Source organism: Flavimaribacter sediminis (genome assembly GCF_019492055.1).
In the GTDB taxonomy this organism is placed as follows: Bacteria; Pseudomonadota; Alphaproteobacteria; order Rhizobiales; family Rhizobiaceae; genus Flavimaribacter; species Flavimaribacter sediminis.
The window spans coordinates 1598320-1655476 of record NZ_JAICBX010000001.1; the positions used below are offsets into that span (position 1 = coordinate 1598320).

Below are 57157 nucleotides of genomic sequence, written 5' to 3' on the forward strand. Positions count from 1 at the left end.
AATAGCCGCCGGCGTCTCCGCAACGAGACATACAAGGGACAGGAACAGAATACGGATTATCGAGCCGGCTAATTCTCAAGTCTCCTTATATTCCGATGAGTCGCCAAGCAGATAACGCGGTCCTGCGCCCCCCTTTCCCGCCTTGTCATCCGGGTTCAACAAAGCGCATGCCCGCAAAGAAAGACAACCACAACCGATGCACCCGTCAAGATTGTCCCGAAGCCGTATCATGCGTTGGATACGGTCATCCAGCTCTTTCCTGAAATTGCGACTTATATTGCTCCAGTCCTTCTTGTTAGGCGTTCTTTTCGCAGGCAAAGCGGCGAGTTGCTCGCGGATTTGCTCGATCGTAAATCCAAGTTGTTGTGCGATTTGAACAAAGGCCAAACGTCTGATGTCCGACCGTACAAACCGCCTTTGCCCTGCAGCGTTTCTTTCCGAGTTCAGCAAACCCGCGGATTCATAATAACGGATCGCTGAAACACTGAGACCAGTTCGTCCGGCAAGGTCTCCAATCCCGATCGTCTTCATGAGCGCCATAAGTATGATATTGATGTCTTTTGGATTGACTTTCAATCACTCAAGCAGGCTTAGCGCAGTGAACCGATCGTAGAAAAACTGGAATCTCTGTCAACTACGGGGGGCGAACTCATAGGAGCACGGCGTGTATCCAGAACCCAAATTCCCGTTCAGGCATTGCCACGCCGAGCACGAAATTATAGATGGACCGCGATGAAACGATCAGAAATCAATACTATTCTTCACGAAGGCGACGCGTTCATACGAGGCCATGGTTTCATGTTGCCGCGCTTTGCCTCGTTTGCTCCGGATGAGATGCGGGCTCTTGCCGATACGGCAATATTTAAAAACAGGCTTGGTTGGGACGTCACCGATTACGGAGAGAAAAGGTTCTCCGACTATGGTCTTTTTCTTTTTACGATCAGGAACGGCAACATCGAGGATTTAGCGAATAGATCCGGCATGCTCTACGCTGAGAAGATCATGATATCGCGTGATAGTCAGGTTTGCCCCATGCACAGCCACTACTCGAAAGTGGAAGATATCATCAATCGCGCAGGCGGCGACCTTGTTCTGGAGTTGTACGGCTCGCATGACGACGGTTCCATTGATCGTGAAAAGGGCGTGGAAGTTGCCGTCGACGGCATGGTGCGATCGATACCCGCGGGAGACAAATTGAGGCTGATGCCTGGCGAAAGCGTAACGCTTGTGCCGGGCGTTTGGCATGCCTTCTGGGCTGAGAATGGCGATTGCATGATTGGCGAGGTGTCTACGGTCAACGACGACCTCAATGACAACTGGTTCGAAGATGAAATCGGACGCTTCTCTGAGATAGAAGAGGACGAGGAGCCGTGGCGGCTTCTCGTTTCCGATTATTGAGCCTTTATCGAGTGGTGGATTAAATACATGTACCTCGTTTGCGGCGAAGCACTGTTCGATTTCTTTCAGACTGACCGGCCGGAGGGCGTGAACGCGGTCTACGATGCGCGCATTGGCGGCTCTCCCTACAACGTCGCCATGGGGCTTGCCCGGCTGAAGGCGCGTGCGTCTCTGTTTACAGGCGTTTCCCACGACCTGTTTGGCGACCGCATCGTCGAAGCAATCGAGAAAGAAGGCATCGACAATTGGGCCGTCGTGCGAAAGGAAGAAGCGCCTACAACCTTGAGCTTTGTCGGATTGGATGCTCAAGGCTCGCCTGCATACGCTTTCTTCGGGAATGGCGCCGCCGATCGCTCACTTGCTCCTGAAGATCTGCCGCTCCTGCCCCCAGATGTCGCATGGCTTCATTTCGGATCATATTCTCTCGTGACGCCCCCGACATCGTCGACGCTCTTCAGCCTTCTTGAGCGTGAAAAAAGCCGTTTCATATCTCTCGATCCAAACATACGTCCGACGGTCGTATCAGATATGTCCATTTGGGAAGCGCGGCTATCAGCAATGCTGCCTTTGGTGGATTTGGTGAAGGTCAGCACGGAAGATCTGACGATGCTCTATCCGGACAGAGATCCGTTGGACACCGCGCACTCCTGGCTGGAGGATGGTCCGCGCCTCGTTGTCGTCACCGATGGCGGGAGTGAGGTGATCGGACTGACTGAAAATGGCGTTCATCGCGTCGCAGTTCCGGACACCGAGATTGTCGACACTGTCGGCGCCGGCGACACGTTTATGGCGATGCTTATGTATCTTCTGGGCAAGGATGGAAATCCCTCACGAACGGTGGATTCTCTCAATAAAGATCAGTTTTCCAGCATCCTCGATATCTGTGCGCGGGCGGCCTCTTTAACCTGCACGCGCCGCGGTGCTGATCTTCCCCGTTATGATGACGTACGCGCGTTCCTCAAGGATTGAGCGCATCCTGCCGCTTCAAATGCGCTGAACGGATCTCCGCTTTGGTAATTCGGCGTCGACCGCCGGCTTCGCATTTTCCTGCATCCAATGATTCAAGCGCTTATGTTCATTTAAACGCACGGGCGTTCTGTCTTCCGCCCATTGCTTGCTCGCCAACTCAGTGTTCGCGACATGCGCCGCGTTGAGTCTTAGAGAAATTTCCGCGCATATATGAGTAATTTTTCTGCGCAGGCCGCGTTCCGTGTAGCCGTTGATTTTCGCCAGCGTTGCAAGGGTGCATCCCTTGCCGCATTTGATCCTCGCCCACTCGTAGAGAAGTTCTCGCTCAGCCTGGTCCGGCAAAGCATTGATCCATTCCCAGCACTTTTCCATCCTGTCCAGCGCTCCAGGCGTCGGGGTGCGCCTGTAGCGTGGCCTTGATGCGCCATAAGCCGCATGTTGTTCCAGGATCGTATCCGGCATGGAATTGCGTATGTCGGCCGGACCGTGTGCGCGTGGACAAAGCATCAATGTTTCAGCGGCTTCAATGACCCGGTTTTCGACTGCTTTGGTCGTCCACGCCTGAAATTCTGTTTCTTGCAATATCACCACCCCCAAAAAGAACATAACAGGAACATAGTGCTTGGCGCGGAGGAGTCAAACACCATAGGCGACATTCCACAAAAAGATCTGGATCAGGACTTGTCATCCTGAATGATCATATCGCTCGCCTTCTCGGCAATCATGACGGTAGGAGCGTTTGTGTTGCCTGAAGTGATCATTGGCATGACGGATGCATCGACCACACGCAGCCCTTCAACTCCATTCACTTTCAGTCGGTTATCGACGACTGCAGCATCGTCATCTCCCATCTTGAGTGTGCCGACCGGGTGAAAAATCGTGGTGCCTATGTTGCCCGCAGCTTCTATCAGGTCATCGTGGCTCTGACAGTTCGATCCCGGCAGATATTCGTCCGGTCTGTATTTCGCCATCGCCGGTTGCTGCAAAATGTTTCTTGTAATTCTGATAGCTCGAACGGCCGTGTGCCTGTCAGCTTCAGTGCTGAGATAGTTCGGTGCGATGACTGGAGCATCGCGCCAATCGGCAGATCGCAGACTGACCTGTCCCCTGCTATGTGGTCTCAGATTACAGACCGAAGCGGTGATTGCCGGGAAATCGTGCAACGGATCTCCAAACTTGTCGAGCGAAAGCGGTTGTACGTGATATTCAAGATCGGGCGTCTCGAGTGACTGCTCCGATTTGACGAATGCGCCAAGTTGACTGGGCGCCATGGACATCGGTCCAGACCGCATCAGGGCATACTCCATGGCGATCGATATCTTGCCGAACAAGTTTGATGCGCGCTGATTGAGCGTCTTTGCATTGCTGATGCGGAAAATCGTCCTGAGTTGAAGGTGGTCCTGAAGATTTTTTCCGATCGCATCGTTGGCAAGGATGCATTCGATGCCAAACTCGGAGAGAACGTCTGGAGGTCCTAATCCGGACAGCATCATCAATTGCGGAGAATTGACGGCCCCTGCGCTCAGCAAGACTTCATTGCGGCATTCAGCAACAAAGGCCTGTCCATCTCGGGAAAACTCTACGCCGGTTGCCCGCTTGTCACGAATGATAAGCCGCGTCGCCTGGGCTCTCGTAACGACTTCCAGATTCGGACGGGAGCGGACAGGCTTGAGAAATCCGCGCGCCATGTTCCATCGAAAGCCATTTTTCTGATTAACCTGAAAGTAGCTGCAACCTTCGTTGTTGCCTCGGTTGAAGTCATCAACTTTCGGGATGCCGGCCTGCTCACATGCATCTCGGAAACTGTCCAGCACGTCCCATCTGAGCCGCTGTTTGTCGACGCGCAACTCACCTCCGCGTCCATGGAGGCTGTCATTCTCAGCCATATAGTGGTCTTCGGATTTCAGAAAGTACGGCAGCACGTCGTCCCAGCCCCAGCCAGTATTGCCGAGTTGCCGCCAGCGATCATAGTCAGACGCCTGACCGCGCATGTAAATCATGCCATTTATTGAAGAACAGCCGCCGAGAATCTTGCCGCGCGGATATGCTATCGAGCGTCCGTTGAGGCCTTTTTCCGCCTCTGTACGAAATCCCCAGTCGGTTCTCGGATTGCCGATGCAATAGAGATAACCGACCGGAATTTTAACCCAGATGTAGTCGTCATTACCTCCAGCCTCGAGAAGCAGTACTTTTCGGTCGGGTCGTTCGGAGAGACGATTTGCAAGCACACATCCTGCCGATCCTCCGCCAATGATGATGTAGTCGAACTGTCCTGCGGAATTCACGGCTCCCCTCCCGATCCTTGCGTAGAATGGACTTTACGTCCTTACGATATCAATTTCTTCACCAGAATACCCTGAAAGCCAGTTCCTCCCAATCTGCACCTGGACGAAGATAAACGTCGTTTTGATTGTGTAAAATACAAAACAGATTAACTTTTAGGCGAAACACAGTTGCTTTTCTCATTTTTGCTTATATTAATACTCGCAGAATGTTTGATCTGCTATGCACTGGAAGAATGGATGAAGTATTCTATAGGTTTTCAGAGATGCAATTATTGTAAATCCTGACTTGACCGGTGAGCCTTGTTTTTCTTGAAAACAATACCGGTCTTCCCCGCAAGCTAGCGATCCGCCCGTCGCTTTCTTGCGGGGAACTCATCCTGGAAATTGTATTGATTTTCCTATTCCTTAGCGGGACCAACCAGTTTTATTAATAAGCGTGCTCGACAGTTTCGACAATATTATCTGCGTCTTGTTCAAGCCGTCACGCGGCTTGTAACCAATACGTTTACGCGCTCTGGTCAGTAGATAGCGGCTGTTCTCGACATCTGAGGTGAGGTTGAGGGCTGTAAATCCGCGGTTTTCAGCGGAAATTGAGAGCTCTATCGCCTGCAGGAAATCAGAATCGCTCAGCCACACCTCACGCAGTCTCTTTGGCGCCCTGAGCACATTTTCTCGAACATTGTAGCGTGGCGACCATCCAAGACGCAGGCTGATAACATCCGGATGGGCGGCCAACAGTTTCTCGCACCGGAGTTTTGACCGACCGTAATCGCCTGACGGTTTCGGCGGCAGGTCCTCAGTGATCCGACGCCCGGATTCGCGATACCCGTCCATCACACGCAGACTGCTGGCAAAAACAATGCGACCGACGTTGTGCATCCTGCATGCCTCCAGGACATTCACCGTGCAATCGACATTCTGTGATTTGAGCGTGTCGGGTGAAGAACTGACTTTCGGCGTACCTGCCAGGTGAATGACGACATCCACACCGGCGAATAAACCCATCCAATTGCCCGGCATCGATAGATTGGCAATCCGTACATTGAGATTTGGATGCGGTATCTGATCGACAAAAATGGAATTTTGGCTGTTTTTTACCAGCTCGCGCGCTAGTTTTGATCCGAGATTTCCGGTCGCTCCGGTTATCAGCACCGCAGGCTCGGTTTTCGACGTGTCATGGCCGTTTTGTGGCACGATACGATCCCCGAATGAAACTGCAGTGATGCAACTTCAAACGCAGCAAGATTAAGTTTTCAGGATTACTTTTTATTTGCGAATTAAATCATTTTAATCTGATGCGCAAGGTACCGGAGGACCCAAGGTAAAATATTATTTCTTACCTTAACATATTGCACAATTTTTGTGCATAAACACAGAATATTTCGCGAGAGTTGATCGCATTTACACCAATCATTGTTGATCCTTTTAATACAACCGAATCCACAAGCGGTTTTCTGTATCGGGTTCTGCAGGATCAGGCAGCTGCGATCGATAGCGCGTATTCTTTGGCTGAACGGCGTTGATACTCAAGGTTCATTCGTTCAACGAGTTGAAACAATTCAGCGACCGGCTTGTCTCCCTGCTGACGCCGCATAATTTGCATGTGTCTATTCATGATTTGGTCAGGAGACATCTCGGATTTGCCCATTGCTGCATCGCGCCAGAGCAACGTCGATTGTACGAATACCTCTCCAATCGACCTCTGAATGCCACAGGAATTGAATAAAGAAGCTATTGAGGCGCGGCGGCCGTCGACCAGTATGGCGCGGACGCGAGCCCTGGCCATTCCGGATATGCCGGCAATCGCTGCAGCGAAGAATTCGATGTTTCCTTTGCAAAGAACATGCATAAGGAACGCTGGAGAGAGGTCGCCACGGATTCTCAAATGTTCTACCAGCGCCGGGATTTCTGATTCACGCACATTGTCAGTTAGCGTAAAAATTGCCCTTTCGCATGCGGACGCTGTGACTGCTGTCACCCGTCCGGTTCCAACTACTGATGAAACAAAGCGAGATCCCGCCAACGCACTTCCAACCTTGAATATGAGCGCATGACGTACATCGCACGGCAAGTCATCTCGATCGATCAGACTGGAACGCACGTCTGCATCGTCCTCGTACCGGTCCCAGATCCGATCAAATGAAACGCTCGCGATCCTGGCGTGGCGGTTTTGCAAAAGTTCACTTACCGCCAGGCTGCAACCGACTTCGGCTACCGCCGCGCAAACGGAGGAAGACAGGTTTCGACGCATGGCGACAGCAAGCTGTAGTCCGGGTCTGCTGTCAGCGACAAAGTCCACGAGATCTGCGTCTTTAAGAACAGGTGAACAACTTACAACGAGGCCAGCGATATCCAGCTGGTCACCAGCAAGACCCATTATGACGGCGCGTGGTATGCGCGGGCTGAAGCATATTGCTTCGGCCAGTCCAAGACGAACTAACGGAGAAGGATCATCGAGCAGGAAAATCATCGCAGCTTCGGCGGCCCTGGCTTCATCTTCTGACATGTTTGATTGGATGTAAGCTCTTCCAAGTGCATTCGCCGCTCTGGCGCGATCTATTGCTTTTGCATGTTTTGACCACTGGAGGAATTTTTCGACGATCATTTTTCGGTTACCGGTTTCGGCGTTGCAGATAATGAACTCATAGCGCCGAATAGTTTACGATCGGTTCACCATGTTCATTAACCGTCATTCGCTGTAATAAACGCTGCTGGCGTCCAGACGAGGACACGTGACAATGCAAATTAGAAGGCCCGACACATGAGATCTTATCTTTTTGTGCCTGCTGATTCGGAAAGAAAACTGGAGAAGTCTTTGCAATCCAGTGCCGACTGCCTGCTGATCGATCTAGAAGACTCCGTCTCCATTGCACGAAAGGAAACTGCCAGAACTCTGGCTGCGGCATTTGTCGAAGAGCAACATAGAACGAAGGATCGGAGCGCCATCGTCATAAGAATAAATTCCCTGACGAGTGCAATGGCGGATGACGATCTCGCAGCTCTCGTGCCAGTTCGGCCAGACGGCGTGCTGTTGCCGAAATCAGAACATGGAGTCGATGTTCAGAAATTGTCCGCCATGATCGCAGTGCACGAAGCGAGATCCGGTATAGAACACGGAAATACAGACATACATGCGCTCATTACAGAAACCGCGACAGGCCTGCTCAACGCAGCTACCTATGGCGGCGCGTCCGACCGTTTGAAGTCGGTCTCCTGGGGCGCCGAAGATCTTTCCGCTGATCTGGGCGTGGAAACAAACAGGGACGACAAAGGTCATTACACGGATGTGTTCCGGCTTGCCCGCACTTCCACGCTTCTTGCCGCCGCATCGGCCGGCGTTATGGCTGTTGATACGGTTTACGTCGATTTCCGGAATGAGGCAGGCCTGGAAACGGAATGCCGGGAGGCGGTGCGTGACGGTTTTTCTGGCAAAATGGCAATCCATCCGAATCAGGTGGAGATCATTAATCGCGTCTTCACGCCCTCGCCTGAGGCGATAGAAAAGGCGCTACGCATTGTCTCCCTTTTCGAGCAATCGGGGCCAGACGCAGGCGTTCTCAGCCTCGACGGTAAAATGATAGACCGCCCTCACCTGCGCCAGGCCGAACGCCTTTTGTCGCGCGCGCGCGATGCAGGCGTCAGCCCGTAGCGTCGTCCAACCAGGTCACGATATCGTCGAGCGCAGGTCGGGGCCTCTCGGTCGGGGGCGCAGTTGGCGTTCCTATATGTATAAAACCTGCAATGCTCTCGTCGTCAGACAGCCTGAGAGGCGCAAGAGCGTCCTCGTCGTCCGCCATCCACTCCGTCAGCCAACTCGCGGAAAATCCGTATGCGTTCGCCGCCATCAGCAATGCCATGCAACTCGCGCCTGCAGACAATATCTGTTCCCATTTCGGGATTTTGGGGTGCTCGACCGCACTGCTCACCACAGCGACAACGACAGGCGCCCTGTCGAACCGTGTGCTTTCAGCCTGAAGTGATTCCCCGGAAAGGTCCGGCCGACGTAAGAGCGCAATTGACCGGAATCTTTCGTTTAGCTTCAGTCGTGCTTCGCCCTCTATCACAATAAAGCGCCAGGGCGCGAGCTTGCCGTGGTCGGGAACGCGCGCCGCGATTGTCAGTATATTTCGGATGGTTTCGCGGTCAGGGCCAGGTTCAGCCAGAAAATTCGCCGGGATCGTCCGGCGACTTTCAAGATATTTCAACAATGCTTCGTTCACGGACGGTCCTCTTTCAACAACGGTTTAGCCTTGAAATTGCCAATAGTATGGTTTTCAAACAAGCGAGTTTACAGTGGAATTGTCATGATATCGTTGAATCGCTTTCTTGTTCTGGGGGCAGTTTGCCTTTTTACATTGTCTAGACCCGCTGGCGCCTTGGCTCAGGAAATCGAAACCCTGACGGCGCCGTCATCGGCGCTTTTCCCAGGATTGACGGAATTTGCCCCGCAATCGATGGCGCCAACGGAAACACCCGAAGGCACTTACAATATTCGACTCGAAGCCAAGCTGACCGGAGACGGCGCACCGCTGAAACATGGTCTTGTATGGCGGGTCTTTGATCCCACAACGGACGAAAGCGGCAAGATGCCGCTCCTCGCACAGTCCGAGGGAGGAGAAGCGCTCTTCGAATTCGAACCCGGGGAATACCTCGTCCATGTCGCGTTTGGATTGGCGGGCGTTACGAAGAAATTGATTGTTCCTGTCTATGCCGCCGATAACCGCGATTTCATCCTTAACGCTGGCGGCCTTGTTCTCGACGCTGTGTCTGGCAATGACGGTCGAATACCAATTTCAAAACTGAGTTTTTCAATTTACGCCGATGAACGTGATGATAACGAACAGCGGCCACTCGTAATCGCCAAAGTCAAACCTAATCAGATCGTTAGACTGAACGAGGGAACGTACCATGTGGTGTCCGAATACGGGAACGTGAATGCGGTGATCCGTTCGGACATAAGGGTGGAAGCCGGAAAACTTACAGAAGCGACGATCCAGCACCGGGCCGCCAACCTCACGCTCAAACTCGTCGCCGAGGAAGGCGGGGAAGCGATCGCAGACACGGCCTGGTCGATCACCAACTCAGCTGGCGACCTTATCAGTGAAAGCGTTGGCGCCTTTCCTTCACTTGTTCTGGCTGAAGGTCAGTACACGGCTATCGCACGGCATAAGGACAATCTCTATCGCCGGGACTTCCAGGTCGTCGCAGGACGCGACACCGACGTCGAAGTCATACTCGATCAGTAAAAAGTCCATGTCCGGATCGCGTTCGATCCGGACATGATACTTGTCAGGACTCACCTGCCTCCCGACGTCTGATGTCCGGAGGCATTGCTTCGTCGACAAGCATGGATACAGCTTCATCAAGCGAAAGCGATTGCTGGTCCCTGCTTCCGAGACGTCGCATGTTGACGGTGTTTTCCTCGGCTTCGCGTTTACCGCATACGAGTATCACCGGAACCTTCGTCAGAGAATGTTCCCTGACCTTGTAGTTGATCTTCTCGTTCCGGAAGTCCGTTTCCACCCTTAAGCCAGCCTTTTTCAGGCGTTCGGCAACCTGATTGCCATATTGATCTGCATCCGAGGTGATCGTCGCGACGACAACATGGAGCGGCGCAAACCACAGAGGGAAATGCCCGGTGTAATTCTCGATGAGTATTCCGAGAAAGCGCTCCATCGACCCGCAGATTGCACGATGAATCATAACCGGCTGCTTCTTTTCAGAGTCACTGTCGATATAGAACGCACCAAAGCGTTCAGGCAAATTGAAGTCCACCTGTGTCGTACCGCACTGCCACTCGCGTCCGATGGCGTCACGCAGCGTATATTCGAATTTCGGGCCATAGAATGCGCCCTCGCCAGGCATGACGCCGGTTTTTATTTTGCCGTCCGACTGCGCCTCGATAATCGCCAGCACTTCCGACATGACGGCCTCCGCCCGGTCCCACAGCGCATCGTCGCCCACCCGCTTGTCGGGTCGCGTCGACAATTTGACCGTAAACTCGTCGAAGCCGAAATCGGCATAGGTGCTCAGGATCAGGTCATTGATGCGCAGACACTCGGAAGCCATCTGCTCGTCGGTGCAGAAGACGTGCGCGTCGTCCTGCGTGAAACCGCGCACGCGCATAAGCCCATGCAACGCGCCGGATGGTTCATACCGATGCACAGAACCAAATTCGGCAAGCCTTACAGGTAGTTCCCTATAACTTTTCAAGCCATGCTTGAATATTTGAACGTGGCCTGGACAGTTCATCGGTTTAATCGCAAAGACACGCTCATCCTCCGTCTTTGTGATGAACATGTTCTCGCGATACCAATCCCAGTGACCGGAGGTCTCCCAAAGGGCCTTGTCCAGGATCTGAGGCGCGTTGACTTCCTGATAACCGTGCTCATCGGTCCGTCGGCGCATGTAGCTGACGAGGTTCTGAAACATGCGCCATCCCTTCGGATGCCAGAAAACCACGCCAGGTCCTTCTTCCTGAAAATGGAACAAGTCCATTTCCCGGCCGAGACGGCGATGGTCTCGTTTCTCCGCCTCTTCCAGCATATGCAGATAGGCGTCGAGTTCCTTTTGGTCCGCCCACGCCGTACCGTAAATGCGCGTCAGCATCGGGTTGTTTGAGTCGCCACGCCAATAGGCGCCAGCAACTTTCATGAGTTTGAAGGCGTTACCGATCTGGCCTGTCGAAGCCATATGGGGGCCCCGGCAAAGATCGAACCAGTCGCCCTGACTATAGATCTTTACGTCCTCGCCTTCTGGAATCGCATCCACCAATTCCATCTTGTAGGACTCGCCCATGTCCGAGAAGGTCTTTTTCGCCTTTTCCCGAGACCAGATTTCCTTTTGGAAAGGTTTGTTGCGAGCAATGATCTCCCGCATCTTTTTTTCGATTCTGGGTAGGTCGTCTGGAGTAAAGGGCTGATTGCGCGCGAAGTCGTAGTAAAATCCGTTTTCGATCACTGGACCGATCGTGACTTGCGTGCCCGGATACAGTTCCTGAACCGCTTCTGCCATGACATGCGCAGCGTCGTGCCGTATCAGTTCCAGCGCGCGTGGATCTTCACGAGTGAGAATTTGCAATTCTCCGGCAGTCACGACATCGCCGAGATCCTGAATGGTTCCGTCGATTGCGATCGCCACAGCCTTTTTGGCAAGAGACTTGGAGATGCTCTGTGCGACTTCCCGTCCGGTCGTTCCCGCTTCGAAGGAACGTTCCGAGCCATCTGGAAAAACAAGGGGAATCTGTTCTGACACTGGTTTTTACTCCTATCCAGTCCCGCCAACGAATGCGGGTGGTTGAACATCGATCTCCAACTGGCGTCCTGAGTGGAACCCTTGAAAACCGCGGGCCTTTTAGCGCAACTTTTCCTTGCTGGAAACTGTGAATGTCAGGCTGTCCGGTCAGCCCTTATGAAATACCGCCACGGCAGATACCACCTTGCTCCATGAGGCGGAGCTTCCGGCACCGGATCGTAACCATGCGATCCGCCTGGGCCACACCGAACGACACGAAAAAATGTCATCCAACCACCTTGCCAGAGACCATGTCTTGCAATCGCTTCATATCCGTACTCAGAGCAAGTCGGCAAATGCCGACACGTATTCCCGATCAGACTTGAAAGCGTAATCTGGTAAAGCCTGATGATGGACATGCCAAGCAATCGTCCGGGCGTCTTGCGATACGGACCTGCAAAGTTGCGCCCATTCGCCTTCTGGCGCGCTCCGTCACACCGGCAATTCATGTCAATTTCTCAAGCTGCCGCTCCGTCCGCACGGGACTGTTCGATTTGATCAAGCGCATCAACGACGGCATCAAAAGTTAACAAGGTCGAGGCGTGACGCGCGCGATAGTCGCGTACAGGTTCGAGATATTTCAAATCCTCGAAACGCCCTGTTGGAGGCGGTCCGTTCTCCTTCAGCATCGCATACATTGTTTTGCGAACGCCGCGCAATTCGTCAGTTGTTGCTCCGACAATGTTGCGCGCCATTATGGAAGACGAGGCTTGGCCGAGCGCGCAGGCCTTGACGGTATGGGAAAAGTCGCTCACGACATCGCCGTCCATCTTCAGCCATATGTTGACCGTAGAGCCGCAAAGCTTTGAATGGGCGCGCGCAGTTGCGTCTGCATCCTCCATTTCCCCGACATTCGGTATGTTGCCGGCAAACTCCAGAATCTTTTCATTGTACACTTCGTCGATCATGTGCTTGCGCCTTGCGGAACTCTGCATTGATTTCTTGACACGCTGCGACACTGGCAATTGCCGTTTCTATACACTATTTTGGTCCTTTGTAATGTCATTACAAGTGCCGTTTGGCGCCGTGACACAGAAACCTTGACACATGGTGCAGACGGTGCAAGCAAGCGGCCTGCTCAGGGCGACGACCGCCTGATCCGCTTTGTAAATGTAATATAGGGCTTGAGCGTGCCGCGGAGAATATACAGTCATGGATGCAATTGTTCAGAAAAAACCGTCAAGAGCAGAGGCGGAGGCCGCAGTTGAAACCCTGTTGCGCTGGATCGGTGACGACACCACTCGCGAAGGCCTCATCGACACGCCTTCTCGCGTAGCCGCCGCTTATGGCGAGCTGTTTTCCGGTTATGGCAAGTCGCCTGAAGAGGTCCTGGGGCGCACGTTCGAGGAAGTTGCAGGGTATGAAGACATCGTTCTGATAAAGGACATCAATTTCTTCTCTCATTGTGAGCACCACTTGGTCCCGATTATCGGGAAAGCCCACATAGGATATCTCCCGGATCGCCGGGTCGTAGGCTTATCAAAGCTGGTGCGTGTCGTGGATATGTACGCCCGGAGATTGCAGACACAGGAGGCAATGACGGCGCAGATTGCCGACGCGATCGAAACCCATCTGCGTCCGCTTGGCGTGGCAGTCGTTATCGAGGCCGAGCATATGTGTATGGCCATGCGCGGGATTCGCCTGCAGGGCTCGACCACCATGACGACAACTTTTCGCGGCAGTTTCAAGAATGACGTCAACAGCCAGCTTCGCTTCATGACTATGCTGCGCGACTCCGCTTAAACGGCAAACCCTGCGAGGGCAAAAAAGTATGTGCAACGCGACCGCCGCAGACAAGCAGGCTCTTGAGGAGGGCGAGGCTTTGACGCCGCGCTTCGACGTCAATGGTCTGGTTACCGCCGTCGTCACCGACGCGGACGACGGAACAGTTTTGATGCTGGCGCATATGAATCGCGAAGCTCTGGACCTGACTATGTCAACCGGAATCGCGCATTACTACAGTCGGTCGCGCAAGCAACTCTGGAAAAAGGGGGAAACCTCGGGAAATCTCCAGACGGTCACGGAAGCCAGGATCGATTGCGATCAGGACGCGATCTGGCTGAAGGTGCGGGTCGCCGGTTATTCAGCGACTTGTCATACGGGGCGGCGCAGTTGTTTTTATCGACGTATTGAGGCGACTGATCATGGTCCCCTGCTCCGCTTGGATGAATCAAAGCCGCTTTTTGATCCGAGTAATGTTTACGGGTGACTTAGTCGGGAAACGATCTAATCGATAATTCTGCTGCTGGCGTATCAATTGCTATAGAAAAACTGATGTGGACTTCCGATATTGAAATTGTCCATATTTTGAACAGAAGTTTCCGCCGAGTATGCGGCATGGCAATTCCACGGGGATAATCGTGCTGGACAAGACAGAAAAAGGATCGATTGCGCTTGCACTCGGTGGCGGGGCCGCTCGCGGCTGGGCCCATATCGGCGTTCTGCGCGCTCTCGATGAGGCCGGAATCAAGGTCGGAATGGTGGCTGGCACTTCCATCGGCGCGCTTGTCGGAGGATGTTATCTTGCCGGCAAACTCGACGAACTCGAAGAGTTTGCAAGAAGCCTGACCTTGCGCCGAATTGTCGCCCTGCTGGATTTTGCTGTTGGCGGAAGCGGCTTGTTTGCCGGTATGCGCTTGAGCAAGCGGATGCGCCAGCATCTGGAAGGCATGGACATCGACGATCTGGACAGACCATTCGTTTCTGTCGCGACCGAGATCTCCACCGGACACGAAATCTGGATACACAGCGGGTCTCTGGTCACCGCCATTCACGCGTCTTACGCATTGCCAGGTATTTTCGAACCAGTGCTGTGCAATGGCCGCACTCTGGTTGACGGAGCTTTGGTCAATCCTGTGCCGGTTTCCGTTTGCCGCGCCCATGAAGCGCCGTTGGTGGTCGCCGTCAATCTCCAACAAGAACTCTATGGGCGGTCAGCCGTCATCAAACATCATGCGTCGGAAGTTTTGGAAAAAGGCGCAATGCAGATCGACAAGACCGATCGTAAAAAAGCCCGAAAAATTGGAATGACCAATGTCATGGTCGAATCCTACAACATTATTCAGGATCGCATTGCGCGGGCGCGGCTTGCCGGTGATCCGCCCGACCTGCTTCTTCTCCCAAAATTGGGCGAGATCGGACTCGCTGATTTCCATCGCGCATCGGATGCGATCGATCGCGGCTACGAGGAAGCTAAAGCGCGTATGGCCGAATTGCGGAGGCTTTGTGAAGTTCTCGTCTGAACACGATTGCAAAGCCAGGCCTCAGCATCACAAGCCAGGCGATCAGGACATTGCGAAAAGACCGCCAAACAACACGACCTCAGCAACGATAATTCCGACAATCATCCTCTGACGGGACAGCAGAAATGCTGAAAAGCCTATGGCGCATGCGCTGATGCGAAGCCATACAGGCGTCGTCGACAGGGCCCCGGATGGATAAAGAACCATTTGTGCGATGACTGCGGCTACCAGCGCCGTGGCGATCGACCGCACCAGGTACATGACTTCTGAATCATTGCTCAGCCGATTCCCAATGAGAACTCCCAACCAGCGCCAGACATCGGTTACGAGCCATCCGGCGATCAGGATGTAGAGATAGGTCCAGTACCCATTGTCAAAGAGACTGTCAGGACTCATCAGCGCCTCTGAATTTGCGAATCGTTCTTTCCAGTGCGAAGGCGACAATGCCGCCGGCAATGCCGGCGACCAGGATCGAATACCCTGGTGTAAGATGGTGGAAAATCGGCCCCAGTATTAGCCCGGCCACCATCGCGAAATAGACTTCCGGGGTGCGGGCGGAAGCCCATATGGAGGTAATAAAATAGATCGGCGTCAGGAAGAACAGCGCGCCCGCCACCATTTCCGGTAATCTGTCGATAACGCCATAGAGCACAGCGACCAGAACGACATTGGCACAGGTCATGGTTATTCCGAAACCGGCAAAGAAAGGCAGTCGTCCATTTTCCGGAATATCGCGGACATTCTGCATGGTATAGACCCACGTGGTAACCGCAATGAAATGAGAGAGAAACAGAAGCTTCCACGTCGGCGTCGACTTGCTTCGTATTTCCGGTATCAGCACGGTCACCATCGGCATTAGCCGCATCGAAGATAGTCCGACGGCGATTGCGGCAGCCGGCAGCGACGCGCCTGCGATCATCGCCCCGATCAGTATCAGTTGTCCCGGCAATGCCCACATCATTCCCGTCATGAAGGCGACCTGGACCATAGGCACGCCCGTTTCATATGAAAATGAACAGAACCCGACGAACGCGCCCATCAGAATGAAGGCGGGTATGGATATGATTCCCGCAGCGCCTCTCAGAAACCATTGCAATGAAGATTTTTCGCTGTCGACGCGTTTCACTTTTGCAAAGCCCTGATCACGACATAGTGGCCTGTGCTAACCTCGCGCTTAGCCGACGCGCGCGGGCCGCGAGCGCCTTGCGCTTGCTGGTGAGCGCTGAATCAAGATGGGTTTTGGCGCGTTGTGCGTCGATGCGTCCGGACATTGCTAGGTCCACGATTGCCTGCAGACTGCAGGCTGCAACGATGGACCACTCACTCGCAATGTTTCTTTCGAGCGTTCTCACCAACGCCTCCACCTGGAAATCCGACAAATTGACTCTAACGAGTATCTTGGGCAATTGCTCTCCGATCTCCCACTGCTTCAGACGGGCAAGACGTTCAAGCAGGAAATCGCAAAAGGGTTCAAAGAGTTCGGGACGTTGCTCGCCAACGCGCATCAATGCGTGCGCTGCATGCGACACCACCCCGGGGTCCGGGTCATCAAGACACTCCAGAACCGCCCCAAGGACTTTGGAATCGGAGAGCGCCATTGCGGCGACAGTTTCACTGGGGGCAGTTTCCCGGCGATCGCCCTCGTGCAGGCGATCGCGGATGCTTGCCTCGACCGCATCCACTATCAGGACTTGCGAGGTACTTTTGGAACGGTGCTCGTTGCCTTTTTTCGCGCTGTCGATCCGCCCGGTTCCGGCTTGTCGTCTGCAGCGCCATCGCCAGCTTTGCTGGCAGATGACGCCTTGGCCTTCGCCGCCGTTTTCCTCGGCTGCGATGAAGTTTTGTTCTTGGGCTTTGCCGGTGGCTTGTCCGGGATGGCTTCAAGAGCAAGACCTGTGGAACCATCGTCGCGCGTCTCAACGGATACTTTCACCGTTCCTCCGCGCTTCAGCTTGCCAAACAGCACTTCGTCTGCAAGCTTTTTCTTGATGTGTTCCTGTATGACGCGGGCAAGCGGACGGGCGCCCATTTGTTCGTCATAACCCTTGTCGGCCAGCCAACCGACAGCGTCGTCCGTCAGTTCGAATGTCACGCCGCGTTCGGCAAGTTGCGCTTCCAGTTGCATGACGAATTTCTGGACGACCTGATGGATGACTGGCGTAGGCAGCGATCCGAACGGAATGATCGCATCAAGGCGGTTTCTGAATTCCGGAGTGAACATCCGGTTGATGGCCTCGATATCGTCGCCTTCACGCTTTGAGGAACCGAAACCGATCGCAGCCTTGGCCAGATCGGATGCGCCGGCATTGGTCGTCATGATCAGAATGACGTTGCGGAAATCGATCTGCTTGCCGTTGTGATCCGTCAGTTTGCCGTGATCCATGACCTGCAGCAAAATATTGAACAGATCTGGATGGGCCTTTTCGATTTCGTCGAGAAGCAACACGCAATGCGGATGCTGGTCCACGCCATCGGTCAACAGACCACCCTGATCAAATCCAACATACCCGGGAGGCGCGCCCAACAGACGCGAAACCGTGTGCCGCTCCATATATTCCGACATGTCGAACCGCAGCAGCTCTACGCCAAGTGAACTGGCAAGTTGGCGGGCGACCTCGGTTTTTCCAACACCCGTGGGACCAGAGAACAGATAGCTGCCGATTGGCTTGTCCGGTTCCCTCAGCCCTGCCCTGGCGAGCTTGATCGCTGAGGAGAGCGCTTCGATAGCGCTGTCCTGGCCGTAAACGACGCTTCGCAGTTCCTTGTCGAGGTTGGCAAGAACATGCTTGTCATCCTTGGAGACAGATTTCGGCGGAATGCGCGCCATCGTCGCGATCGTCGATTCGATCTCCTTGTTTGTGATCATCTTCCGACGCTTGTTTTCTTCAATCAGCATCTGGGAAGCGCCGGTTTCGTCTATCACGTCAATCGCCTTGTCCGGCAATTTTCGGTCGCTGATATAACGTGCAGACAATTCCACGGCCGCCTTGATTGCGCCGGAACTGTATTTGACCCTGTGATAGTCCTCGTAATACGGCTTCAACCCCTCCAGTATCTCGATGGCGTCGTCGATACTGGGTTCGTTGACGTCGATTTTCTGGAACCGACGCACGAGAGCCCGGTCCTTCTCAAAGAACTGGCGAAATTCCTTGTATGTCGTCGATCCAATGCAACGAATCGAACCGGAAGAAAGAGCCGGCTTCAACAGATTGGAAGCGTCCATCGCGCCGCCCGACGTCGCGCCGGCGCCAATGACGGTGTGAATCTCGTCGATGAATAATACAGCGCCCTCGGTCTGTTCGAGTTCCTTGACAACCTGTTTTAACCGCTCCTCGAAATCACCACGATATCGCGTGCCGGCCAACAACGCGCCCATGTCGAGCGCATAGATGGTAGAGTCCAGAAGCACTTCGGGCACATCGCCGTGAATAATGCGACGAGCCAGCCCTTCGGCGATCGCGGTTTTTCCAACGCCCGGATCCCCGACATAGAGCGGGTTGTTTTTCGATCTGCGGCACAGAATCTGGATCGTGCGATTTACTTCCTTTTCACGACCGATCAGCGGATCGACCTTGCCGTCGCGAGCCTTCTGGTTGAGATCGACGCAATAAGCGGTCAATGCATCCTGGTTCTTCTGCTTCGTCGTTTCCTCGGAATCCGACGATGAGCTTTGATTTTCGGCTTCTGATTCTTCGGCGCCGCGGACAGCGCGGGTATCCGACGCTCCGGGCCTCTTTGCGATCCCGTGAGATATAAAGTTGACCGCATCGTAGCGTGTCATTTCCTGTTCTTGAAGGAAATAAGCAGCGTGGCTTTCTCGCTCTGCAAAGATTGCAACGAGCACACTGGCGCCCGTCACCTCCTCACGACCAGATGATTGAACGTGAATGACCGCCCGCTGGATGACGCGCTGGAATCCGGACGTCGGCTTCGAATCTTCGTCATACCCCGTGACGAGGTTATGCAACTCGTTATCTATATATTCAGTGATGGTGGAGCGCAGAGCTTCGAGATTGACGCCGCAGGCTCTCATTACCGCTGCTGCGTCCTGATCGTCCATCAGCGCCAGCAAGAGATGTTCCAGTGTTGCGTACTCGTGATGACGATCATTCGCGAAGGTCAACGCCTGATGCAGTGCTTTTTCCAGACTCTGAGAAAATGTCGGCACTACCGTATCCTCATTTCTTTTCCATTACACATTGTAACGGGTGCTGGTTCTGTCGGGCAAAATCCATGACCTGAGTAACTTTGGTTTCTGCCACCTCATATGTAAAGACCCCACATTCACCAACACCGTGATTGTGAACATGAAGCATGATCCGGGTGGCTGCTTCGCGATCTTTGAAAAAGAAACGCTCCAGCACATGAACTACGAATTCCATGGGCGTGTAATCGTCATTGAGCAATAGAACGCGATACAGACTCGGCTTTTTGAGTTTCTTGCGGGTACGCGTGATGACGGAGACGCCGTTACCTTTTCCGTCTTCGTTGTCATCTTTGTTCTTGTCACCTGCGCGGGCAGGATGCGCCGACATTAGTTTTTCTCGTCCGATTCTGTTTTGCCTAGTCACGCGGTTACCTTGGGCATGAACTCCAACACAATTGTGTCCTTTATCTAGTCTTTTTCAATATGGTTTTCAGCCCTGGCGCCGGCAAATTTCAAATTTCCTGCAATCAGTCCTTCATGTTCCCGCGAGTTCGAGGCCGTAATGTCACAAACGCAAAGCTCAAGAGACAAAAAACCCGGCCGCGTTATGCCGCCGGGTCAAGCAGAATAATTTGCAGTCTGATGGCGAACCTCGATCAGGCCGCCTTCTTGGTAGCAGGCGGCGTGGCTGCAGCGACTGCGGACTCGTATGGCTCGTAGGCCTTCCGTGCGAGTTCCATGCACATCTCGCTCATTTTCGTCGCTTCCGCCATGAATTCCTCATAGGCGTTTTTTGCGTAGTCGCTCTGGATTTCGAAAGCCTTGTCGAAGCTTTTCGCCGCCATGAGTTTCTCAAATGCAGCGGAATTACCTTCGTAGGTTTTTTTGGAGTAATCTGACATTTCGGTGGCCAGCGCCTGGAGGGCCTGAGCCGTCGCCGAGTAATTTGTCAGCATGTTGTCCATCATTTCTTTGCCCATTTTGCTGGCGTCGTCATAAGAAAACATGGTGTATCCTACTTGTAGTATTGTGGGGGGCTGGGTTAGACCTTGGGGCATACGGAGTGCGCCGGTCACATTCATTTTTAGTTGCGCCGCACAATTTTGTCAATATTTTTTGTGCAGTGCAGCGTTTGTCGGTATCGTCTCTGTCGGTGAAAAGGAATCGGAAACCATAAACGGATTGGTAACGCTACTTGCCTAAACTGCAACACAATTGTCGGATCAAGAAACGCCTCGGCAGGCCTTTTGGATCCGTATGTGTGCAGCGTAAATATATTGGACCGAAGCAGTGACAAAGACACAGTTCCATCTCGCCAATCCGGTTTCTACGAGAATCGCCAAAATCCTGTTGCTCGCGTTCGTCGCTCTTGCGATGACCCATACAGGACAGGCAACGGCCAATTCAAAGTACGCCGGCATCGTTGTCGACGCGAAAACTGGCAAGACACTCTATTCATCGAGTGCTGACAGCTATCGGTATCCTGCTTCGCTTACAAAGATGATGACGCTTTATTTGATGTTCGAGGCGATCGAACAGGGGCGGATAACAAAAGGCACGCGCATTCGCGTATCTTCAAAGGCTGCAGCCGAACCGCCCTCCAAACTCGGACTTTCTGCGGGCAGTACAATTACGGCCGAACAGGCGATCTACGCGCTGGTCACAAAATCCGCCAATGACGTATCTACGGCCGTCGCCGAGCATCTTGGCGGCTCGGAGGCTGAGTTCGCCCGGCAGATGACGCAAAAGGCGCGCTCGCTCGGCATGACGAAGACCACCTTCAGGAATGCGCACGGTCTTCCCAACACAGCTCAGAAGACAACAGCGCGCGACATGGCGCGTCTTGGCATTGCTCTTCGTGAGCACTTCCCGAAGGAATACAAGTATTTTTCTACCCGCAGTTTCCGTTTCGGCAAAGCGACCTACGGAAATCACAACCGACTGCTTGGAGCCGTTAAAGGCGTCGATGGCATCAAAACCGGTTACACTCGTGCATCGGGTTTCAATCTGGTAAGTTCCGTTAATACGAATGGCAGGCAGATTGTCGCCGTCGTAATGGGCGGCAAGACCGGAGCCAGTCGCAACGCCCAGATGCAGAAGCTCATTTCGCAGTATCTGAACAAGGCCTCGAAGCGTGGTCCAGGCAATCTGGTGGCGAAGACGACGTCCCCATACTATATCGCGCTACCCGAGATCGGCCCGGTGCCCAAAGCTCGCGATTTCTCAGAGCTGCGCGTAGCGCTCGCCTATTCCAACCAGCAGAAAGTCAGCGAATTTCCGATACCGGTAGCAAAACCGGTCATCGGCAAGGCTGCGCTGATTGATCAGCTGAACCAGCAGCGCGCCGCTGTTGTTCCAGTCGGCCGTCCGGAAACCTCCGTAGTCGTTGCGGAAATGCAGCATGACACGACGATCGGCGAAGGCGATGTGGATGAAATCGTGACGTCCAGCACGGCTGCGCCGTCCGGTTGGGTTGTGCAGATCGGCGCTACGCCGGATCGCGCAGAAGCCGAATCAATGCTTCAGGAGGCGAAATCCAAAACTGGTGGCCTCATTTCAAATGCACGCCCCTTCACCGTGGTGACCAACCAAAATGGAGAGCAGTTGCATCGGGCTCGATTCGCAGGATTTGACGGCAAGTCCGAAGCATGGAGCGCTTGTAATCAGTTGAAGAAAAACGGTTACGGTTGCTGGGCTACACAACAGTAAGTTAGGCCAGGAAATAAGGGCGCTTTAACCGTCAGTTCATATCCTCTGAAATAGTATTTGCGTAGTGGGGATTTTACCTATGTCGACTCAACAGAATATCCTTGGCCTCGTTGATGCGGGCCGCGAGAAAAACAGAACCTCCGGCATCGGGATGAACGCGTTTCATCAGGCTGCGATGCGCCTCGCGGATTTCAGACTCCGTCGCTCCAACCGAAAGACCAAGGACCTCGTACGCTTCCTCCTCAGTCATGGAGCCCGAAGCTGGCGGAGCTCGCAACCCTTCGTCCATGTCCGGGTCAAGGTCGTCACGCCAGGCGGGTTCTCTGCGGTCAAGATACGCCTCTAGGACCTGAACTGATTCCGGGTCGGGTTCCAGTTCACGAATCAAGACATACAAATCTTCCTTTTTCATGTCTGCCAGAAACTGCCCTTCATAACGGCCGGCAAGGACGAGGCCGTTCATTTCCCCGGTATCAAGGTCCAGTTCCATTTCCAGCGCTGCGGTTCGAACCCGTGATTTTCGGTTTCCGCGGCTCCCAGGCGTCGTACGCGCGCGCATTCTGGCGCGGGTAAACATTGCAAGAGCCAGTGACATAAGTCCAAATCCAAAAGCCCCTCTCCCGGTGATTGTCAAAATCAGACCAAATATGCCTAGGGCTACTGGCGCGGACATACGAAGCGTCGAGGCAATCTGACGCGCATCAAGACGCAAGAGGGCCATGCCTATGCCGCCCAAAAGCAAAGCAAACAATGCAAGATAGATAAATACCGTCATGGATATTCAGCCGCGTTTGCCGGAAAGCTGTTCCAGCAAAAGTCTTGATTCTGATATGCGGCTTGTTTGCAGCGCCTTTACGCCTCCGGAAGCGTACACAGCGACGGCTTTCAGCAAATTTTGAAGAGTATTCGCTGCGCTCTCGTCGAACTGAAAATAGGCGCCTTTGCTCAGTCGAGCGATTTCCTTAAATGCTGTCTGCGCGACAGGATCCCGCCCTTCCTGAAACATGAAGCAAGGCGCCTTGCGTATTCCAAGTTCTCCCGCCAATTCGCAAAGCTGGTCGATACTTTCTTCCATCGCGTCGCCGATATAGACGAGCGCACTAAGCGGCTCCCTGACGGCTTCATCCCTCGTGTGACGGAGAACCTTTGCTATCTGCGTGTGACCGCCGCGACAGTCGATCCGGGTCATTAGATCTCGCAATTGATCCGTGTCGGACACCCAGCGCGAAGACCTGCATTCGCCAAACCCACGAAAATAAACTAGTTGCACCTTTAGACCACCCGCTCGTCCAACCGCGTTGAACATATCGCCTTGTAGTCTGCAGGCCGCGTCCCAGGTGGGCTGCCTGCTCATCGTTGCATCGAGCGCAAATACAAGTTTTCCGGCTTTTCCGTCTGTTGCCGGCGCGATGTTACGCGCAGCTTTCAGGAACGCTGAGACTTCCTGTGTGGAAGAGACGTCGTCGCTTCGACTGAGGTTTCCGGAGGGGCTCCTCCTGTCTACGTCCTTGCCGCTCATCGAACACTCCACCGATCAATTCTGTATCTATAATAGCACTTAGTGATGTAGTGCATGAGAATAGAAGTGCGAAGGCGTTATTGCCTCGCTCTCCGAAAACGCCAGTAAAAATTTCTGTTACAGGAGACCGAGTTCAGCCAATTCTCTGCGCAGCTCCTGCGGTAGAGCGGTCAATCCTTCGTCGGAACTCTTCAGATCCCGTGGAGCATCTTCGCATTTTAGATAGCGCCAGCCTTGGAAAGCTCTGCGTGGCTGCCACTCCGTATGGACAAGTGTCGGCTCCAAAACGATGCGGCATCGAGAAATTCCGGATGGGTCGGTGAATGGCCGGATTTCATTAATTACTTGTCGAACCTGTATATTGCCCTTGATCACCCAATAGAGCGATCCGCCGTCGACCAGTTCTTCAGCGCGTTTTGGAGTCATCCGTGTCGTATGAAACTGGATGACTTCCTCGCCCGCCCGCTCCTTCTCGTTCAATCTGAAGCGAATCCACGTTTCGAGATCTTCGACCGAATCTACACCGACGCAGAGTTTTACGAGATTAAGACCCATGCCCCAGCAAGTAACTCTCGCAGCGCACCGGTCAAGTCGGTTCGCGAGCTGTCCACAACCACTCTTCTCAGCATTCCACCACGTTCACCGCCAAGCCGCCCTCACTGGTTTCCTTGTAGCGTTCATTCATATCGATGCCCGTCTGACGCATTGTCTCCACGCAAGCATCGAGCGGCACGAAATGCTGCCCGTCTCCCTTGAGCGCCAGTGATGCGGCCGTGACGGCTTTCACCGCACCCATTGCGTTTCTCTCGATACAGGGAACCTGGACGAGACCGGCCACGGGATCACACGTCATGCCCAGATGATGTTCGAGGGCTATTTCAGCGGCATTCTCGACCTGTTGCGGCGTTCCGCCCATTACGGCGGCAAGTCCGGCTGCGGCCATAGCCGAGGCCGAACCCACCTCACCCTGGCAGCCGACTTCTGCTCCGGATATCGAGGCATTGTGTTTGATCAGTCCGCCTATGGCCGCGGCAGTCAGCAGAAATTCCCGAATTCCCTTCTGGTCAGCCCCGCTCTGAAACCGCGTATAGTATTTGATCGTCGCGGGGATCACCCCGGCGGCGCCATTTGTCGGCGCCGTCACAACCCGTCCGCCGGAGGCATTCTCTTCATTCACCGCCATGGCATAGACACTTAGCCAGTCATTGGCGAGCAACGGGTTTGGCTGATTACGTTTCCACTCGCTGTCCAGTTTTTCGTGAATGGAGCGCGCACGCCGCTTTATTCTGAGACCGCCAGGCAATTCGCCGGTCTGCCGCAGGCCTCTCTCGATACAGCCTCCCATCGCCGACCAGATTCGATCCAGTCCCGAATAAAGTTCATCCACTGTCTGTCGAGTCTCTTCGTTCGCCTGTTTCATTTCGGCGATGGACAATCCGGACGCCTGCGCCATTTCCAACATTTCGGAGGCGCTGCTGAAAGGATACGGAATCTCTTCAGACATTTGATACTCCGTCTCGTTTTTCAGGGCGTCCAGTTCAAGATCCGTAACGACGAAGCCACCGCCAATCGAATAATAAATCCTCCGCAACAGCTGCCGGTCGTCCTTGTCGAAGGCTATGAATGTCATCCCGTTGGCATGCCCAGGAAGCGGGTTCTTGCGGTCGAAAACCAGATCAGACGCCGGATCAAAGCGATAGGCCGGGTGTCCGGGCGGCTCCATGACGCCGCTGTTTTCAACAGTGTCGACGATCGCATCCATAGCATCGGGATCAACGCTGTCCGGTTTTTCTCCGCACAGGCCCAGGATAACAGCCCGCCCCGAGCCGTGCCCGATCCCGGTATAGGCGAGGGAACCGTGAAGGCTCACCTTCAGGGCGGCGATCTCGCTGCCATAGGGCCGCGGCCAGTCTCCAGTGAGTATCTCATCCAGAAATCGGTTGGCGGCTGTCATGGGACCCATGGTGTGTGAACTCGAAGGACCTATTCCTATTTTGAAGACATCGAATACCGAAAGGAACATTGCAGTTTCCAGGAATGCTAGAGACGTCGTTGCTCTATCATATCTCTTTACGCTCGTGAGTCTTCCGGGATTGTCGACACGCCGTGGCATGAGGGCGACATCGAAACAAAAAGAAGCGGCGTAAGGATACCCTCACGCCGCTCTTTAAAACAAATCATAAAGTTGATTGGTTCAGACGCCACCGAACAGATAGATGAGAAAGATCAGGATGGCGAAACCGAAAACCGCGCGAGCTGTAACGCCCCAGCAGGATTTCTGAACGGTATCTTCCATTTTGGCTCCGAAAAGTACCCTGTTGCAGGCCGCGCCATTCAAAATCAGTCGCGGCAGTGCAGTGACATAGTAGATGCGGTGCGCTTTCGCAACTGCAAAATGGCGATTTTGTGTCAGGCTTTTTTAAACGATTATATTGTGATGAAAAGAGGCTCGTATTTTCAATCTGTTAGTTTGGCAAGCGGCGCCGGAGATATTGTTAAAAAAGTGTGAAAAACGCGTCAAAGCCTCGGCGTGATGTCCCTTGGAGTATGCGATCATGCACACGGAATGACAGTGAGTCGCCGCAGTCTGGCGTGTGTCGGACGCCAATGCTGTTTGATGCGCTGTTGGCATCGGTGTTGCGCTAAACTATTCTAAACGCATCAGGTCTAAGTCAGCGCCTTCCTATGAAATTCTTCGGCACATACATTTCTCGACTTGGCAGATCACACGCCCGACCGATCCGCGGTCGAATTCGGCTGTTTGACGTAGCTCGCGGCGTCGCGCTGGTCGCGATGGCGATCTACCATTTTACGTGGGACCTGGAGTTTTTTCACTATGTTCCGGCGGGACTGACCGCTGAAGGCGGCTGGAAGATTTTCGCCCGATGCATCGCTGGAAGTTTTCTGTTCCTGGTCGGAATCAGTCTCGTGCTCGCACACGGCGACAGGATCAAATGGCGGCCGTTTATCGGCAGGCTTGGAATGATTATTATGGCGTCGCTCGCCATCACAGTCGTCACTTACCTGATGATGCCACAGCGATACGTTTTTTTTGGAATACTCCACTGCATCGCCCTGTCCAGCCTGCTCGGCCTGGCGTTCCTCAGGCTCCCACCGCTTTTGATCGCATTGGCGGGATTTCTGATCATTTTCCTGTCACCCTATTTACATACGACGTTGCTTGATCACCCCCTACTCAACTGGATCGGGCTGTCGACCTACACAGTTCGTTCGAACGACTATGTGCCGCTCTTCCCCTGGTTTGGGCCAGTGTTAATCGGAATCGCGGTCGGAAAAGTTCTCAAAAGGTCTGATGGTCTGGCAAAATTGGGCGCGCTCTATTCCGCGAATGATCCCGTTGGTCAAAGTTTGACATTTTTGGGCAGGCACAGCCTGGCGTTCTATCTGATACACCAGCCGGTACTGTACGCGATCGTCTTTGTTTTCAGTCTTGTATCCCCGGCTGACCTGAGGCCGGTTTACCGCGACCTCTGCAATCCGAACTGCGCACAAAATGAATCGGTCGCATTCTGTCAACGCTACTGTCAGTGCACCGGAGACAAGTTCCATGAAGCAGGACTTCTGAAGGACATCCTGTATGACAGGTTGGTATACCAGGGCAATGAAACGGTGACCTCTGTGGTTTCGAGTTGCACCGCAGAATCCCGCGTATTGCAGTGAAATCTATTGCGAATGAATTTGGTCAGGATCCAACGCGCAGTTCGGCCAGACGCGCCAGACAGGCCTCGTCGACATTGTCCAGTTCCGCGAGTGTTTCCTCGATGTCCTTGCGCTTCTGATTGAGTTGATCGCGCTTTTCCGCAACGCGCTGCATCATCAATTCGAGCTGCCCGATTTCACCCGGCGGCCCTTTGTATATATCGATGATTTCTCGGATTTCAGCTATCGTGAATCCGAGCCTCCTCCCCCTCAGGATTTCGCCGATGAGGTGACGGTCCGACGCCTTGAATAATCTGGTGCGCCCTCGCCGCTCCGGGTGGATCAGTCCCTCATCCTCATAGAATCTCAGGGTGCGGGTCGATACGCCGAACTCGCGCGTCAGTTCGGTGATGGAATAGTATTTATGCATTGGCTCTCATGATGTTGAGAGGACAGTGGATGACTTTTACGTAAAAGTCAATTTTTTGACTGTCTTGGCGCGGTCTTCACCGAGCCAAGTCTCCTACAATAGGCCGAACCACCATCCCGCCAGGCCGAGGAATGAGAAAAAGCCGACAATATCAGTCACTGTCGTCACAAAAACCGCAGAGGCCAGCGCGGGATCGACTCCGATCTTGTCGAGCAACAATGGCAGCAGAATACCGGCAAGCGCCGCCGAAACCATGTTGATCACCATTGCGATAGCAATCACCAAACCGAGCTGTGCATTGCCGAACCAGACAAATGCCATGATAGCGACCAGAACGGCGAACAACAGGCCGTTGATCAGTCCGATCCAGGTTTCACGCCGTATGATGCGGGCGGCGTTGTAAATATCCAAATCACGCGTCGCCAGCGCGCGCACAGTCACCGTCAGCGTCTGAGTTCCCGCATTGCCTCCCATGGACGCGACGATTGGCATCAGGACGGCGAGCGCGACCATCTGCTGGATTGTGGCGTCGAAAATACCAATGATCAGCGAGGCAAGTATCGCTGTCGCCAGATTGACGAGTAGCCAGGGAAAGCGTGAGCGCACGGTGGAGACGACATTGTCCGACAGTTCCTCATCGCCGACGCCCCCGAGAAACTTGATGTCTTCCTCTGCCTCTTCCTGGATCACATCGAGTACATCGTCGATTGTCAGAACGCCGACCAGCCTGTTGTTTTCGTCAACGACGGCAGCCGACAGGAGGTCGTATTGGCTCATCAATTGCGCGGCGTCTTCCTGGTCCATCAAAGCCGGAATGGACCTGCTGGTCTCGTGCATGATGTCTTCGACGCGCACTTCGCGCCTGCTGCGAAGGATGCTGTCCAGATCGATTGCGCCAAGCAGTCGAAAAGTAGGGTCGACAACGAAAACCTGAGCAAATGAGAAAGGAAGATTTTCATCTTCACGCAAATAGTCGATGGTCTGTCCGACGCTCCAGAATGGCGGCACGGCGACAAACTCCGTCTGCATCCGTCGTCCCGCGGTCTCTTCGGGATAGTCCAGCGAGCGACGCAGGCGAACCCGTTCCGTAAACGGTAGACGCGCGAGGATATCGTCCTGCTCCTCGGGGTCGAGATCCTCGAGAATGTAGACAGCATCATCGGAATCGAGCTCGCCAAGACCTTCGACCATTTGCTCGATCGGCAGGTCGCCGACAATCTCGCGGCGAACGGACTCGTCCACCTCCGTCAGCGCTGTGAAATCGAAATCCTCTCCCAGCAGTCCGACGAGAGCCCTACGTTGCTCCGACTGAAGGGACTCCAGCAGATCACCGAGTTCTGATTCGTGAAGGCTGGCGACCTGCTCCTTCAGAAACAGGATGTCGCGGTCTGCAATCGCAGCGCCTACGCGAGCGAGGTACTCGCTGCGGATTACCCCGTCATCGTCGTAGAGATCGGTAGCTTCTGCGGCCGTATTTTCGGCTGCGGTGTCTTCAGCCTCTTCGCTCATTGATATCCATGGGTTCGCGCGTGACTAGAATTCCGCGGAACATAGAGCGACTGCAGACCAAAGGAAACAGTCAGACTCCCTCTACAGCGAGGATTATCCAATTTGGCGTCAATGGCGTGAAATTGATCAAAAACAACGCTCAATCATTGCGGTGGCACACCGTCGCTTTGCGCCAGACACGCGGCGAAAACCGCCGGATCAACATTCCCGCCTGAAAGCACGACCACGACCGTGCTTCCGGCAAATCTTTGGCGCTGCTGTAGCAAGGCTGCGAATGCGGCCGCCCCGCCGGGTTCGACGACGACTTTCAGATGCTGGTACGCGAGGAACATGGCCGACAACGCCTCGTCATCGGTAATGGCGTATCCGCCGCTTACGTGTTCCTGAATGACTTTGAACGGTCGCACGCCAACGGACTTGGTCAACAATGCGTCGCAAATCGTCCTGGTTTGAAAATCTGCGTTCTGCCTGGTTCCGGTTGCGAGCGAACGAATGACATCGTCAAAACCCGCCGGTTCAGCAAACCATATTGCCGTATCGGGCATGCAGGATTTCACCGCCAGGGCGATTCCGGAAAGCAGTCCGCCTCCGCCAGCCGGACAAAAGACGTGATCTACCCGGGTTCCGGCGTCAATCGCGTCTTGTACGATTTCCAGACCTGTCGTCCCCTGCCCGGACATGATGTCAAGATCATCGAACGGCCTGACGATTTCGGCATTTGTCTCCATGGAGATTGCGTGGGCGATGGCTTCACGATCTTCGCTAAATCGGTCGTAGGTGACGATATTTGCCCCGTATGCGCGCGTGTTTCCCAACTTGATAGCAGGCGCGTCGTCCGGCATGACGATTGTACAGGAGAGGCCGAGCAGTTGCGCCGCGTGGGCGACGCCTTGAGCATGATTGCCGGATGAAAAGGCTACGACCGGTTTTCCGGGTTCCGCTTCGGACAGTCTCGAGAGTTTCGTGTAGGCGCCGCGAAACTTGAATGACCCGGTTTTCTGCAGACACTCAGGCTTGAACAAGACGCGCATACCCAAAAATTCATTGAGCAGCGTCGCTTCCAGCAATGGCGTTCTTCGCGCCTGACCTTTTATGCGCTCTGCCGCATTCTCGATCATCGCCAGATCGATTCCAGGCTGATGCAGTATTTCTTCGGCAATTTCCATTTGTTTTACCTCAAAATATGGTCGAGAACGGCGTTGGCTGTGGAGATACTGCATGCCAGAGGCAAGTCATAAACAATAGCCAGTCGCGTCAGCGCCTTAACGTCTACGTCATGCGGCAGTGGCGAAAGCGGGTCGACAAAGAAAATCAAAGCGTCAAGCTGATCTTCGGCGATCAAGGCGCCAATCTGCTGATCGCCACCCAACGGTCCGCTTTTCAGTGCCTTGACGTGTAGTTCGGGAAGCGCAGCGCTTATGCGGCCTCCTGTCGTGCCTGTTGCGACGATTTCCATTTTCGCAAGGCGCGGCGCATTGCGAACGACCCAGTCGACAAGAGCATCCTTCTTTGCGTCATGGGCGACGAGCGCGATTCTGGTGGGCATGGTCCAACATTCCGATTTACGACTTCCCGGCTGGTTATAACAGGACATCGGGGAAGAAAAGCCATCCTCTGTTGATACCAGGCATCGACGCCCTTGATTGTTTTAAATCTAAAATATAATTTTTGATTTCAGTTCGCGTCATCCGATTGCCGCCTTTCGCATGTGGCAAACGACGCGAATAATTAATTGACCAGTCGGTCGGCTTATGGCCTAATGACTGCGCAATCAGCCCGGGATAACCGGAGGAGGAACATATGGGTATTATTTCAAAAATTGGCGCTGTCAGCGCTCTCTGCCTTTCAATTGCCAGCGTTTCAATGTCAGCGCAGGCGCAAACAACGGAATTGACGGTCTCATCCTGGCTGCCGCCATCACATCCGATTGTTGAAGATATGGTTGTGCCCTGGATCAAGCAGGTCGAGGAAGCGACGAATGGCTCCGTCTCCATCAAGATCCTTCCCAAACCGGTAGGATCCCCGCCTGCGCACTTCGATATCGCGCGCGACGGTCTGGCCGACATAACCTTCGGCGTCCATGGCTATCAGCCTGGTCGCTTTGTCCTCACATCAGTCGCCGAAATGCCATTTCTTGGCGACAGCGCAGAAGCCACGTCAGTCGCCTATTGGCGTATTTATGAAAAATACATGGCCGACAAAGGCGAACATGACGGCGTCAAAGTCCTCAGCGTCTTCACCCACGGTCCCGGCGTCATCATGACAACGGGCGATCCGATCGAACAGATGTCCGACCTCGACGGCATGAAGATCCGCGTCGGCGGCGGCATCATCAAGGACCTCGCCGGCGCCATGAATGTGGTTGCCATCCTGAAACCAGCTACGCAGGTTTACGAAATTCTGTCGCGCGGCATTGCTGACGGCGTATTCTTCCCGATGGAATCCCTGGCGGCTTTCAAGCTTGAGGGGCTGCTCAAGAACCTGACGGAAGTTCCAGGCGGCCTTTATAACACCTCTTTCTTTCTGGTCATGAACCCGGCCTCCTACGACAAGTTGACGGATGAACAGAAAGCCGCGGTCGACGCTGCTTCCGGCGAGGCGTTCGCGAAACTCGCCGGCGCCGCATGGGACGTGGCGGACGAGGAAGGCCGTCAGGTCGCTCTCGACAACGATATTCAGATCATGACAGCGTCGGAATCGTTTGTCGGAGAAATTGGCACAGCGTCTGGTCCTATCATCGACGCCTGGTACGTCGAAGCCGACAAGAAAGGCGTAGACGGCAAAGCGATGCTTGAAGAGTTCAAGCAGCTCGCGAAAGAACTCGAAGCTTCCAACTGAGCCGCTGACTGATGTCAGAAACAGTATCCAGGGTCGCGCGCGTCGCGACCCTTATTCTTGAGATCAGCGGCGCCGCGCTTCTCGTGGCGATGATGCTGATGACATTTGCAGATGTTATCGGGCGCTATTTCTTCAACAGCCCGATCGATGGCGCGTTCGAACTGACTGAATTGATGTTGGCGACACTGCTTTATTGCGGACTCCCGCTCATATCCATGCGTGACGGCCATGTGACGGTCGACCTCCTGGAGGGCGGACTTTCAACGCGAACGAAGCGCGTGAGAGACGCTGTCGTCAACCTTTTGATGGCTGGCGCGCTGGCGTTTCTCGCCGTGAAGCTTTGGGGCAAGGCAGACCTTTCCGGCTACGACACGACGGCCATTCTCGAAATTCCGCTCGCGCCGCTAATGCGTTTCATGGCTATTTCGTGCGGCGTTAGCGCAATCCTGACGCTTATGCTTCTGCATTTTCCGAACAAACCCGTCGATCGGGAAGTGGTGGCCGGGCAATGATCGAATCCCTCATCGGCTTTGCAGTGCTTCTTGCGCTGGTGTTCATGCGCATCCCCATTGCGCTCGCCATGGGCATCGTTGGTTATGTCGGTTTCGGCATGTTCGTTTCCTTCAGCGCGGCAGGCAGCCTCATTGCAAACATGGCCTACGAAACCGGCGTCAATTATGAACTGTCGGTCGTCCCGCTTTTCGTATTGATGGGCAATCTGGTGTCTCGCGCCGGCCTGTCGGAAGAGCTCTATAACGCGTCAAATGCATTCCTCGGACACAGACGCGGCGGTCTTGCGATGGCCACGATCGTTGCCTGCGGCGGTTTCTCGGCGGTGTGCGGTTCATCGATCGCTACGGCCGCGACGATGTCGAAGGTGACGATGCCTTCCATGCGGAAATTCGGATACTCCGATTCGCTGGCTGCCGGCGCTATCGCTTCCGGCGGAACGCTTGGCATACTCATCCCGCCTTCCGTCATTCTCGTCATTTACGGCGTGATGACGGAAAGCAATATCGGAAAGCTATTCATCGCTGGCATCCTTCCCGGTATCCTCGGCGTGTTGTTGTACATGGCCGCTGTGCGCTTTACCGTCTGGCGCAAACCGGAATCCGGCCCGCCTGGCGATCGCGCTGACTGGTCGCAGCGTTTCAGGGCGCTTCGCTCGACCTGGGCGGTGATCTTCCTGTTTGTCCTGATAATCGGCGGCATCTATGGCGGGATCTTCACACCGACTGAAGCAGCCGGCGTAGGCGCCACCGGCGCATTCCTGATTTCATTCCTGCGCCGCAAGCTCGGATGGAATGACCTATTCTCCGTGCTTGTGGAAACGATCGAGACAACGGCAATGCTGTTCTTCGTTCTGATCGGAGCACAGATATTCTCGAATTTCATCAACTACGCCGACCTGCCGAATATCCTGACTGACTGGATCCTTGGCATGACGGTGTCGCCCTACCTCGTCATGGCGCTGATACTTCTGATTTATCTGCTGCTTGGCTGCGTCCTCGAAAGCCTTTCGATGATCCTCCTGACTGTGCCCGTTTTCTATCCGGTCATACTGGGGCTCGATTTCGGAATGAGTGAAGAAATGACGCTTATCTGGTTCGGCATCATCGTCGTCGTCGTAACCGAGATCAGCCTGATAACGCCTCCAATCGGAATGAACGTATTCGTCCTGAAAGCGATGCTACCGGACGTATCCACCGGCAAGATATTTTCCGGCGTCACGCCATTCTGGGTCGCCGACGTCGTTCGGTTGTCTCTTCTGGTCCTGATACCGGCGATATCGCTCATGCTGCCGAGGTTCATGAATTAGCGCGCAGGGATTTCTACCCTATCCCGTGCGCACAGTCCTGCTATAAAAGAGCAACCCCCGATGGAAGCTCTGTCATATGTCGGAACACGATAAGCTATCGCTCTTCGTCAATGCGCCGCCTGTCGCCGTGTTTTCGGTGCTTGCCGACGTAAAAAACAGAACCGTCATTCTGTCCGGAGTTCGCAAAGTACGGCTGTCTGGCCCGCTGCCCATAGACGCCTGTAGCAGCTTTCGGGAATGGCGAAGGGATTCCGTCAGGCTGTCAGGAATTGTCTTCCGTTTAGCGACATTCAATCCGCCACGGGAAATCGCCTTGAATCAGCGCGGTCTGGTCATCGAGGTGAACATGCCGCTGCGGCTGGAGCCAGATCATGACGGAACGCATCTGACGGGTCAGGTCACGGTGTCAAGCCGTCTCATCCCGTCGCCCCTCCTCCGACTGATCGAAAGACCGGTGTCGCGGTATTGGTCACGGCTATTCGAAACAGACCTGATGGAGATCAAGAAATATGTCGAGCAGCGCGCCAATCCAGTGTGGCGCGCCGGTCTGCGCTCGAAACACGATGCCTGATCAGTTGCCCGTCTGAACGACCGGGCTTCCCTTGTCGGCAAGCGCCTTCAGATCGGCCGGCTTGAGCTCCACGGATTCTCCGCAGCCACAGGCCGATGTCTGGTTCGGATTGTTGAATACGAATCCGGACCGGAGTTTCGTCGTCTCGAAATCCATTTCCGTACCGAGCAGGAAGAGAGCCGCTTCCGGGGCAACGAACACCCGTGCGCCGTCATGAACGACCTCGTCGTCCTTGCCGGTGTCTTCGGTCGCCAGGTCGACCGTATATTCCATGCCTGCACAACCGCCCTTCTTGATACCGACGCGCAGCCCGATGGCAGGCTCGCCAGCATTCGCGACCACCGCTTTGACGCGCTCGGCAGCCTTGTCGGTCAGTGTCATTACGGTAAATCCGTTCACACTCTTTCTCCCTTCGTGTGGAGGAAGCATCTGTCTATAAATATAGACTCAACCGCTCATATTTCAATCAGTACCAGCCGACCGCAATCTGCGCTTCTTCCGACATGCGATCGGGAGTCCATGGAGGGTCAAACGTCATATTGACGTCGACATCCATCACGCCTTCAACGGAACGGACGGCGTTTTCCACCCAACCCGGCATTTCTCCGGCGACGGGACAGCCCGGCGCCGTCAGCGTCATGTCGACCTTGACTGTGCGATCATCCTCGATATCGATGCGATAGATCAGGCCGAGTTCGTATATATCCGCCGGGATCTCCGGGTCGTAGACAGTCTTCAACGCGGCGATGATGTCGTCGGTGAGCCTGGCGAGCTCTTCGCGCGGGATGTCGGACGCGGAAAAAGTCCCCTTGCCGGCGTTGTCTTGTCCAGGCGCTATGTCAGTCGTTGTCTCATCCGTCATGCTCAACATCCCTGTTTCCGCGGCTCAGGCGAAAAATTCCTTCGCTTTTTTCAGCGCGTCAACCAACGCATCGACTTCGGAGCGCGTATTGTAGAGCCCGAACGAAGCCCTGCAGGTTGATGTCACGCCAAATTGCTTCAGCAGCGGTTGCGCGCAATGTGTGCCGGCTCTTACCGCCACACCCGAACGATCAATAACCATCGAAACATCATGCGCGTGAATACCTTCGATCTCGAAGGACACGATAGCGCCCTTGCCCGGCGCGTCGCCAAATATCTTCAGTGAATTGATAGCGCGCAGCCTGTCATGTGCGTATGCGCAGAGATCCGCTTCATGAGCGGCGATCGCATCGCGTCCGATGCTTTCCATATAGTCGAGCGCCGCGCCAAGACCAATAGCCTGCACAATCGGGGGCGTGCCGGCCTCGAAACGATGTGGCGGCGCGTTGTAACTGATTTCGTCCTGGCTGACGTCGAGAATCATTTCTCCGCCACCCTGAAACGGCCGCATTTTCTCCAGCATCGCCTGCTTGCCGTAGAGCACGCCGATCCCCGACGGGCCGTATACCTTGTGACCGGTGAAGACATACCAGTCGCAATCGATATCCTGAACGTCGACGCTCATGTGCACGGCGGCCTGACTGCCGTCGACAAGAACCGGAATGCCGCGCTCGTGGGCGATCCGGCACACTTCCTTGACCGGAACCACGGTGCCGAGAACATTCGACATATGGGTAATCGCCACCAGTTTGGTTCGATCCGTCAGTTGCGCCTCGAAGTCTTCAATTTTGAAAGCGCCATTGCCATCGACCGGAACCCATTTCAGCTTTGCTCCCTGACGCTCGCGTATGAAATGCCAGGGCACGATGTTGGAATGGTGCTCCATGATCGTCAGCACGATCTCGTCATCGGCTTCGATGAACGGCATGCCGTAGCTGTAAGCAACGGTGTTGATTGCTTCGGTCGTCGACTTCGTGAAGACGATGTTGTCGACGCTTTCGGCGTTCAAAAACGATCTGACCTTCTCGCGCGCCTGCTCGTATGCGTCGGTCGCCGCATTTGACAGGTAGTGCAGACCACGATGAACATTTGCGTATTCGTTGGAATAGGCGTTTGTAATCGCGTCGATCACAGATTGCGGCTTCTGGGCTGATGCGCCGTTGTCGAGATAAACGAGCGGTTTGCCGTAGACCTCGCGCGACAATATCGGGAAATCACGCCGAATGGCTTCGACATCATAACCGGTTGAGCCGGACAACCTTGTTTCCGCGGTAGCGTCAGGCATGTTGCGCCAGCCATTCCGAGAATCTGTTCTCGAAGGCCTCGACCAGATCCTCCTGCTCCAGATCTTCGACGATTTCGGATATGAAAGCGTTTACGAGCATTGCCCGCGCCTTCGAATCAGAGATACCACGCGCCTTGAGATAGAAGAGATGGTTCTCGTCGATATCGGTGACCGTTGCGCCATGTCCGCACTGAACGTCATCTGCGAATATTTCGAGTTCCGGCTTTGAGAAGAACTCGCCCTCGTCCGACAATAGCAACGTGTTGCAAGCCATTTTGGCGTCCGTCTTCTGGGCAATCTGCGCGACGCGGATCTGTCCCTGGAACACGCCGCGCGCCCGATCGAAGACGACGTTGCGCAGGGTCTCGGCGGATACGCAATTCGCCACCAGATGATCGAATTCCATCGTGATGTCGGTGTGGCTGTCTCCACCCAGAAGATTGACCCCGCGAAGCGCGAAGTCGGAGTTCTCGCCATCGGCAGTTACGTGCACTTCCTGACGCACCAGATGGCCTCCGGCGTTGGCTATGAAAAGCGTAAGCCGGGCGTCTTCGCCCAGACGGATGTTGATCTGGCCGAGATGCGTATCGGAAACGCCGCGTTCCTGGCTAATGATCCAGGTAACAGCAGCGCCCTTGCCAATAGTGAGATCGGTGATGGAAGATACGAAGGAATCGGTCTTGCCAGCTGCAATTTGCCGTTCGATGAACGTACCTGACGCGCCTTCTCCGATGTTGACGGACATGCGCGTGTGCAAATGACCGCCCAACGACGCGTTCTGAAACTCGATTGTTTTTTCAAGCTTCGCGCCCTTTGACACCTCGACTACCGAGCCCCCGTCCACGAACATGCTGTTTACGCGTCCGATGAAGTCATCCGATCGTTTTGACGCCAACAGATCGGTTGCGCGCTCTGAAGCCAGCAATTCCTTGAAAGACGAAACATCCATACCATCCGGAATGGCGCTGTCCTGGCAGTCGTTGCGGGCGGACAGTACGATTGAGTCCGGGACAATGGGCTTTGCCGACGCGCCTGCTTCAGCTGAAAAGTCTGAGGGCGCCGATTTCAGCAGCGTCCGAAGATCGGTGTAGTGCCATGTCTCGATACGCCGCCCAGGTAGACCCGTCTGAGCGAAGTCGTGGACAAGCCCGTCCCGAAGTTCTGTCACGGATGCGTCGCCCTGAAGCGCGTCGCGCCGTTCCGAATATCGATCGAGTAACGACTGTTCGGCGGCCGTGATCGGTTTCTTGCTTTGCACGTTCATATCAAACCTTGCCTTGCGGACCGCGGATCAAGCAGCTTTCTCGATGATGTTCGCATATCCGTTCTTCTCGAGTTCCAGCGCGAGTTCCTTTTGACCGGACTCGATAACGCGCCCTTTGTAGAGAACGTGCACGCTGTCCGGGACGATGTAATCGAGAAGACGCTGATAGTGCGTAATAACGACGATGGCGCGATCCGGTGAACGCAAAGCGTTGACGCCGTCGGCGACAATCTTGAGCGCGTCAATGTCGAGACCGGAATCGGTTTCATCGAGTATGCAGAGACTGGGCTCCAGCAAAGCCATCTGAAGAATTTCCGCCCGTTTCTTCTCTCCGCCTGAGAAGCCGACGTTCAGCGGGCGCTTGAGCATGTCCATGTCGATTTTGAGTTCACCCGCGGCTTCCTTGACCTTTCGGATGAAATCCGGCGTGGACAACTCGTCTTCGCCCCTCGCCTTGCGCTGCTCGTTCATCGCCACCTTGAGGAACTGCATGGTGGCGACGCCGGGGATCTCGACCGGATACTGGAAGGCCAGAAAGATTCCGGATGCGGCGCGTTCGCTGACATCCATATCCAGAATGCTTTCGCCGTTGTAGAGAATATCGCCTTCAGTCACTTCGTAGTCTTCGCGACCTGTCAGAACATAGGACAGCGTCGACTTGCCTGACCCGTTCGGTCCCATGATAGCGGCGACCTCGCCGGCCTTGACCGTAAGATTCAGGCCGCGGATGATTTCCGTGCCATCCTCGGCGATCCGCGCGTGAAGATTCTTGATTTCCAGCATTCCGTTACATCCCAAATTACTGCGGAGCCATGGTTCACCGGCGTTTCCGGTTCCAGTGATCTCCGAATTGTACGGCCGGCGCAGCGCCGGCTCTTGTTTTCTACAGGCGGCCGATCAGCCCACGCTGCCTTCCAGACTGATACCGATCAGTTTCTGCGCCTCGACGGCGAACTCCATCGGCAATTCCTGAATGACTTCCTTCACGAAGCCGTTGACGATCAGCGCAATGGCTTCCTCTTCTGGAATGCCGCGTTGCAGGCAATAGAAGAGTTGATCCTCCGAGATCTTGGAGGTTGTCGCTTCGTGTTCGAACTGCGCTGTCGAATTCCTTGCTTCGATATAAGGAACCGTATGCGCGCCGCAATTGTTGCCGATCAGCAGGGAATCGCACTGCGTAAAGTTGCGGGCGTTGGTCGCCTTGCGGTGCGCCGAAACCTGGCCGCGATAGGTGTTGTTCGATTTCCCGGCAGAGATGCCCTTGGAGATGATGCGGCTCGACGTGTTCTTGCCAAGATGAATCATCTTGGTGCCGCTATCGATCTGCTGGCGACCATTGGAAACGGCGATCGAGTAGAACTCGCCGCGCGAATTGTCGCCGCGCAGAATGCAGGACGGATATTTCCAGGTGATCGCCGATCCGGTTTCAACCTGGGTCCATGAAATCTTCGAGTTCGCCCCGCGACAGTCGCCGCGCTTGGTGACGAAGTTGTAGATGCCGCCCTTGCCTTCAGAATCTCCGGGAAACCAGTTCTGGACCGTCGAGTACTTTATTTCCGCGTCTTCAAGGGCGACAAGTTCGACGACAGCGGCGTGAAGCTGGTTCTCGTCGCGCTGCGGGGCCGTGCACCCTTCGAGATAAGAGACGTATGCAGCCTCTTCACAGATGATCAGAGTGCGTTCGAACTGACCGGTGTTCTTTTCGTTGATGCGGAAATAGGTGGAAAGCTCCATCGGGCAGCGCACGCCCTTCGGCACAAATACGAAAGAGCCGTCCGTGAAAACCGCCGAATTGAGCGTCGCATAATAGTTGTCGGTGACCGGCACGACGCTGCCGAGATATTTCCGAACGAGATCGGGATGCTCTCTGATCGCTTCGGAGATTGACATGAAGATTACGCCCGCCTTGGCGAGTTCTTTCTTGAAGGTCGTTACCACCGAAACGGAATCGAAAACGGCGTCTACGGCGATCTTCGACTCCTGCACGCCGGCGAGGATTTCCTGCTCCCGAAGCGGAATACCAAGCTTCTCGTAAGTCCTGAGCAGTTCCGGATCGACTTCGTCGAGCGTTTTCGGACCCGCCATGCTCTTTGGCGCGGCGTAGTAATAGATGTCGTTGAAGTCGATTTTCGGATATTCGACGCGCGCCCACGACGGCGCTTCCATCGTCAACCAGCGACGATAGGCGTTCAGACGCCACTCAAGCATCCATTCCGGCTCATCTTTTTTCGCCGAAATGAAGCGAATGATGTCTTCATTTAGCCCCTTTGGGGCCTTTTCCATTTCGATAAGCGTTTCGAACCCGTACTTATACTGGTCCACATCGATCTGGCGAACCTGATCGATCGTCTCCTGCACAGCAGGCATTGGCGCTCTCCAATCTCGCCGGATTAAAGGTCCGGCAGTTTGTCAACGTCATATATGTAAAGCCGCTCGCGTTTCCGCGCCCGGCACCACCGCATTTAGTGCATTGAAGCCTAGATTCCAATGCGAGAGCAGCTTGTAAGCCGAAATTTATAATATTTCCAGACTGGGCTCCCATTTATTCGAAAAGAGCCCTTACACTGCCAGTGTTCGTTTCTCCGAAATTCGCTTCAGAATGGAGACGAAGCGGTCAATTTCTTCTTCCGTTGTCGCTGGACCAAGACTCACCCTGAGCGCTCCCTGGTCCGCATCCATGCCCATGGCCTTGAGCACATGCGACGGGCCGATCTTGCCCGAGGAACACGCCGAGCCCGCCGACAGGGCCACTCCTTCCAGGTCGAATGCAATCTGAGCAGTCTCTGCCTTGAAACCGGGGAGTGCAAAAAAGCTCGTGTTTGGCAGGCGTCGGGATTCCCCGCCGTAAATGATGGCGTCCGGGACAGCCATTCGTATATCCTGTTCCATCCGATCGCGGAGCCTGGCGACCTTTTGCATCGTATCCATGCCTTCGAGGGCCGCTTGCGCAACAGCGCCAAACCCCGCAAGCGCCGCAGGGTTTTCCGTGCCTGACCTGTGCCCTTTTTCCTGTCCGCCTCCGGTTATTAGCGGGGCCGGCATCATGATCTCACCCTGCGCGACAATCGCGCCGGCGCCTTTTGGCCCGCCCATCTTGTGCGACGAGAGGAAGATGAAGTCGGCTCCCGGGGTTTGCATGTCGATCGGAATGCGCCCCGCCGCCTGCACAGCGTCTCCGATAAGAAGACCGCCGGCGGCTTTCACCAGCCCGGACACATCTGCTACCGGCTGGATCACGCCCGTTTCATTGTTTGCCAGCATCACCGCAACCATCGGCATGCCGCTTGCTGAATCGTGTTGATCGAGCAGCGCCTTCAAATGTCCAAGGTCTACGCGCCCCTGACTGTCGACATCGATTGATGTGATCCGGTCGGCTGGAAACCGACCGCCGCTGGTCACGCAGGGATGCTCGACCGCCGAATAGTAGAGATGGCCGATATCGATATTCGAACGACCCATCCTGTACAGAGGAGAAAGCAGCGTCGACGCTGCCTCAGTCGCGCCACTCGTAAAAACGACATTTTCGGGTGACGCATTCACAAGCGCGGCGACTTTCCTGCGCGCATCATCGACCCGCGCGCGCACCTTGCGTCCCTCGCTGTGCACGGAGGAAGGATTGCCCGGCATTGCAAGCACATCCAGCATTGCCTCGCGCGCTATCGGCAATAGCGGCGCGGTGGCGTTGTAGTCCAGGTAAATTCTTGGATTTTTCATCAAGTTCTGCCCGCGTCCGCCACCCGGCGTCATTTTCCTTGTAATTTCGGATACCTATGCCTTAAGACACCACTTCACTTTGCAAGCGACGGGTCCGAAATGCTTTCCCGCGCTCATACATAAGAAATATCGGGAATAGCGCAATTCCCGAAAAACAACCGGAGCCCCAATGCCTGAAGTCATCTTCAACGGTCCCGCTGGACGCCTCGAAGGTCGCTACCAGCCCGCAAAGGAAAAAAACGCGCCGATCGCCATCGTCCTGCACCCGCATCCGCAATTTGGCGGCACGATGAACAACCAGATCGTCTACCAGCTCTTCTACATGTTCCAGCAGCGCGGCTTTACAACGCTCCGATTCAATTTCCGATCCATCGGGCGCAGCCAGGGCGCATTCGACCATGGCGCAGGTGAACTTTCCGACGCAGCGGCGGCGCTGGACTGGATTCAGGGCCTGCATCCCGACAGCAAGAGTTGCTGGGTGGCTGGCTATTCCTTCGGAGCCTGGATCGGCATGCAACTCCTGATGCGCCGGCCGGAAATCGAAGGTTTCATGTCGATTGCCCCGCAGCCGAACATCTATGACTTCGCCTTCCTTGCGCCCTGCCCTTCATCGGGCCTGATCATCCATGGCGACGCCGACAGGGTTGCGCCGGAAAAGGATGTCCAGGGACTGGTTGAGAAACTGCAATCGCAGAAAGGCATTCTGATCACCCAGAAAACCATGCACGACACAAATCACTTCTTCTCCGGAAAGGTAGACGAATTGATCGCCGAGTGCTCGGAATATCTGGATCGGCGACTGGCCGGAGAACTTGTTCCCGAGCCGCCCGCAAAGCGCATCAGGTAAATACGGGAGCATCCCATGGCGAAAGGCAATGCAATTCCAGTAGCCTTCGCCGTGATGCTCTCCATGACCGGCGCAACCTCAACGGCGTCCGCCGCCACATGCACGGAAACAATCGCCCCATCCGAGACGGTGACCGTGCCGGCAGGCCCTTTTGTCATGGGCTCCAGCCAGGAAGAGCGGGAAATGGCCTACCGCCTCGACGAGGCGGCTTACGGGCACAGCGTCACGCGGGACCGCCGCTGGTATGACGCCGAAGATCTGCGAACGGTGGACTTGCCTGAATACCGCATCATGAAAACGCCGGTCACCAACGCCGACTACGCGATGTTTGTCGCCTGTACCGAACACCGTCCACCCGATGTGACAAGGCAACTCTGGGACAGCTACGACCTGATCCATCCTTTCGAGAGAACGGCGCCGTACAGGTGGAACGGCGTCGAAACTCCAGCCGACCGGGAGGAACATCCGGTGGTCCTCGTGAGCTATTTAGACGCAAACGCCTACGCCGTCTGGCTGAGCGACCTGACTGGACAAAAGTGGCGGCTGCCATCGGAAGCCGAATGGGAAAAGGCTGCGCGCGGAACAGACGGCAGAGCCTTTCCGTGGGGCGACGACTTCGATCCCGACAAGCTCAACAGCCACGACGCAGGACCGTTCGGCACTGTCCCAGTGGGAAGCTATCCGAATGCTGTGAGCCCCTATGGCCTTCTCGACGCGGCGGGGCAGGTGTTCGAGTGGACATCGACGCCGGGGCGTGAAGGACGACATATCGTCAAAGGCGGTTCCTGGGACGACAAGGGATGTGGCGTCTGCCGGCCGGCGGCCCGCCATTCAAGACCGGATGACATCAAGCACATCCTCGTCGGCTTTCGCCTTGTCCTGGAAGAGTGACTGTTCGTTTCGCTGACAAGAAATCAGGGTTCCGCCAAAATACCACCGCTTACCGGTTCGCGGCATCCTGTTGTTTCCGGCCAGCTCAGCGGCAGGCCCTTTCGGGAGCGGATCGCGAGAAATGCCCAGGCTTCGGCTTCCATGGAATCGCCGTTGAGGCCCAGGTCCTCAGCCCGGAAAACAGACGCAGATGTCTTTTCGGCCAGTTCCTCAAGATCATTCATGATGACGATATTTTGTCGGCCGCCGCCGCAGATTATCCATTGTTTCGGTTGCTCCGGAAGATGGGCGGCGGATGTGAATATGGCCTCGGCCGTCAGCCGCGCGAGGCTGCGTGCGCCGTCTTCAAGCGACGCCGCTGAAGGATCTGGCGGCAGGAAGTCATTGCGGTCGAGCGACCTGCGCTTCTCCGCATGAAAAAATTCGGCTTTCAGGTAGTGATCCAGCAGATCGCGCAGCACGCCGCCTTCGCTGGCGATTGCGCCCCCCTGATCGAAGGGAATCCCGGCCTTCATCTCTACCCACTGGTCGATGAGCGTGTTTCCGGGACCGGTGTCAAAGGCCACAAGCCCGCTATCCTTCGCCACGCAGGTGATGTTGGATATACCGCCGATATTGACGAAGGCCACCGGCCATTCACCGCCCAATCCTCTTGCCAGAGCGCCGTGATAGGCTGGCGCGAGCGGAGCCCCTTCTCCGCCGGCGATCATATCGGCCGCCCGCATGTCATAAATTACCGGCACGCCGGTCTTACTCGCAAGGGCCTGACCATCACCCAGTTGCACGGTCATTCCGGCGCCGGGTCGATGCAGAACCGTCTGCCCGTGAAAGCCGATCAGATCGATGTCATCCGCCTTCAAATCATATTCGTTCATAAAGCGGGCGACAGCATTCGCATGGAGGTCCGTCAGTTCCTTTTCGATGTCAGCCAGGTCGCCGGGTCTTTGCGAGCGCTCTTCGATTGACTTCGCCGTATCAAGCGAAGCAGCGAGTTTTTTTCTGAAATCCGGGCTATAAGGCGCGAACAGGAATGGCCCTCGCTCGGCGATCGTTTCACCGTCACTCCGTAAATGCGCGATGTCGATTCCGTCCATCGACGTGCCGCTCATCAATCCGATTGCCGTCAGTTCTTCCACGCGTCCCGCTCCCGTCCATCATGAGCGTATATGCGATTCATGCAAATAAATGGCGTGAATTCTGCAGAAAACAGTGTTAAACGCCGCGCCTGTGCGGACAGTCCTGTCCGTTGTATTGCATCCGGTACAGGGAAAGAGCGGTCATGTCGGCCTTCAAATCCGATTTTCTTCATATTATGCAGGAGCGCGGCTTTATCCATCAGACTTCGGATGATTCCGGCCTCGACGACTTGCTGCAGAAGGAAATCGTTACGGCCTATATCGGCTTCGATCCGACTGCGTCCAGCCTGCATGCGGGATCCCTCATCCAGATCATGATGCTGCACTGGTTTCAGCAGACCGGCCATCGTCCCATTGCGCTAATGGGCGGTGGAACAGGCATGATCGGGGATCCGAGCTTCAAGGACGAGGCGCGCCAGTTGCTGACTCCGGAGAAGATCGACCAGAACATCGAAGGCATAAAGAGCTGCTTTTCGAAATACCTAACCTTCGGCGAAGGTGATCGGGAAGCTCTCATGATCAACAACGCCGACTGGCTTCTTGGCATCAACTACGTCGAATTCCTGAGAGATGTCGGCCGGCATTTTTCCGTCAACCGCATGCTTTCCTTTGATTCCGTGAAAATGCGGCTCGACCGGGAACAATCGCTTTCCTTCCTCGAATTCAACTACATGATCCTTCAGGCCTATGATTTCGTGGAGCTCAACAAGCGGCACGGCTGCCGTTTGCAGATGGGCGGCTCTGATCAGTGGGGCAATATCGTCAACGGCATCGATCTCGGCCATCGCCTCGGCGCGCCTCAGCTATACGCCGTGACCTCTCCGCTCCTGACCACGTCGTCAGGCGCGAAGATGGGCAAGTCGGCCAACGGAGCAATCTGGCTCAACGCTGACATGTTCAGCGTTTACGATTTCTGGCAGTACTGGCGCAACACGGAAGACGCGGATGTCGGTCGCTTCCTCAAGCTGTACACGACCTTGCCGATTGACGAGATCGACAGGCTGCAAGCGCTTGGCGGATCCGAAATCAACGAGGTCAAAAAGATACTCGCCACCGAAGTAACCGCGTTGCTCCACGGGCGTTCCGCCGCAGAGGAGGCTGCGGAGACGGCCCGCAAGACTTTCGAGGAAGGCGCGCTTGCCGAAAATCTTCCATCGATTGACGTAGCCTCCGGGGAATTGGAAGGTGGAATCGGCCTTTTGACGCTCCTGGTCTCTGCCGGCATGGCCAGTTCGAACGGCGAAGCCAGACGCCACATCAAGGGCGGAGCGGTGCGCATCAATGATCAGGCAGTCGCTGACGAAAAACGGATTGTCGGATCCGACGACTTGACGGATGAAGGTCTGCTGAAGCTCTCCGTCGGCAAAAAGAAACATGTCCTTGTGCGGGCAGAATGATTGCCTTTGCCTAACAAAAGAAATAAGCAGAACAATATATTATATTGTTTTCTATAGGTATTTTTAGAACAGAAAGTCTTTTTGGCTTTGTTTCGGGAATCAGCGTTTTCAGCACGCTGCGCCAATCTGGCTTTGTTTCGGGAATTGGCGCTTTTGGCTCGCAACGTCGGCCTGGCTTTGTTTCGGGATTTCAGAGTTTCGGTGTTTTCCCGTCCCGGAAGGTGAGCGACATCATAGCATATTTTGCCAGAAATAGCACCAGGTCAGCGCCGCTCTAGCGATCCATTCGAGGCTGTGATGGCGTCACCGTATCGGCGGCGCCGCCCCTTCCCTGAGTAAACTGGAACATGGAACGGAAAATGCCCGGCGCGATCACGGATATCGGATTGATGGACAGTTTTGGATCATCAAACTTGCCGGACAGACGATAGGTGATGCCGATCAGTCCACGATCGCGGCCGTTTCCGAGGATCGCGCCGACGATCGGAATTTCCCCAAACAACCGGTTGACGCCGTACAGCGGCATGAATGTGCCTGTAATGTCTATGTTGCCCCTGGCGTCATAGACGGTTCCCTGAAACGTGGAGCCAATTTCCGGACCACGCACGACCCCGTCGCTGATGCGCAGATAGCCGGGTCCCTTGTCGATGCGGGCGTAGCCGCGCTGAAATTCGGCGCGCGTCACGTTCAGATCACGATTGATCGCCTCGTTTAGGCTTTGACCGCCTTGCGGTTTTGAAGACACGATCGATTCCAGGCGTTCCTCGCCGACAATCGCAAAATCATCGACGGAAACCGTGCCCAGGTAGGGGCCATTATTGGCCCGGTTCAACGCAACGGACAGCTTGCCGCCCTGGATCTTGTCATAGATGTCGACAATCCGCCCCGTGGCGCCGGCGTCTCCGGATGTCAGATTGATGCGGGTGACGCCCTTCTGGGTGGCCCCGTTCGCCCGCACCGGTTGCCCGCTGCGCGTTGTGCCTTCGACACTCAAGGAAAGCATTGTGCTGCCAACGCCGGAATAGGTCATCCGGAACGGACTGACGGTTTCGTCGTGAAAGCCGATCGCCTTGTCGGCGGTGACAGACAATTCCACGCGTTCGTCTGAAGCGCTCTCGGGGGCGGCTTCGGAATCGCTGAAATAGTGCTTGATCGCCGAGCGGAGGTCGACCGCGCGACCATTGACATTGATGACATAGACGCCGTTGCGCCGATTGATCTTGATATCGAACTTGTCGTCGCGCGCAAGTGTCGCGTTACGGATATCGGCGTTCAGCAATCCCACATCATCGAAATCCAGTGAGCCGGAGGCGGCAAAACCGTTGCCTTTCAGTTTGACGTCGCTGATCTTTATGACTTTGTCCTGCGCCCCTTCCGGACCGAGGTCCAGGAGAAATGAAACGGACGCCTTCACCCCGGTTCCCTTTGACCATCCAATCCACGGCAATTCCAGGCGCGCCTTTGTCAGATCGGCGACAATTTTTTGCTTGCCTTCTCCGAGCAACGACAGGTCGAGTTCGATGTCGCCCTTGACGTAGTCGTTCAATTGCGGCGCAAATTTTGCGCGCGCTTCGGCGTCCGCGACGAGTTTGACGTCGCGTTGCCTGTCTTGCGGCCGGTCGTCCGACAGGGGCTCCACGAAATCGATCTGCGCATTGATCCCGTCCAGATCGGCGCTTGTGTCGAAATGAATGTCTTGCGGATCGACGAACATCTTGCCTGTCGCGTTCGTAACCTTGACGCCGTCGATCAACGGCCCGACGCTGACCTCGCTCAAATCGAGATCGACCGTCCAGTCGGGCTCGGGCGGTTCCTGCTCGATGATCAATCCGAACGTCACCTCCACTTTCGCCTTGATGGATCCGGTAAAGTCTTCAGGCTTGTAGGGCGTGCGTTGCAGCGCGTTGATCGGGCGATAGGACACCAGTTCCGCCACTGCGTCGGCGTTTCCGGTGACCTCGATATCAAGATCGGCCATGAGCGGCTGTGCGCGGGTGTCGGGAATAGCAAAGTTTCCATTTGCGATGCCAACGCTCCGACCGGAAGGGAAGAAGGAGCGCCCGCCTTTCAGTTCCAGCTCCAGTTGGTCGCCGCGCAGTTTGAATACGCCGGCGCCATTGCGCACCGGGGGAATGTCTCCGGCCACGTCGAAGCGGGCGTTTTCTATGTCGAAATCAAGCGTCAGTTGTCGGTCGTCCATCGACGCGTCGGGTCCCTGAGCAATCAATCCCCTGGGAATGAACAATCGTATGGCGCCATGGGTCACCGTGCCGCCAAACAGGTTCTGGTGGACCCAGTTGCGCGCCTGCCTCGCTATCCAGTAAGGCCAGAGCTGCTTGACCGTCGAGGTGTCCATTCCGGTGACGTTTGCGACGAAGGAGATTTGCGGGCTCGTATCGGTCAACTGGATGCTCGCCGACGAGTAAAGTGCGCCTCTTCCGGCCGACACAAGAAATTCGTCGACATTGATGCGCTTCTCGTCCCGGAGATATCGCGCGAACACCTTCATGGCGACGGTCGCCGGAGGCTCGGACGAATCCGATGGCGCGACGATCCCCTCGTCAACGACAAGGTCGAATGCAAGGCCGTTCGTTTTGGTCTGGTCCGGCAGGCTGTCCAGATCGATCACGCCGCCATTGAAATCATAGGAGGATTTTCCGACGTTCAATTGCGAAGGAAGAAGCTCCAGGGAGTTCTTGGTGGAATCGAACGCAAAATTGATCCTGCTGCGCCGCAACTCGGCGCCAACGCCGTCCATGAACAATTCGCCGCCGGACAGTTCTATTCCGCCTGTGAGACTGGCCTGACGGGTCTGGTTCGGTCGTCTGACGACCAGCTGCAGATCCGCGTTTCCTTCGAGCCGGAATTTTTGTCGCGACCGTCCGGTCAATTGTCGGATCAATTCTCCGATCTTGAGATTGGAAACCGCAACCTCCAGAGAATCCGGCTGGTTCCAGAACCGGGTCACCGAAGTAGTGATAAGCACATGTACGATATCGCCGGCCATCATGACCTTGGAATCGAAGGTGATCGAATGGTCTGGATTAGACGTCAATTCCGCGCGTTCAACCCGAATGTCCTGCAAATCCTGTGCGGGGGTTTCGCCGTGCCTCGTCTCGTCGTCCGTCAGCTTGCCGCCGGTGTTCAGAAAGATGAAATCGGTAAGAATGACCGTATCGACTTCCTTGCGTCGCACGATCGCTTCTATGTTGGTCAGACCATCCAGCAGGCTATTGGCGGCAGGCCCGATATCCTTGATCTGGAATGGCCCTTTCTCCGTTTCAGTCTCGTCTGCAGCCTCGTTTCGCCCGATATATTTCGCGTCGACATAGCCGCTGTCGATTTCCACACGCGACACTGTCGGCCGACCTGAAAGCAACGGCAGCAGGCCAAGCCCGAGTTTGACGCTGTTTGCGCCGACGACCTTTTCGCTCGTGTCTTTACGCACGACGCTGACGCCACGGGCTTCAACGGCGATACGGCCGTTCTCGGTCAATCTGACCCCAACCCCCTGGACCGTCGGCGTTAAGGCGTCTCCGAGCGCCGTCTGCATGAATTGTTGCAGCCTGTCTGTAAGCAACCGGTCCCCGGCGCCAAGATTGATCAGTATGACGAGAACGGCAGGCAGACCAATGACAAAAATAAGCGCAGCGAGCAGAAAACGACGCGCGCGACCAATCCGCGGCCAATGTCGCGGCGTATGAACCACGATGGCGTCGTCATGCAACGCAGAAGGCATGGTGTCCAGAGACAAAGCTCTCCCATGATTTCCACGGTCCGTGCGACGTTTGCGGCCTATCATGAGACCTCGTTTTGACAACGTGATTGCGCCATTGAAGATATGCCTGAAAATACGAATCGGCTGCGCAGGCTAACATTCCCTAACAGACTATATATCGTCGCCGAATGATTGTAACAGACCTCGACCGACAGAAAAGGAACATAACAATGACCGACATTGCCGAAGGAAACGAGGCGCCTGATTTCGCATTGCCCCGTGATGGTGGCGGAACCGTGACGCTCTCGGAGTTGCGCGGTAAAAAAGTCGTGCTCTTTTTCTACCCGAAAGACGATACGAGCGGATGCACCGCTGAAGCGATCGCCTTCACCGGACTAAAGAGCGACTTCGAAAAGGCCGGCGCGATCTTGCTCGGCATGTCGCCGGACAAGCCAGCGAAACACGACAAATTCATCGCCAAGCACGATCTGAACGTCATGCTCGCTTCGGACGAGGAGAAGACGACGCTGGAAAAATATGGCGTCTGGGTCGAGAAGAGCATGTATGGACGCAAATACATGGGCGTCGAGCGCACAACCGTACTGATCGACGAGGATGGTGTCATCTCCAGGATATGGCGAAAGGTTAAGGTGCCCGGCCACGCCGAAGAGGTGCTGGATGCCGCAAAGGCGGGCTGACACGTCCTTTACGTCACTACGTGACGGCGCCGTACAGGCGGTTTCATGCGCGGATCCCGATCAGAAGGCGTGGATAACGCACGCGCTTACGCAGTCCTGGTTCACGCGGCGCCTGTCGCTGCGCTCTCCGCTCGATCCGCCGGTTCCGGATCGACCGGGGCGGCCGGAGAAGCCTGAATTGCTGCCGCCGAGGCTGGTCAAAAAACGCAATCTGAACAATCCGGCGGGCCGAATTGCCCTGCTCCACGCAATCGCTCATATCGAGCTCAACGCCATTGATCTTGCGCTGGACATCATTGCGCGTTTCGCCTCGGAAAAGATGCCGCAATCCTTTTTCGACGGCTGGATGGGCGTCGCACGCGACGAAGCGAAGCATTTCCTGCTGGTACGCGGACGTTTGCAGGCGCTCGGTTCCGACTATGGCGACCTGCCCGCCCATGACGGCCTCTGGCAGGCGGCGCACGACACACGCAATGACCTGATGGCGAGGCTGGCCGTCGTGCCCCTTATACTCGAAGCACGGGGCCTCGACGTTACGCCTTCGCTCCAGCAAAAGATGCGTGATGTGGGAGACGCTGAATCCGCAGCCGTGCTGGATATCATCTTTACGGACGAAATCACCCATGTGGCGGTCGGCGCAAAGTGGTTCCGGTTTTTGTGTGATCGCCACAACAGGGAGCCGGCGTCACTTTTTCAAATGTTGGTGCGGGCCAATTTCCGTGGCCAACTCAAGGCGCCGTTCAACGACGTGGCGCGCGCAAGCGCCGGCTTGACCCCGTCATTTTATCGCAGCCTATCGTCGACAAATACTTCTTAGGCAAAGAAATATTAACCTTAACATTGTTTTATCGGCCCTGCGGTGCAGTTGTTCACGGGGGTTTGCGTGTCTCAAGTTTCAGTCGGCAAGATTTTTGGCAGAAAACGACCACACACCCTGATCATTGCGAGTGGAGATTCCATCCGCCACTGGAATATTCACCCGTGGATGCTCGGCATTGTGGTCAGCGTGGTTTCGGTCATTGCGATCGGTTATCTGCTGGCGACAACCTACCTTGTGCTTCGCGACGATCTCATCGGCGCTTCGATGGCGCAACAGGCGCGGGTGCAATACGCCTACGAGGACCGCATCGCGTCGTTGAGAGTTCAGGTCGACCGCATCACCAGCCGGCAGTTGCTTGATCAACAGGCGATGGAAGACAAGATGGCGCGCCTGATTGAACAACAACAGGTGCTGAGTTCCCGCCACGGCCGTCTGGATGATCTCTTGCAGCGCGCCACCTTCAGTTTCGTAGAGCCGGACACGATTCCGGTGCCCCGTCCGAGACCGACGCCTGATCAGTCCGAGGAAAGTCGCCGCGCCAGCGCGGATCGTCCAGCCGGCGCCCAATCTCCTGAATTGCTTTTGGCCTATCAGGACGTTGAACCGGCGGTTCGCGCCAGAGCGCGGGCATCCGAAACCATTTTCGCAAAAGTGGACAATGATCTGCACGCGATGGAACGCGAACAGTTCGACAGGATCGAGTTGCTGATCGCCAACGCCTATCGCAAGGCGGAAGCCATAGACTCGATCGTGGAGAGCACAGGTCTGCCCTCCGATTTGACGGATGAAAGCGTCGGCGGACCTTTCATCCCTGCCGCAGACAGCAATTTCGACACGAGCCTGTCTGGTCTGGAGACGGCTCTCGATCACCTCAACGCCGTCAGCAGCCAGGTGCGCGCCCTGCCCCTGGCAAATCCTGTGCCTGATCAGCCCGTCTCCAGCAATTTCGGAAACCGCCGCGATCCTTTTCTGAAACGATTCGCCTTTCACTCAGGCATGGATTTCAAGACGCCTTACGGTTTTCCGATCAAGGCGACGGCAAGCGGAACCGTCACCGGCACCGGCCGTCACGGCGGCTACGGAAAGATGATCGAGGTTGATCATGGCAACGGCATCGTGACGCGCTACGCTCACCTGTCGCGCATTCATGTGAATGTCGGGCAGAAAGTGGAAGCCGGATCCATGATCGGTTCAGCCGGAAGCACCGGTCGATCGACCGGGACTCACCTCCATTACGAGGTACGCGTGAACAATAAACCGCTCAATCCGAAGCCGCTTCTCAAGGCTGGCGAACGACTTGCGTCACTCCTGTGACATTACGGCAGTGTGACGCAATATCGTGCAAAACAGCTCGTCTTTCATTAAATCTTTGTAAGATTTACCCATATATCAAGTAATTGCGCCGCTTTCCTTGACACTCCCCGACGTTCGGACTAGTCGGACCACAAGATTCGCGGAACAAATCAGTTCCGTCTGGTGTTATACCGATCTATGAACGGATTCGAAATCTCCATTGACCAGTTTTTCTGACCTGGGCCTGAGCCAGAAAGTTTTGTCAGCCGTCGAAGACGCCGGCTACACAACTCCGACGCCAATACAGGAAGGCGCGATACCGCTCGCGCTGGCGCATCGCGACCTGCTTGGTATAGCGCAGACAGGAACCGGCAAGACGGCGTCCTTTGTGCTTCCCATGCTGACGATGCTGGAGAAGGGCCGCGCGCGGGCGCGGATGCCGCGCACCCTGATCCTGGAGCCAACGCGTGAACTCGCCGCACAGGTCGAAGAAAACTTCACGAAATACGGCAAGTACCACAAGCTCAATATCGCACTGCTCATCGGCGGCGTGTCCTTTGACGAGCAGGACCGAAAACTGGAGCGCGGCGCCGACGTGCTGATCGCTACGCCCGGCCGACTGCTCGACCATTTCGAGCGCGGAAAGCTGCTGCTGACTGGCGTCGATATTGTTGTGATCGACGAGGCCGACCGCATGCTCGACATGGGATTTATTCCCGATGTCGAACGCATCGCAAAGCTGATCCCTTTCACGCGTCAGACGCTCTTCTTCTCCGCCACCATGCCGAAGGAGATTCAGACGCTCGCAGATCGTTTCCTGCAAAATCCGGAAGAAATCAAAGTTGCTCCGCCGTCCACAACCGCCAAGAACGTCACGCAGCGACTGGTGAGCGCGCCTTCGAAGGACTACGAGAAGCGCGCGGTTCTGCGCGATCTCATCCGGCAGCAGACGGATCTGACGAACGCAATTATCTTCTGCAACAGAAAACGCGACGTATCGGAGCTCTTCAGGTCGCTGGAACGGCATGAATTCTCGGTCGGCGCACTGCATGGAGACATGGACCAGCGCTCCCGTATGACCATGCTGCACAATTTCCGCAACGACAAGATCGACCTTTTGGTCGCATCAGACGTCGCCGCGCGCGGACTAGACATCCCTGCCGTCAGCCACGTGTTCAACTTCGATGTTCCAATACACGCCGAAGACTATGTTCATCGTATCGGTCGCACAGGAAGAGCTGGCCGCAACGGCGCCTCTTTCACACTCGTAACTCGCCGGGAGAAGAAGTACGTGGATGCGATCGAGAAACTCATCGACATGAAGATCGAATGGCAAGGCGACGAGGTCAGCGAAACCACTGAGGCTTCGTCCGGGACAAAGGATACCGCCAAGCCTCGCTCCAGGAAGCCGAGATCGGAAAAGCCTGCGCCGGACAACGCCGGTGAAGAAAAGGCCGCAGCGCCGACGCCTGAAATTGCTAACAGCGGCGCCAAGGACACGGCCAACAATGACAATCGCCGCAACAGCCGGAGAAAAGACCGGCGTGACGACGGGCCGACGCCTGTCGGCTTCGGAGACGACATACCTGCGTTCATGATGATCGGCTCAAAGCAGTAAGCCTCTGAATCGCGGCTTCATGCTTTTCCTCAATGATCCGTTTCGCACAGCGTGTGATCAGCGAGTGTTTGAATAACACAGCATTCGCCTACCCGGCCCGTATCGGACAGCCCCGCGATACGGATGAGTTCCTGCTCGAGCTTTTTCAGTTTTGCGATCCTCGCTCGCACGTTTGACAGATGGCGCGCAGCTATGCCGTGAGCATCCGCACAGGAACGCTTCGGATCCTCGCACAGAGACACAAGCTCACTGATGTCATCTATGGACAGACCAAGCTCGCGCGCGTGCCGGATAAACGAAAGCCGCTCCAGCCCGCGCTGCGTATAACGTCGTTGATTACCAATGGTTCGCTCCGGAGCGTCGAGAAGGCGCATCTGCTCATAATAGCGAATGGTCGGAATCTTCACGCCCGAACGCCTGGACAATTCTCCGATAGAAAACATCAATCTGCCTCTTGAACCTCTAGTAACTAGAGAGATTATATTCCTCTGCGAACCCAAATCCAGGGAATTGCGAGGATCAATGGCCGCTCATCACCACCACCACCATCATGTCGATCCGGAAGACGGAGACGCACGCGTCTTCTGGGCTATCGCCGTGAACATGGGGCTGACTGTGGCGCAAGTCGTTGGCGGCGTTCTCTCAGGCAGCCTGGCGCTGATCGCGGATGCAATGCACAATCTTTCCGACGCCATCGCGCTCGTCATTGCGTTCCTCGCCCGCAAGATCGCCCGACGACCAGCCAACAGCGATATGACATACGGCTATGGCCGCGCGGAAATCGTTGCGGCGCTCGTCAATTACACCACGCTCATTATCATTGGTTTCTATCTGACCTTTGAAGCAATCCAGCGGTTGTTCGAGCCAGCGGATGTCGATGGCTGGCTTGTCGTCATCATAGCGGCGGTCGCTCTTGTCGTCGACCTGATTACGGCGCTCCTCACCTTCTCATTGTCCAGGGAGAGCATCAACATTCGGGCCGCATTTCTTCACAATGTAGCGGACGCGCTGGGTTCGATCGCCGTCATCATCGCAGGAACGGCGATCATTCTTTATGATTGGCGGCTCGTCGATCCGTTGGTAACCCTCTTGATTGCCGGCTACATACTTTGGCAATCCTTCTCGGAAATCGGCGATGTCATTCGTATCCTAATGCTTGGACGTCCGTCCGATATCCAGACGGCGTCGGTGCTTGAGGCAATCCGCAAGGTCAATGGCGTAACCGGCGTGCACCATCTGCATTTCTGGCAAATGCAGGAGCATGAAAACGCACTGGAGGCGCATCTGGTGATAGAAGCCGGGCTATGGGACCACGCCGACGCAATCAAGCAATCCGTAAAAGAAGCGCTCATGGAACGCTTCGGGATTCGCCATTCCACTCTGGAACTTGAATGTTCCAGGCATGCCTGTCCGAATCCAAGCATCATCGGACACGGTGAATAACGGCGCCCGGCGCAAAGCTTCGACGCGCAGGTCCGCCGGTCAACAGTCTGTCAACCAGGCCTTAATATTAGGTGATGATAATATTCTCATCGCCGTTCAGGCACGGGTTTGGCAGTCTGGTGTAGTGTTGCCGGCGTGAAGCCTGCTCCTGGCGCCTGAGTACAATTGCACGCAGGCCGCCCGTAAGCCCACCCAATCTTGACCGCGTGTAGTCGATATCGGCGTTTGTACCCGGCGAAGGCTTCTCATTCCGGCGAAGTTACGGGTTGCATATTGTATCAAAACGCTCAATAAGCGGAGCAGCGATCAAGCCAACCCGAACGTTCCGGAGGTCTGTCGACAGTGACCGCCAAGATTTACCGTCCAGCCAAAACCGCCATGCAGTCCGGCAAGGCCAAAACCCACAAATGGGTTCTGGAATTCGACCAGGAATCACCGAAATCTATTGATCCAATGATGGGATACACCTCATCGGGAGACATGAAACAGCAGGTGAGACTGAGCTTCGAAACCCTAGAGGAAGCAATCATCTATGCGGATCGGCACAATATAGCCTATCGCCTGATCGAACCGCACGAATTCAAACGGCGCCGTGTCGCCTATGCCGACAATTTCAGGTCGGACCGGCGCCAGCCTTGGACACACTGACAAACGCAAAAGGCCCCGTAGCTCAGTTGGATAGAGCGTCGGTCTTCTAAACCGAATGTCGCAGGTTCGAATCCTGCCGGGGTCGCCATTTATTATATATTTTCATATTCCTAACTGTATTTCCTTACATATTGAATTCAGGATCATGCGCTCGACCCGGCGATTAATCCGCAGCGCCGCGGTTAGAAAAATCCTTGTCCAGATCCCGCATTCCAAGAGCAATCAGGATCGACATGACGTGAATTCTGGTCGCCGATCCAGGCTGAAAGCGCGACGCCTGGGCGTCCAAAGGAATATCCGTGAGCTCCTTGTCGTCATAATGCGTGAGCATGCTGATCTGATCGGCGACGATCTGCATTTTGAGATAGTGGTCGGCAAGAATTCGCCAGACGTCTTTTGAACCCGAATGAAGCGAATGCGATCCGGGGCGTTCGTCCTCCAACAGCTGCAAGACTTCCTCGTTGCTCAGTCCGCAGATTTCCAAAGCTGTTGAATAGAGCGTCTCCTGATCCATGACATGAACCTAGTTGGCATGACTGCGGCAGGAAACAGGCGAAGCCGTCGACGGATGGCGCATGACAATCATAAATCCGAACATGGTTAACGCGGAATTAAGCCAAAGGTGGCAATACACTTAAAACAGTAGCCAATGATTGTAACAGTTACAAATAGCCCTGCCCCGGCCGTCACCGCTTGCAGGAAGACTGTTTGGACATTGGAAGGAGATGTAGCTAGATGTTCGACACAATGACTCTTCCGGAAACACCGACAGCTATGGCGCCTGATGGATCGGAGGTGCGCGCGCTCCTGGCGCTGAAGGGCGGCAGCATGGCGCATTTTTCTCTCCCGTCCGGTCAGACGTCAATTGCAGTCGCCCACCGCACCGTCGAGGAGATCTGGTTATTTCTGACTGGCAGCGGCGAGATGTGGCTCAAATACGAGGACAGGGAAGAAATCGTTCCAGTGCGCAAGGGCGTATGCCTGACGATTCCGCTCGATACGCATTTCCAGTTCAGATCCACCGGAGATGAACCCTTGTCGGCGGTGGGCATGACCATGCCGCCGTGGCCCGGCCCAGACGAAGCCTTCGCGGTTGAAGGCAAATGGCCGGCTACGATTGGTGACGATTAGCGTT

Annotated in this window: 59 protein-coding genes and 1 tRNA gene (1 of these 60 cut by a window edge); 25 read left to right on the top strand and 35 right to left on the bottom strand. The window is 55.2% G+C overall.

Annotated elements, in window-relative coordinates; genetic code table 11:
- Positions 1-31: the 5' end (the start) of a M15 family metallopeptidase gene (locus K1W69_RS07590; protein ID WP_220227680.1), read on the bottom strand. Its footprint begins 728 nt before the window's first position; only the first 31 of its 759 coding nucleotides appear in the window; the start codon lies at positions 29-31; its stop codon lies beyond the left edge, outside the window.
- A gap of 44 nt (positions 32-75) precedes the next feature.
- Positions 76-576, bottom strand: a complete 501-nt coding sequence (soxR, locus tag K1W69_RS07595) for a redox-sensitive transcriptional activator SoxR (RefSeq protein ID WP_306308767.1) — start codon at positions 574-576, stop codon at positions 76-78.
- A gap of 156 nt (positions 577-732) precedes the next feature.
- Between soxR and K1W69_RS07600 the strand changes: the two genes are divergently transcribed.
- Positions 733-1398, top strand: a complete 666-nt coding sequence (locus K1W69_RS07600; RefSeq protein WP_220227681.1) for a D-lyxose/D-mannose family sugar isomerase — start codon at positions 733-735, stop codon at positions 1396-1398.
- Positions 1399-1425: 27 nt separating this feature from the next.
- Positions 1426-2367 (top strand): carbohydrate kinase family protein, encoded by a 942-nt coding sequence (locus tag K1W69_RS07605; RefSeq protein WP_220227682.1) that lies wholly within the window; start codon positions 1426-1428, stop codon positions 2365-2367.
- 15 nt (positions 2368-2382) lie between these two features.
- On the opposite strand, the gene K1W69_RS07610 is transcribed toward K1W69_RS07605, so the two are convergent.
- The 4 genes from K1W69_RS07610 to K1W69_RS07625 form a co-directional block, all read right to left on the bottom strand.
- On the bottom strand, positions 2383-2949 hold the full coding sequence (locus tag K1W69_RS07610) for a DUF6362 family protein (RefSeq protein WP_220227683.1): 567 nt from the start codon (positions 2947-2949) through the stop codon (positions 2383-2385).
- 92 nt (positions 2950-3041) lie between these two features.
- Positions 3042-4652, bottom strand: coding sequence for a GMC family oxidoreductase (locus K1W69_RS07615; RefSeq protein ID WP_220227684.1), 1611 nt, complete (start codon positions 4650-4652; stop codon positions 3042-3044).
- A 405-nt stretch (positions 4653-5057) separates the two neighbouring features.
- A complete protein-coding gene (locus K1W69_RS07620) occupies positions 5058-5846 on the bottom strand; it encodes an NAD-dependent epimerase/dehydratase family protein (RefSeq protein ID WP_220227685.1) in 789 nt (262 codons plus the stop codon).
- A gap of 280 nt (positions 5847-6126) precedes the next feature.
- Positions 6127-7257, bottom strand: a complete 1131-nt coding sequence (locus K1W69_RS07625) for a DUF2336 domain-containing protein (protein WP_220227686.1) — start codon at positions 7255-7257, stop codon at positions 6127-6129.
- A 156-nt stretch (positions 7258-7413) separates the two neighbouring features.
- On the opposite strand from K1W69_RS07625, the gene K1W69_RS07630 reads away from it, so the two are divergent.
- A complete protein-coding gene (locus tag K1W69_RS07630; RefSeq protein WP_220227687.1) occupies positions 7414-8301 on the top strand; it encodes an HpcH/HpaI aldolase/citrate lyase family protein in 888 nt (295 codons plus the stop codon).
- On the opposite strand, the gene K1W69_RS07635 is transcribed toward K1W69_RS07630, so the two are convergent.
- Complete coding sequence (locus K1W69_RS07635; RefSeq protein WP_220227688.1) at positions 8291-8872, bottom strand: nitroreductase family protein; 582 nt, start codon at positions 8870-8872, stop codon at positions 8291-8293. The genes K1W69_RS07630 and K1W69_RS07635 overlap by 11 nt on opposite strands.
- A gap of 156 nt (positions 8873-9028) precedes the next feature.
- Between K1W69_RS07635 and K1W69_RS07640 the strand changes: the two genes are divergently transcribed.
- Positions 9029-9898: an RgsD C-terminal domain-containing protein gene (locus K1W69_RS07640; protein WP_220227689.1), complete on the top strand. Its 870-nt coding sequence runs from the start codon at positions 9029-9031 to the stop codon at positions 9896-9898.
- A gap of 43 nt (positions 9899-9941) precedes the next feature.
- On the opposite strand, the gene thrS is transcribed toward K1W69_RS07640, so the two are convergent.
- The 3 genes from thrS to K1W69_RS07655 form a co-directional block, all read right to left on the bottom strand.
- Positions 9942-11906 carry a threonine--tRNA ligase gene (thrS, locus tag K1W69_RS07645; RefSeq protein ID WP_220227690.1) on the bottom strand — a complete coding sequence of 655 codons (1965 nt, stop codon included), beginning with the start codon at positions 11904-11906 and terminating at the stop codon, positions 9942-9944.
- Between the two features lie 134 nt (positions 11907-12040).
- On the bottom strand, positions 12041-12394 hold the full coding sequence (gene yidD / locus K1W69_RS07650; protein WP_220227691.1) for a membrane protein insertion efficiency factor YidD: 354 nt from the start codon (positions 12392-12394) through the stop codon (positions 12041-12043).
- Positions 12395-12403: 9 nt separating this feature from the next.
- Positions 12404-12850 carry an iron-sulfur cluster assembly scaffold protein gene (locus K1W69_RS07655; protein WP_220227884.1) on the bottom strand — a complete coding sequence of 149 codons (447 nt, stop codon included), beginning with the start codon at positions 12848-12850 and terminating at the stop codon, positions 12404-12406.
- 247 nt (positions 12851-13097) lie between these two features.
- Between K1W69_RS07655 and folE the strand changes: the two genes are divergently transcribed.
- The 3 genes from folE (at position 13098) to K1W69_RS07670 (ending at position 15187) form a co-directional block, all read left to right on the top strand.
- Positions 13098-13688 carry a GTP cyclohydrolase I FolE gene (gene folE, locus K1W69_RS07660; protein ID WP_220227692.1) on the top strand — a complete coding sequence of 197 codons (591 nt, stop codon included), beginning with the start codon at positions 13098-13100 and terminating at the stop codon, positions 13686-13688.
- Between the two features lie 28 nt (positions 13689-13716).
- Positions 13717-14154: a phosphoribosyl-AMP cyclohydrolase gene (hisI, locus tag K1W69_RS07665; protein WP_220227693.1), complete on the top strand. Its 438-nt coding sequence runs from the start codon at positions 13717-13719 to the stop codon at positions 14152-14154.
- 121 nt (positions 14155-14275) lie between these two features.
- A complete protein-coding gene (locus K1W69_RS07670; RefSeq protein WP_220227694.1) occupies positions 14276-15187 on the top strand; it encodes a patatin-like phospholipase family protein in 912 nt (303 codons plus the stop codon).
- A 42-nt stretch (positions 15188-15229) separates the two neighbouring features.
- Here the strand turns inward: K1W69_RS07670 and K1W69_RS07675 are convergent, their stop codons facing one another.
- From K1W69_RS07675 to K1W69_RS07700, 6 genes are all read right to left on the bottom strand, one after another.
- Positions 15230-15583, bottom strand: coding sequence for an AzlD domain-containing protein (locus K1W69_RS07675; RefSeq protein ID WP_220227695.1), 354 nt, complete (start codon positions 15581-15583; stop codon positions 15230-15232).
- Positions 15573-16313, bottom strand: a complete 741-nt coding sequence (locus K1W69_RS07680; RefSeq protein ID WP_370688202.1) for an AzlC family ABC transporter permease — start codon at positions 16311-16313, stop codon at positions 15573-15575. The genes K1W69_RS07675 and K1W69_RS07680 overlap by 11 nt, the downstream gene beginning before the upstream one ends.
- Positions 16314-16329: 16 nt before the next feature.
- Entirely contained in the window at positions 16330-16869 is a 540-nt protein-coding gene (locus K1W69_RS07685) for a hypothetical protein (RefSeq protein ID WP_220227696.1), read from the bottom strand.
- A gap of 2 nt (positions 16870-16871) precedes the next feature.
- On the bottom strand, positions 16872-19355 hold the full coding sequence (clpA, locus tag K1W69_RS07690; protein WP_220227697.1) for an ATP-dependent Clp protease ATP-binding subunit ClpA: 2484 nt from the start codon (positions 19353-19355) through the stop codon (positions 16872-16874).
- Positions 19356-19365: 10 nt separating this feature from the next.
- Positions 19366-19722, bottom strand: coding sequence for an ATP-dependent Clp protease adapter ClpS (gene clpS / locus K1W69_RS07695; RefSeq protein WP_220227698.1), 357 nt, complete (start codon positions 19720-19722; stop codon positions 19366-19368).
- Between the two features lie 268 nt (positions 19723-19990).
- Positions 19991-20416: a phasin family protein gene (locus K1W69_RS07700; protein WP_370688203.1), complete on the bottom strand. Its 426-nt coding sequence runs from the start codon at positions 20414-20416 to the stop codon at positions 19991-19993.
- A gap of 292 nt (positions 20417-20708) precedes the next feature.
- On the opposite strand from K1W69_RS07700, the gene K1W69_RS07705 reads away from it, so the two are divergent.
- On the top strand, positions 20709-22043 hold the full coding sequence (locus tag K1W69_RS07705; protein WP_220227887.1) for a D-alanyl-D-alanine carboxypeptidase: 1335 nt from the start codon (positions 20709-20711) through the stop codon (positions 22041-22043).
- Between the two features lie 73 nt (positions 22044-22116).
- On the opposite strand, the gene K1W69_RS07710 is transcribed toward K1W69_RS07705, so the two are convergent.
- The 4 genes from K1W69_RS07710 to K1W69_RS07725 form a co-directional block, all read right to left on the bottom strand.
- The gene (locus K1W69_RS07710; protein ID WP_220227699.1) at positions 22117-22818 is read right to left on the bottom strand and encodes a DnaJ domain-containing protein; all 702 of its coding nucleotides are present in this window, start codon (positions 22816-22818) and stop codon (positions 22117-22119) included.
- Positions 22819-22824: 6 nt separating this feature from the next.
- Positions 22825-23232 (bottom strand): hypothetical protein, encoded by a 408-nt coding sequence (locus tag K1W69_RS27305; RefSeq protein WP_306308768.1) that lies wholly within the window; start codon positions 23230-23232, stop codon positions 22825-22827.
- A 447-nt stretch (positions 23233-23679) separates the two neighbouring features.
- Positions 23680-24117, bottom strand: coding sequence for a DUF1489 family protein (locus K1W69_RS07720; RefSeq protein WP_220227701.1), 438 nt, complete (start codon positions 24115-24117; stop codon positions 23680-23682).
- 67 nt (positions 24118-24184) lie between these two features.
- Positions 24185-25585 carry an L-serine ammonia-lyase gene (locus K1W69_RS07725; RefSeq protein WP_220227702.1) on the bottom strand — a complete coding sequence of 467 codons (1401 nt, stop codon included), beginning with the start codon at positions 25583-25585 and terminating at the stop codon, positions 24185-24187.
- Positions 25586-25747: 162 nt separating this feature from the next.
- Between K1W69_RS07725 and K1W69_RS07730 the strand changes: the two genes are divergently transcribed.
- Positions 25748-26071, top strand: coding sequence for a hypothetical protein (locus K1W69_RS07730; protein WP_220227703.1), 324 nt, complete (start codon positions 25748-25750; stop codon positions 26069-26071).
- Positions 26072-26247: 176 nt separating this feature from the next.
- The gene (locus tag K1W69_RS07735) at positions 26248-27243 is read left to right on the top strand and encodes a heparan-alpha-glucosaminide N-acetyltransferase (RefSeq protein WP_220227704.1); all 996 of its coding nucleotides are present in this window, start codon (positions 26248-26250) and stop codon (positions 27241-27243) included.
- Between the two features lie 22 nt (positions 27244-27265).
- Here K1W69_RS07735 and K1W69_RS07740 read toward each other — a convergent pair whose 3' ends face one another.
- The 4 genes from K1W69_RS07740 to K1W69_RS07755 all read right to left on the bottom strand — a co-directional run bounded on the left by K1W69_RS07740 (position 27266) and on the right by K1W69_RS07755 (position 30707).
- Positions 27266-27652, bottom strand: a complete 387-nt coding sequence (locus tag K1W69_RS07740; RefSeq protein ID WP_220227705.1) for a MerR family transcriptional regulator — start codon at positions 27650-27652, stop codon at positions 27266-27268.
- 93 nt (positions 27653-27745) lie between these two features.
- A complete protein-coding gene (gene mgtE / locus K1W69_RS07745) occupies positions 27746-29161 on the bottom strand; it encodes a magnesium transporter (RefSeq protein ID WP_220227706.1) in 1416 nt (471 codons plus the stop codon).
- 143 nt (positions 29162-29304) lie between these two features.
- Complete coding sequence (locus K1W69_RS07750; RefSeq protein ID WP_220227707.1) at positions 29305-30327, bottom strand: threonine ammonia-lyase; 1023 nt, start codon at positions 30325-30327, stop codon at positions 29305-29307.
- Between the two features lie 5 nt (positions 30328-30332).
- The gene (locus K1W69_RS07755) at positions 30333-30707 is read right to left on the bottom strand and encodes a methylglyoxal synthase (RefSeq protein WP_220227708.1); all 375 of its coding nucleotides are present in this window, start codon (positions 30705-30707) and stop codon (positions 30333-30335) included.
- Between the two features lie 254 nt (positions 30708-30961).
- On the opposite strand from K1W69_RS07755, the gene K1W69_RS07760 reads away from it, so the two are divergent.
- The 4 genes from K1W69_RS07760 (at position 30962) to K1W69_RS07775 (ending at position 34389) form a co-directional block, all read left to right on the top strand.
- Positions 30962-31999, top strand: coding sequence for a TRAP transporter substrate-binding protein (locus K1W69_RS07760; RefSeq protein ID WP_220227709.1), 1038 nt, complete (start codon positions 30962-30964; stop codon positions 31997-31999).
- Between the two features lie 11 nt (positions 32000-32010).
- Entirely contained in the window at positions 32011-32511 is a 501-nt protein-coding gene (locus K1W69_RS07765) for a TRAP transporter small permease (RefSeq protein WP_220227710.1), read from the top strand.
- A complete protein-coding gene (locus tag K1W69_RS07770; RefSeq protein WP_220227711.1) occupies positions 32508-33818 on the top strand; it encodes a TRAP transporter large permease in 1311 nt (436 codons plus the stop codon). Before K1W69_RS07765 ends, K1W69_RS07770 begins: the two co-directional genes overlap by 4 nt.
- 76 nt (positions 33819-33894) lie before the next feature.
- Entirely contained in the window at positions 33895-34389 is a 495-nt protein-coding gene (locus K1W69_RS07775; protein WP_220227712.1) for an SRPBCC family protein, read from the top strand.
- On the opposite strand, the gene sufA is transcribed toward K1W69_RS07775, so the two are convergent.
- From sufA to K1W69_RS07810, 7 genes are all read right to left on the bottom strand, one after another.
- Positions 34390-34770 carry a Fe-S cluster assembly scaffold SufA gene (gene sufA / locus K1W69_RS07780; protein ID WP_258570937.1) on the bottom strand — a complete coding sequence of 127 codons (381 nt, stop codon included), beginning with the start codon at positions 34768-34770 and terminating at the stop codon, positions 34390-34392.
- An 85-nt stretch (positions 34771-34855) separates the two neighbouring features.
- Complete coding sequence (locus tag K1W69_RS07785; RefSeq protein WP_220227714.1) at positions 34856-35251, bottom strand: SUF system Fe-S cluster assembly protein; 396 nt, start codon at positions 35249-35251, stop codon at positions 34856-34858.
- A 24-nt stretch (positions 35252-35275) separates the two neighbouring features.
- Positions 35276-36535, bottom strand: a complete 1260-nt coding sequence (locus K1W69_RS07790; RefSeq protein ID WP_220227715.1) for a cysteine desulfurase — start codon at positions 36533-36535, stop codon at positions 35276-35278.
- Positions 36528-37799, bottom strand: a complete 1272-nt coding sequence (gene sufD / locus K1W69_RS07795) for a Fe-S cluster assembly protein SufD (protein WP_220227716.1) — start codon at positions 37797-37799, stop codon at positions 36528-36530. Before sufD ends, K1W69_RS07790 begins: the two co-directional genes overlap by 8 nt.
- 27 nt (positions 37800-37826) lie before the next feature.
- A complete protein-coding gene (gene sufC, locus K1W69_RS07800) occupies positions 37827-38582 on the bottom strand; it encodes a Fe-S cluster assembly ATPase SufC (protein WP_220227717.1) in 756 nt (251 codons plus the stop codon).
- A 114-nt stretch (positions 38583-38696) separates the two neighbouring features.
- Entirely contained in the window at positions 38697-40166 is a 1470-nt protein-coding gene (gene sufB / locus K1W69_RS07805; RefSeq protein ID WP_220227718.1) for a Fe-S cluster assembly protein SufB, read from the bottom strand.
- 192 nt (positions 40167-40358) lie between these two features.
- Positions 40359-41513, bottom strand: coding sequence for a cysteine desulfurase family protein (locus K1W69_RS07810; protein ID WP_220227719.1), 1155 nt, complete (start codon positions 41511-41513; stop codon positions 40359-40361).
- 169 nt (positions 41514-41682) lie between these two features.
- Here K1W69_RS07810 and K1W69_RS07815 point away from each other — a divergent pair, with 169 nt between their 5' ends.
- Together K1W69_RS07815 and K1W69_RS07820 are read left to right on the top strand one after the other, a co-directional pair.
- Positions 41683-42360 carry an alpha/beta hydrolase gene (locus tag K1W69_RS07815; protein ID WP_220227720.1) on the top strand — a complete coding sequence of 226 codons (678 nt, stop codon included), beginning with the start codon at positions 41683-41685 and terminating at the stop codon, positions 42358-42360.
- Positions 42361-42375: 15 nt separating this feature from the next.
- Entirely contained in the window at positions 42376-43251 is an 876-nt protein-coding gene (locus tag K1W69_RS07820) for a formylglycine-generating enzyme family protein (protein WP_220227721.1), read from the top strand.
- A gap of 23 nt (positions 43252-43274) precedes the next feature.
- On the opposite strand, the gene K1W69_RS07825 is transcribed toward K1W69_RS07820, so the two are convergent.
- Positions 43275-44387, bottom strand: a complete 1113-nt coding sequence (locus tag K1W69_RS07825) for an anhydro-N-acetylmuramic acid kinase (protein ID WP_370688204.1) — start codon at positions 44385-44387, stop codon at positions 43275-43277.
- A gap of 143 nt (positions 44388-44530) precedes the next feature.
- Here K1W69_RS07825 and tyrS point away from each other — a divergent pair, with 143 nt between their 5' ends.
- Positions 44531-45784: a tyrosine--tRNA ligase gene (gene tyrS, locus K1W69_RS07830; RefSeq protein WP_220227722.1), complete on the top strand. Its 1254-nt coding sequence runs from the start codon at positions 44531-44533 to the stop codon at positions 45782-45784.
- Positions 45785-46058: 274 nt separating this feature from the next.
- Here the strand turns inward: tyrS and K1W69_RS07835 are convergent, their stop codons facing one another.
- Positions 46059-49538, bottom strand: a complete 3480-nt coding sequence (locus K1W69_RS07835; protein WP_220227723.1) for a YhdP family protein — start codon at positions 49536-49538, stop codon at positions 46059-46061.
- Positions 49539-49732: 194 nt separating this feature from the next.
- On the opposite strand from K1W69_RS07835, the gene K1W69_RS07840 reads away from it, so the two are divergent.
- From K1W69_RS07840 to K1W69_RS07855, 4 genes are all read left to right on the top strand, one after another.
- Complete coding sequence (locus tag K1W69_RS07840) at positions 49733-50200, top strand: peroxiredoxin (RefSeq protein WP_220227724.1); 468 nt, start codon at positions 49733-49735, stop codon at positions 50198-50200.
- Positions 50181-51017: a ferritin-like domain-containing protein gene (locus K1W69_RS07845; RefSeq protein ID WP_220227725.1), complete on the top strand. Its 837-nt coding sequence runs from the start codon at positions 50181-50183 to the stop codon at positions 51015-51017. The genes K1W69_RS07840 and K1W69_RS07845 overlap by 20 nt, the downstream gene beginning before the upstream one ends.
- A gap of 66 nt (positions 51018-51083) precedes the next feature.
- Positions 51084-52334 (top strand): M23 family metallopeptidase, encoded by a 1251-nt coding sequence (locus tag K1W69_RS07850; RefSeq protein WP_370688205.1) that lies wholly within the window; start codon positions 51084-51086, stop codon positions 52332-52334.
- Between the two features lie 199 nt (positions 52335-52533).
- Positions 52534-53931 (top strand): DEAD/DEAH box helicase, encoded by a 1398-nt coding sequence (locus K1W69_RS07855; RefSeq protein WP_220227726.1) that lies wholly within the window; start codon positions 52534-52536, stop codon positions 53929-53931.
- Between the two features lie 29 nt (positions 53932-53960).
- Here the strand turns inward: K1W69_RS07855 and K1W69_RS07860 are convergent, their stop codons facing one another.
- Positions 53961-54374 carry a MerR family transcriptional regulator gene (locus K1W69_RS07860; protein WP_220227890.1) on the bottom strand — a complete coding sequence of 138 codons (414 nt, stop codon included), beginning with the start codon at positions 54372-54374 and terminating at the stop codon, positions 53961-53963.
- A 79-nt stretch (positions 54375-54453) separates the two neighbouring features.
- Here K1W69_RS07860 and K1W69_RS07865 point away from each other — a divergent pair, with 79 nt between their 5' ends.
- From K1W69_RS07865 to K1W69_RS07875, 3 genes are all read left to right on the top strand, one after another.
- Entirely contained in the window at positions 54454-55374 is a 921-nt protein-coding gene (locus K1W69_RS07865) for a cation diffusion facilitator family transporter (RefSeq protein WP_220227727.1), read from the top strand.
- A gap of 342 nt (positions 55375-55716) precedes the next feature.
- A complete protein-coding gene (locus tag K1W69_RS07870) occupies positions 55717-56022 on the top strand; it encodes an ETC complex I subunit (protein ID WP_220227728.1) in 306 nt (101 codons plus the stop codon).
- Between the two features lie 11 nt (positions 56023-56033).
- Positions 56034-56110: transfer RNA gene (locus K1W69_RS07875), tRNA-Arg, on the top strand.
- Positions 56111-56185: 75 nt separating this feature from the next.
- Here the strand turns inward: K1W69_RS07875 and K1W69_RS07880 are convergent.
- The gene (locus K1W69_RS07880) at positions 56186-56536 is read right to left on the bottom strand and encodes a hypothetical protein (protein ID WP_220227729.1); all 351 of its coding nucleotides are present in this window, start codon (positions 56534-56536) and stop codon (positions 56186-56188) included.
- Between the two features lie 221 nt (positions 56537-56757).
- Here K1W69_RS07880 and K1W69_RS07885 point away from each other — a divergent pair, with 221 nt between their 5' ends.
- On the top strand, positions 56758-57153 hold the full coding sequence (locus K1W69_RS07885; RefSeq protein ID WP_220227730.1) for a cupin domain-containing protein: 396 nt from the start codon (positions 56758-56760) through the stop codon (positions 57151-57153).
- Positions 57154-57157: the final 4 nt, after the last annotated feature.

Excerpts from the sequence above, each read along its gene's own strand:
- K1W69_RS07770 (WP_220227711.1), top strand. The coding sequence starts at position 32,508 with ATGATCGAATCCCTCATCGGCTTTGCAGTGCTTCTTGCGCTGGTGTTC.
- K1W69_RS07885 (WP_220227730.1), top strand. The coding sequence starts at position 56,758 with ATGTTCGACACAATGACTCTTCCGGAAACACCGACAGCTATGGCGCCT.
- folE (WP_220227692.1), top strand. The coding sequence starts at position 13,098 with ATGGATGCAATTGTTCAGAAAAAACCGTCAAGAGCAGAGGCGGAGGCC.
- K1W69_RS07815 (WP_220227720.1), top strand. The coding sequence starts at position 41,683 with ATGCCTGAAGTCATCTTCAACGGTCCCGCTGGACGCCTCGAAGGTCGC.
- K1W69_RS07785 (WP_220227714.1), bottom strand. The coding sequence starts at position 35,251 with ATGACGGATGAGACAACGACTGACATAGCGCCTGGACAAGACAACGCC.
- tyrS (WP_220227722.1), top strand. The coding sequence starts at position 44,531 with ATGTCGGCCTTCAAATCCGATTTTCTTCATATTATGCAGGAGCGCGGC.
- K1W69_RS07860 (WP_220227890.1), bottom strand. The coding sequence starts at position 54,374 with ATGTTTTCTATCGGAGAATTGTCCAGGCGTTCGGGCGTGAAGATTCCG.
- K1W69_RS07790 (WP_220227715.1), bottom strand. The coding sequence starts at position 36,535 with ATGCCTGACGCTACCGCGGAAACAAGGTTGTCCGGCTCAACCGGTTAT.
- K1W69_RS27305 (WP_306308768.1), bottom strand. The coding sequence starts at position 23,232 with ATGACCCGGATCGACTGTCGCGGCGGTCACACGCAGATAGCAAAGGTT.
- K1W69_RS07760 (WP_220227709.1), top strand. The coding sequence starts at position 30,962 with ATGGGTATTATTTCAAAAATTGGCGCTGTCAGCGCTCTCTGCCTTTCA.
- K1W69_RS07675 (WP_220227695.1), bottom strand. The coding sequence starts at position 15,583 with ATGAGTCCTGACAGTCTCTTTGACAATGGGTACTGGACCTATCTCTAC.
- clpS (WP_220227698.1), bottom strand. The coding sequence starts at position 19,722 with ATGTCGGCGCATCCTGCCCGCGCAGGTGACAAGAACAAAGATGACAAC.
- K1W69_RS07840 (WP_220227724.1), top strand. The coding sequence starts at position 49,733 with ATGACCGACATTGCCGAAGGAAACGAGGCGCCTGATTTCGCATTGCCC.
- K1W69_RS07670 (WP_220227694.1), top strand. The coding sequence starts at position 14,276 with ATGCGGCATGGCAATTCCACGGGGATAATCGTGCTGGACAAGACAGAA.
- K1W69_RS07700 (WP_370688203.1), bottom strand. The coding sequence starts at position 20,416 with ATGAATGTGACCGGCGCACTCCGTATGCCCCAAGGTCTAACCCAGCCC.
- sufB (WP_220227718.1), bottom strand. The coding sequence starts at position 40,166 with ATGCCTGCTGTGCAGGAGACGATCGATCAGGTTCGCCAGATCGATGTG.
- K1W69_RS07740 (WP_220227705.1), bottom strand. The coding sequence starts at position 27,652 with ATGCATAAATACTATTCCATCACCGAACTGACGCGCGAGTTCGGCGTA.
- K1W69_RS07755 (WP_220227708.1), bottom strand. The coding sequence starts at position 30,707 with ATGCCCACCAGAATCGCGCTCGTCGCCCATGACGCAAAGAAGGATGCT.
- K1W69_RS07625 (WP_220227686.1), bottom strand. The coding sequence starts at position 7,257 with ATGATCGTCGAAAAATTCCTCCAGTGGTCAAAACATGCAAAAGCAATA.
- sufA (WP_258570937.1), bottom strand. The coding sequence starts at position 34,770 with ATGACACTGACCGACAAGGCTGCCGAGCGCGTCAAAGCGGTGGTCGCG.
- mgtE (WP_220227706.1), bottom strand. The coding sequence starts at position 29,161 with ATGAGCGAAGAGGCTGAAGACACCGCAGCCGAAAATACGGCCGCAGAA.
- K1W69_RS07725 (WP_220227702.1), bottom strand. The coding sequence starts at position 25,585 with ATGTTCCTTTCGGTATTCGATGTCTTCAAAATAGGAATAGGTCCTTCG.
- K1W69_RS07710 (WP_220227699.1), bottom strand. The coding sequence starts at position 22,818 with ATGACGGTATTTATCTATCTTGCATTGTTTGCTTTGCTTTTGGGCGGC.
- K1W69_RS07705 (WP_220227887.1), top strand. The coding sequence starts at position 20,709 with ATGACCCATACAGGACAGGCAACGGCCAATTCAAAGTACGCCGGCATC.
- K1W69_RS07600 (WP_220227681.1), top strand. The coding sequence starts at position 733 with ATGAAACGATCAGAAATCAATACTATTCTTCACGAAGGCGACGCGTTC.
- sufD (WP_220227716.1), bottom strand. The coding sequence starts at position 37,799 with ATGAACGTGCAAAGCAAGAAACCGATCACGGCCGCCGAACAGTCGTTA.
- K1W69_RS07750 (WP_220227707.1), bottom strand. The coding sequence starts at position 30,327 with ATGGAAATTGCCGAAGAAATACTGCATCAGCCTGGAATCGATCTGGCG.
- yidD (WP_220227691.1), bottom strand. The coding sequence starts at position 12,394 with ATGAATTGCCGGTGTGACGGAGCGCGCCAGAAGGCGAATGGGCGCAAC.
- K1W69_RS07720 (WP_220227701.1), bottom strand. The coding sequence starts at position 24,117 with ATGGGTCTTAATCTCGTAAAACTCTGCGTCGGTGTAGATTCGGTCGAA.
- hisI (WP_220227693.1), top strand. The coding sequence starts at position 13,717 with ATGTGCAACGCGACCGCCGCAGACAAGCAGGCTCTTGAGGAGGGCGAG.
- K1W69_RS07845 (WP_220227725.1), top strand. The coding sequence starts at position 50,181 with ATGCCGCAAAGGCGGGCTGACACGTCCTTTACGTCACTACGTGACGGC.
- K1W69_RS07865 (WP_220227727.1), top strand. The coding sequence starts at position 54,454 with ATGGCCGCTCATCACCACCACCACCATCATGTCGATCCGGAAGACGGA.
- K1W69_RS07630 (WP_220227687.1), top strand. The coding sequence starts at position 7,414 with ATGAGATCTTATCTTTTTGTGCCTGCTGATTCGGAAAGAAAACTGGAG.
- K1W69_RS07765 (WP_220227710.1), top strand. The coding sequence starts at position 32,011 with ATGTCAGAAACAGTATCCAGGGTCGCGCGCGTCGCGACCCTTATTCTT.
- K1W69_RS07735 (WP_220227704.1), top strand. The coding sequence starts at position 26,248 with ATGAAATTCTTCGGCACATACATTTCTCGACTTGGCAGATCACACGCC.
- K1W69_RS07820 (WP_220227721.1), top strand. The coding sequence starts at position 42,376 with ATGGCGAAAGGCAATGCAATTCCAGTAGCCTTCGCCGTGATGCTCTCC.
- sufC (WP_220227717.1), bottom strand. The coding sequence starts at position 38,582 with ATGCTGGAAATCAAGAATCTTCACGCGCGGATCGCCGAGGATGGCACG.
- K1W69_RS07880 (WP_220227729.1), bottom strand. The coding sequence starts at position 56,536 with ATGGATCAGGAGACGCTCTATTCAACAGCTTTGGAAATCTGCGGACTG.
- K1W69_RS07810 (WP_220227719.1), bottom strand. The coding sequence starts at position 41,513 with ATGAAAAATCCAAGAATTTACCTGGACTACAACGCCACCGCGCCGCTA.
- K1W69_RS07605 (WP_220227682.1), top strand. The coding sequence starts at position 1,426 with ATGTACCTCGTTTGCGGCGAAGCACTGTTCGATTTCTTTCAGACTGAC.
- K1W69_RS07775 (WP_220227712.1), top strand. The coding sequence starts at position 33,895 with ATGTCGGAACACGATAAGCTATCGCTCTTCGTCAATGCGCCGCCTGTC.